The sequence below is a fragment of the Bradyrhizobium sp. CW1 genome (genome assembly GCF_023100665.1).
Lineage (GTDB): Bacteria > Pseudomonadota > Alphaproteobacteria > Rhizobiales > Xanthobacteraceae > Bradyrhizobium > Bradyrhizobium canariense_D.
Genome location: NZ_CP064684.1, coordinates 1 through 56,267 on the forward strand (window position 1 = coordinate 1; position 56,267 = coordinate 56,267).

A 56,267-nucleotide genomic window follows, 5' to 3' on the forward strand; every position below is an offset into this window, starting at 1 on the left:
ATGAGCGTGATTGACGAACCGCAGCAAGAACAGACCGCCGCCGTCCCGCAGGGCCATCCGCGCATCCTGGCGCTGGCGAATCAGAAGGGCGGCGTGGGAAAAACAACCACGGCGATCAATCTCGGCACGGCGCTCGCTGCGATCGGCGAGCGCGTCCTGATCGTCGATCTCGATCCGCAGGGCAATGCCTCGACCGGACTCGGCATCGATCGCCGCAACCGCTCCTGCTCGACCTATGACGTTCTGATCGGCGAGGCGAGCCTGCGGGAAGCGGTGGTGTCGACGGCAGTGCCGCGGCTGCATATCGCGCCCTCGACCATGGATCTCTCCGGCCTTGAGCTCGAGCTCGGCACCACGCCGGGTCGTGCGTACAAGCTGCGCGATGCGATCAGCGCGCTCAACAACAACGTCTCGCCCGACGCCGATTACACTTACGTGCTGATCGACTGTCCGCCCTCGCTCAACTTGATCACCGTGAACGCGATGGCGGCTTCCGACGCAATCCTGGTGCCGCTCCAGTGCGAGTTCTTCGCGCTCGAAGGTCTGTCGCAATTGCTGCAGACGGTGGAGCAGGTGCGCTCGACGCTCAATCCGAGCCTGTCGATCCACGGCATCGTGCTGACCATGTTCGACTCGCGCAACAATCTCTCGAACCAGGTCGTTGCCGACGTCCGGCAGTTCATGGGCGAGAAGGTCTACAAGACCATGATCCCGCGCAACGTGCGCATCTCGGAGGCGCCGTCCTACGGCAAGCCGGTGCTCGTCTACGATCTCAAATGCGTCGGCAGCGAAGCTTATCTGCGGCTCGCCACCGAAGTGATCCAGCGCGAGCGCGAGCTGCGGACGACGCATTGAAGCGGCGTTGATGCTACGAGTTACGAGTTTCGACAATTCAGTTCTGGAGTGCAGCGTGAATCCAAGGGAGCTGGCGATGGCCGACGAAGCGCGTTCGCGACTGGGCCGGGGTCTTGCGAGTCTGATCGGTGACGTCGGCGGCGAGGCTCAGCATGTCGATCGGCCGCGCGCGCAACGCAAGGTGCCGATCGAGTTCATCAAGCCCAATCCGCGCAACCCGCGCCGCACCTTTTCGGAGAGCGAGCTCAGGGAGCTCAGCGATTCGATCAGGCAGCATGGCGTGATCCAGCCGATCGTGGTGCGCCCGGTGAAGGGTGCGCAGGACCGCTTCGAGATCATCGCCGGCGAACGGCGCTGGCGCGCCTCGCAAATGGCCGGCCTGCACGAAGTGCCGATCGTCCCCGTCGACATCAGCGACAGCGATGCGCTGGAGTTCGCGATCGTCGAGAACGTGCAACGCGAAGACCTCAACCCGATGGAAGAGGCGCTTGGGTATCACGCGCTCGCCAACGAGTTCAAACGCAGCCAGGACGACATCGCCAAAGTCGTCGGCAAGAGCCGCAGCCACATCGCCAACATGATGCGGCTGACGAAGCTTCCCGCCGAGGTGCAAACCCTGATCACGACCGGCGAGCTGACCGCGGGTCATGCCCGCGCGCTGATCGGCGTGCCTGATCCGCTCGCTGCCGCCAAGCGCATCGTCGAGGAGGGCCTCAACGTCCGCCAGGCCGAGGCGTTGGCGCATGAAGAGGGCGTGCCGGAGCGCAAGCCGCAGAAGGCGCGCACGGGGGCGAAGGAAAAGGACCCTGACACGGTCGACCTCGAAAAGCGCGTCAGCGACGCGCTCGGGCTCAAGGTCACGGTGAGCCACCGCGACCCCGGCGGCTCGGTCCAGATCAACTACCGCAACCTCGATCAGCTCGACGAGGTGATGCGGCGGCTGGCGAAGGGCGCGCTGTAGCCGCTTGGTGTCGTCCTGGCGAAACCCAGGACCTCATGCCGATCCACACGTCATTGCGAGCGCAGCGAAGCCATCCAGAATCTTTCCGCGGAGAGATTCTGGATTGCTTCGTCGCAAGGGCTCCTCGCAATGACGAGGGGACAGTGCGGGAAGCTCAGCTCCGCCGCTTCGCGTTTGCGGCGATCGCCATCAGCGTGCGCTGGGCGATGGCGGCGGCGAGGGTGGATTGCTTGCGGGTATCGAGCGCGGCGGTCGCGAGCTGCTCGATGATGACGGCGAGCCGCGCCACGCTGAAATTGCGCAATGCGGTTTCGACCGCGGGCTTCCGCGAAAAATGCAGGCGCGGATAGCCGCTGTCGAGCACCGCGGATGCGGGCGTGCCGTCGGCGATTGCGAGCGCCGATTTGTGCAGCCACGCCGCCTGACGCTGCGCCGCGGAGATGATCACGCCGGGGTAGGTGCCGGCGATCATGGCTTTGGCAAACTCGTTCTCGACGATCTCGGGCCGGCCGGCGAAGGCGCCATCGACGATCGGATCGAGTTTCAGTTCCGACGCATCGGCGACGACAGCCATCACGTCATCCAGCGTGATCTCGCCCTTGCCATGGGCATAGAGCGTGAGCTTGCGCAGCTCGTTGCGGGAGGCCTGGCGATCGCCGCCGAGGAACGACATCAGCGCCGCGCGGGCATCTTGCGCGATGCGCAAATTGGCGATGCGGAGCTCGTCTTCCATGAGCTTGGCGAGATCGCGCTCGGTATCGGGATAGCAGGCGATCGCGACGGCCGTCTTGGCGCGTTCGCAGGCCTTGCGCAGTGGCGATTCCGGACGCAGCTCGCCGGCCTCGATCACGATGCGGCAATCCCTGACGCCCATTTCCGCCAGCGTGTCGATAGCACTGGCAAAGCTGCGCGAGCCGGCGCGCACGCGGATGGCGCGGCGGCCGCCGAACAGCGGCACCGTCATGGCCTCGTCGACGAGGCGCGACGGCTCGGCGGAGAGCTCGTCGCCATCGACCTTGACCAGCGAGAAGGGATCATTGGGATCGTCGACGGACGAGGCGATCAGCGCATCCGCGCGTTCGCGGACCAGGCCGGCGTCGGGACCATAGAGCAGGATGATCGGACGGCCCGCATCGGGGCGGGCGAGAAAGGCGTCGATCTCTTTTCCGCGCAGCGCGACCATGTTGCCTGGGACTCGTCATTCCGGGCGAACCGGGGTGACGGGATGAATTAAGTGCCCGCGGTGAAGAACGAGGCGAGTCGAGTCGTGATGTTCTCGGCGATCTCGTTGGCAGCACGATCCTCGGCATCACGTACCGCGCGGTTGCGGCTGAAACGCTGATAGGAGCCGGGCATGTCGTAGGACACGCGGGAGAACGTGGTGCCTGTCATCACCGACTTGCCGCTGACGACCTCGATCAGATTGTACTGGGCGTCGAGGCCGTAGTTTTCGCTGCTGGGCAGGCCGGTGTTGGGATCGACGATCAGCGACGTCTTGCTGCTTGCGAAGCGGATCTCGAGGCGGTGGGTTGGCGGCATGCCAGTGGCGCTGCCATAGAGCTTGAAGGCCAGCGCGTTGCGGACCTCGACGCCGACCCGGGCCTCGCGTGAGGCATTGGCTTTGGCGATCGGGGGTAGATCGACCCCCATCAGCTTCTCGCGCAGACCGGGGGTGCCGTCGGTGTGCTCGGCATACATCGGGTGGAAGCAGCCGGCCGTCATGGCCGCCAGTGCGGCGACCGCCAGCAAGCGGGCTGCGATGCGGATCCTAGCCGACAACATTCACGATCCTCTTGGGGACGATAATCACCTTGCGGACGGGTTTGCCATCCAAGGCCAGTTTTACCGCATCGAGGGCCAAAACGGCAGCCTCGATTTCCGGATTCTCGGCCGCTGTTGCAACTGTGACCTCGCCCCGCTTCTTACCGTTGACCTGGACCACCAGGGTCACACTGTCTTCAACCAGCAAATCGCGTTCGATTTGGGGCCAATTGGCCTCGGAAACCAGCCCGCTATGGCCCAGAACCTGCCAACACTCCTCGGCCAAATGCGGCATCATCGGGGAGAACAGCTGGACCAGGATCTGGCTGGCCTCCCGGATCGCCCAGGCCAAATCTGGAGCCGGCTGGCCGGGACGTTGCAAGATCTCCGCAAACGCATTGGTGAATTCGCGGATATGGGCGAGGCAGACGTTGAAGTGCAGTCGCTCGATTCCGGTGGTGACCTTGTCCAGCGCGCCATGGGCAGCCTTGCGCAAGGCGGTGGCGTCCGGGCCGAAGCTGGCCGGCCGGGCCGTCGGCGCGCCCTTGCCGGGTTCCACAGAATCGTTCACCAGCCGCCACAGCCGCTGCACGAAGCGCGAGGCGCCCTGGACGCGCTCGTCGCTCCAGATCACGTCGCGCTCGGGCGGGGAGTCCGACAGCATGAACCAGCGGGCGACGTCGGCGCCATAGGTCTCGATGATGTCGTCGGGATCGACCGTGTTCTTCTTCGACTTCGACATCTTCTCGATCGGGCCGATCTGGATGTCTTCGCCTGACGTTAGCAGCGTGGCGCGGCGGCCGTTGGCGCCGGTCTCGACCTTCACCTCGACCGGCTGGACGTAGGTGCCGTCGGCCTTCTGGTAGGTCTCGTGCACTACCATGCCCTGCGTGAACATGCCCGCGAACGGCTCGTCCAGGGCGATGTGCCCGGTCGCCTTCATCGCGCGGGTGAAGAAGCGGCTGTAGAGCAGATGCAGGATCGCGTGCTCGACGCCGCCGATATACTGGTCGACCGGCAGCATCCGGTTGGCGACCTCTGGCGTCGTCGGAGCGTTCTCGTTCCAGGGATCGGTGAAACGCGCAAAGTACCAGGACGAATCGACGAAGGTGTCCATGGTGTCAGTTTCGCGGCTAGCCTTGCCGCCGCATTGCGGACAGGTGACGTGCTTCCAGGTCGGATGATGATCGAGCGCGTTGCCCGGCTTGTCGAAGGTCGCATCGTCCGGCAGTTCGACGGGCAGATCGGCATCCGGCACCGGCACGACGTCGCATTTCGGGCAATGGATGACGGGGATCGGGCAGCCCCAATAGCGCTGGCGCGAAATGCCCCAGTCGCGCAGGCGGAAATTGACCTGGCGCTCGCCGACCGGCGCGTTGCCGCGCAGCTCGCTCTCGAGACGCTTCGCCACCTCGTCCTTGGCCTGATCGATGGTCATGCCGTCAAGGAAACGCGAATTGATCATGCGGCCGTCACCGTCATAGGCGGTATCGGTGATGACGAATGATTTCGGATCCTGGCCCTCGGGGCACACCACCGGCGTGTTGCCGAGAGCGTACTTGTTGACGAAGTCGAGGTCGCGCTGGTCGTGTGCGGGACAGCCGAAAATGGCGCCGGTGCCGTATTCCATCAGCACGAAGTTGGCGACATAGACCGGCAGCTTCCAGCTCGGATCGAACGGGTGGACCGCGCGGATGCCGGTATCGAATCCCTGCTTCTCGGCGGTGTCGATGATCTCCTGCGCCGTGCCCATCCGCTTGATCTCGCCGATGAACTCGGCAAGCTTCGGATTCTTAGCCGCGGCTGCCTGCGCCAACGGATGATCGGCCGAGATCGCCATGAACTTCGCGCCGAACAGCGTGTCGGGGCGTGTCGTAAAAATCTTCAGCTCGCTCTCGCCGGCCGGCGTCGTCGTCGCGTCGAGCGCGAAGCGGATCAGCAGGCCCTCGGACCGGCCGATCCAGTTGCGCTGCATCAGCCGCACCTTGTCGGGCCAGCGGTCCAGCGTATCCAGTGCAGACAGCAGCTCCTGCGAGTACTTCGTGATCTTGAAGACCCACTGGTTCATTTCCCGTTGCTCGACAACGGCACCCGAACGCCAGCCCTTCCCGTCGATCACCTGCTCGTTGGCGAGCACGGTCATGTCGACGGGGTCCCAGTTCACCTTGCGCTTCTCGCGCTCGGCGAGGCCTTCGCGCAGGAAGTCCAGAAACATCTTCTGCTGGTGCTTGTAATAGGAGGGATCGCAGGTCGCGATCTCGCGGCTCCAGTCCAGCGACAGTCCGATCGAACGGAGCTGCTTCTTCATCGCGGCGATGTTGGCGTAGGTCCAGGCCTTCGGTGCGACCTTGCGCTCGATCGCGGCGTTCTCGGCCGGCAGGCCGAAAGCGTCCCAGCCCATCGGGTGCAGCACGTTGAAACCCTTGGCTCGCATGAAGCGGGCCAGTACGTCGCCAAGCGTGTAATTGCGGACATGGCCGATATGGATGCGCCCCGACGGGTAGGGGAACATCTCAAGCACATAGTATTTCGGCCGCGGATCGTCGTTTTTGGAGACGAAGATCGCCTGTTGGTCCCAGGCGGCTTGCCAGCGCGGTTCGGCGTCGCGGGCGTTGTAGCGTTCGGAGGTCATGGAATCGTTGGGTTTTCGTGGATCTGGCCGTCTAAAGACGGCGGACTAGGCCATAGAAGTCCTCGGGGGGTCAATGGGTTGCCGCTGGCGGCGCGGCGCCGCAAGGCTGCTCCGCAAAAATACGGAGAGTCCTGTTCGGCTCGCCGGGCCTGGTCACCGAGAGCGAGGTCGATCGCGTCCGGGCTGCGGGTTAGCCCTCAGCCCGCCATCATCATTTCCGCCGCGCCGTTGTCGATCACCGTGATGCCATGCTCGACGACGTTGTTGCGACCGCGGTGCTTGGCGGCGTAGAGCGCGGCGTCGGCGGCTTCGATCAAATCGCCCGGACGCAAGCTCTCGTTGGGCTTGGTCGCGGCAACGCCGATCGAGACGGTGACGATCATGTGGTCGGAGGTGATGTGCGGCAGGCCCAGCTTCAGCACGGCCGCACGCGCCTGTTCGCCAATTTCGACGGCGCGCGCCACGTCGGTGTTCGGCAGCAACAGGCAGAATTCCTCGCCGCCGTAGCGGGCCGCGAAGCCCATCGTGTCGGCGGCGATGCCGGACAGCGATTCGCCGAGCCTGGTCAGGCAAGAATCGCCTTCGAGATGGCCGTAGGTGTCGTTGAACAGCTTGAAATGGTCGACGTCGATCATCAACAGCGCGAGGTCGCTGCCATATTGCTGCGCGCGCATCCATTCGAAATCGAGGCGGCTCTGGAAGCCGCGGCGGTTGGCAAGCCCCGACAACATGTCGATCGAGGCCATCACCGTGAGTCGGTCATTGCTCGCCATCAGCTCGCGTTCGCGCTGGCTGAGCTGTGCGGCCATCGCGTTGAACGCGCGGGCGAGCGGCACGAACTCGGCCGGCAGGCGATTGCGCGCGGCACGCGCCGACAGATCGCCCTCGCCCAGACGCTTGGCCATGTCGGCGAGCATCCTGATCGGCTTGATCACCAGTTTCTCGGCTGCGATCAGCGCGCCGAGCAGCACGAATACGACGACGAAACCGAGCTGGAGATAGGCGGTGCGGATGTCGCGGCTCACGGCCGCGGACACCTTGTCCTCGTCGATGCTGGCGATCAGGCGGGCATTGGTTCCGGCGATGCGGATATAGCTGACCGCGCGGCGGGAGCCGTCGGCAGCGAGGAAAGAGAGTGAACCTTCGTCCTGGTCAGACCTCAGCGCCTTGTCGGCGATCGCGGACATCAGCGGCATGTTGTCGAGCGGACGGCCGATCGCACTATGCTGGTCGGCCGGTGCCGCCAGCACGGTGCCGGTGCTGTCGACCAGCACGGCCGTGATGCCGGCGCGCCCCCCCAGATTGCTCATGACCTTCGACATCCAGTCGAGGTTGACGGTGGCGAGCACGACGGCATCCGCTACGCCGCTGAAGGCGGACACCGGGTAAACCGCCATGACGGTCGGTGTCAGCACCGGGCGCGACAGGATGAAGTCGCTCAGGACGAAGCGGCCGGTTTCCTGCGCCTGCTGGAAATACGGCCGGTCACTGAGGTCCAGGCCGACATACATGTTGTTGGTGGCGCACTGGATGCGCCCGTCCTGGCCGGCGATCAGAAGCGTGCGGATCCAGGGAAGGTTCGACGGCAGGCTCGCGCGCAGCACGTCACAGCTCTTGCTGATGCCGCCGGCGGAGGCGCGGATGAAAGCTTCCGATTTCAGGATGGTCTCGACCGACGAGATCACCTCGCGCTGCGCATCGGCGCTGTGTCTTGCAACGGTGGTGAATTCGGCTGTGGCCTGTGCGATCTGCCGTGTGCGCGTGTCTTCCAGCGATCGGATGCGTTCGAACATCAAAGGCGTCACCAGAATCACCGCGAGCAACGCAAGCCGCGCCCGGATTCCGAGAACCTGCTTGAGTTTCGCTCGTTTGCGGTTGAAACTGACGTTTGACATCTTCGCTGCCCACCCCGCGGCTAAGGTAAAGCGAGGGGTTCAAAAACTCTTTCTTGAACTCGGTAAAATTAGAACTAGCTCCGCAACAACCAGCTCCGATGCGACATCATGACTGAAGCCAACGCCGCGCCGCTAACCGGCCATTCACCAAACGCGCTCGCCGCGGTCGAAGCCGAAATCGCGCGCGCCTGCAAGGATGCGCGGCGCGAGCGTGCCTCCGTGACGCTGATCGCGGTGTCGAAAACTTTCGCCGCGGATGCAATTACCCCGGTCATCGGCGCCGGGCAGCGCGTATTCGGGGAGAATCGCGTGCAGGAGGCCAAAGGCAAGTGGCCCGCGTTAACTTCTGTTTACCCCGATATCGCGCTGCATCTGATCGGCCCGCTGCAATCCAACAAGGCGAAAGAGGCAGTCGCGCTGTTCGATGCCATCCATTCGGTCGATCGCCCGAGCATTTGCCAGGCGTTAGCCAAGGAAATCGAATCCCAGAACAAGCACCCGGAATTGTTCGTGCAGATCAATATCGGTGAGGAGCCGCAGAAGGCGGGCATCGCGCCCGGCGAGGCCGATGCTTTCATCGCGAGCTGCCGCGACACCTACGGGCTGACGATCTCGGGGTTGATGTGCATCCCGCCGGTAGACGAGCCGCCGGCGGCGCATTTCGCGCTGACCGCCAAGGTCGCCGCGCGCAATGGATTGAAGAAGCTCTCGATGGGCATGAGCGCGGATTATGCGACCGCGATCATGCTCGGCGCCACCCATGTGCGCGTGGGCAGTGCGATCTTCGGGCGCCGGTGAGAGCCGCTAGCGACGGCAGAGCGCCATACGAACTCTCGATTTCGTCATTGCGAGCACAGCGAAGCAATCCAGAGTCCCTCCGCGGAAAGATTCTGGATTGCTTCGCTGCGCTCGCAATGACGGTGGTGTATGTGGGGCCTATTCAAACCCCACTGCCACCTTCCCCAGCGCGCCAAAGTCCGCGACAAACCGATCACCCGCCTGGATCGGAAGCGGCGGATGGCACGTGCCCGTGGTCACTACCTCCCCTGCCCGCAAGATGATGCCGAGGCCACGCAGCTCGTTGGCCAGCCAGGCCAGGGCAATGCGGGGATCGCCGAGCACGTTCTTGCCGTGGCCGAGATAGCGCTGGCCGCGTAGCGTGATCTGCGGCCGCTCTTCGACGAGATCCATGGCACGCCAGTTCGCATTCGTCGCTGCGCCCAGCACGAACAGATGCGCACAGGCGTTGTCGGCGATGAGCTGCGCCTCGCCGGCGCTGGCGAAATCGGCAAAGCGCGAATCGGGAATCTCGATCGCGGGATGCAAGCTGTCCACGGCGGCGAGCACCTCGTCGACAGTATATGGCGCCGCGCGCGGCGGCAGATCGCGCCCCATGCCGAAAGCGAACTCCGGTTCGCCGACGCGCATCGCGTTGCCCTTCATCGAGGCGGTGCCGCCATCGGCGATCACGGTGTCGCTCATGATCCGACCGGCCAACGGTCCCGCGACATTGATGTGCTTCTGTCCGGACTCGCTCGTTGCCGCGATCTTCCAGCCGAACAAAGTCCCGCTGAGCGCAGCCTGCACGGCGTAAGCCTCGGTGCGGTTCTGAGGCCGCAACTCTGGCTCCAGCGCGTCAAGCTTGGTGCCGTCGCGCCAATGTTTAACCAGGACCTGCGAAGCGGCGGCGATCTGATCCTTGTCGAGCATGTGTCCTCATCCGATGATGATTTTTGTTTTTGGTCCAAGCCGCCGCAGCAATTGTCGCATCGCCGCTTCGGTCATCGAGACGCAGCCTGCGGTGGGGCCGAAATTGTCGCGGGCCAGATGCAAGAACACCGCGCTGCCCCGGCCGGCGATCCGCGGCCTCGTATTGTGGTCGATTTCGATGATGAAGTCATAGAGATGGTCGGCCCGCTTGAGCCGGTCGCCGCCCTGCCCCTGGCGGAGGCGGATTCCCTGATTGTAATGACGGTCCTTGGGATCCTCGCACCAGGCGTCCTCGCCGGTGATGATCCGGGCCGGCAGGAAGGTCTGCGGGCGGCTGTGCCGGTCGCCCCGCCACCACAATCGCCTCGGACGGAAGCTGCCCCGCGGGGTGCCGCCATCGCCCTCGCGCTTGTTCGCCAGAATGCCGCCGCGTCCGAGCGCCACCGGAATCGTCAGCGCTCCGGCGGTCAGCCAGCCCCGGCGCGGCTTCCCGGCGGCAGGCTTAACGCGGATCACCGAGAGCGGCCCGGCGCTCCGGTTCATGGTGTAACTAGCTGAAGCAGCTTTATTTTTCATGTGAACGTGCGATGTCGAATTCATTACAGGACATTCATCAAAACGGCCTGCTATTCTAGGTTAGAGTGGTTCTGGCTTGTGAATCGGTAACAGCCCACTACTTCAAGACGAACAACAATAATAACGGCGACCCCTAAACTTCCCTCTCGGCTGGGTGCAGCATGGATGCGCGCCGCGCCGGACCCCAAAAGGATGACCCCCTATGGCCAATGCCCGCAAGATCCTGATCGTGGATGACGATACCGATCTGCGCGATACGTTGGTGGAGCAATTGTCGCTGCACGAAGAATTTGAAGCCTCCGCGGTCGATACCGGCGCCAAGGGCGCGAGCGCCGCGAAGGCCAATGCCCCCGATCTCGTCCTGATGGATGTTGGCCTGCCCGACACCGATGGCCGCGAAGTGGTCCGTTCCTTACGCAAGGGCGGGTTCAAGGCTCCGATCATCATGCTCACCGGGCATGACACCGATTCCGACACGATTTTGGGGCTGGAATCCGGCGCCAACGACTATGTCGCAAAACCCTTCCGCTTCGCCGTACTGCTGGCGCGCATCCGCGCCCAGCTCCGGCAGCACGAAGCCAGCGAGGACGCAGTGTTCTCGGTCGGCCCCTACTCTTTCCGGCCCGGCTCCAAGATGCTGACCGCCGCCAATGCGCGCAAGGTCCGGCTGACGGAGAAGGAAACCGCCATCCTCCGCTTCCTCTACCGGGCCGGCCAGATGCCGGTCTCGCGCGAGACCCTGCTCCAGGAGGTCTGGGGCTACAATTCCGGCGTCACCACCCACACGCTGGAAACCCACATTTACCGGCTTCGCCAGAAGATCGAGAAGGACGCCGCGAACCCGGAAATCCTGGTCACGGAAGCCGGTGGCTACAAGCTGGTGCCGTGATACGCTTCAGGGGCGTGCGAATCGTTTTAGATTGCGTGCCCTTGAGCCCCGGACCTGAATGTCAATCGACGATGATGTAGCGCTTCTCGAGCGTGTCCCGACACTGCGCCTGTTGGGAGACGCTTCGTTGCGCATGCTGGCGATCGGCTCCGAGCAGCGTGACTTCGTCCGCGGCGACGTCTTGTTCAATCTCGGCGACGATGCCGATGCCGGCTTCGTGGTCCAGCGCGGCGCCTTCCGGGTCGACGACGGCGCCGGTGCGGAGATGATCGCAAGTCCCGGTGCGTTGATCGGCGAGCTCGCGCTGATCGTGCCGATGAAGCGGCCGTCGAGCGCGATCGCGATCGAGCACGCCTCCGTCATCCGCGTCGCGCGCAGCCTGTTTCAGCGTGTGCTCGAAAGCGACCCCGCCGCCGCCGTCCGCCTGCGCGACGAATTCGCGGTGCGCTCCAGCCAGATCGCCAGCGATATATTGATGGCGGGTGCGAAGCTGACGTCGTGATGTCGTCCTGGCGAAGGCCAGGACCCGTCATCCCAAATGTTTCTGGCTTGGTGCGATTGCCGATGTCCTCGCGCAACAACGAAGATTGGTGTAATGGGCCTGGCTTTCGCCAGAGCGACATTAAACCTCGAGCGTCACCGTCACCGGCACATGATCCGACGGACGCTCCCAGCTCCGCGCATCGCGCAAAATCTTGAAATCACTCACCGCATCTTTCAGCGCGCGCGAGACCCAGATGTGGTCGAGCCTGCGGCCGCGGTCGCCGACAGTCCAATCGGCGGAGCGGTAGCTCCACCACGTGTAGACCTTTTCCGACATCGGAATGCGATCGCGCGCGACATCGACCCATTCGCCGGCGGCGAGCGCGGCTTGCAGCTTCTCGGTTTCGATGGGCGTGTGCGACACCACTTTCAGAAGCTGCTTGTGCGACCAGACGTCATTCTCATGCGGGGCAACGTTGAGATCGCCGACCAGGATGTGGCGATCCTCGCCGCGCGGATGCAACGGCTCGCACGCCTTCATCTCGTCGAGGAAGCGGAGCTTGTGATCGAATTTCTCGTTCAGCGCGGGATCGGGAATGTCGCCGCCGGCGGGCACGTAGAAATTATGCACCACCAGGGGTTTCGCGATCCCGGCCCTCTCACCGAACGACACCGAGATGTGGCGTGAATCCACCTTGTCGCAGAAGGTGCGGATGTCCTTCGACTCGAACGGAATCTTCGAGACGATGGCGACGCCGTGATAACCCTTCTGGCCGTTCAACGCGACATGCTCGTAGCCGAGCCGCTTGAAGCGCTTCAGCGGAAAAGCGTCGTCGATGCACTTGGTCTCCTGGAGACACAGCACGTCCGGCCGCGCGCTCTTGAGAAATTTTGCGACCAGATCGATGCGCAGCCGCACCGAATTGATGTTCCAGGTTGTCAGGGAAAAACGCATGAGATTGATCTAACAAACTCCATCCGTCATGGCCGGGCTTGACCCGGCCATCCACGCCTTTTTGTAGGTCCAGATTGTAGGTCCAGAACGTGGATGCCCGGGACAAGCCCGGGCATGTCGATCATCGCAGCAGCGAGTAAGTCTCAGCCCGGCGACGGGCCGTAATTGGTAAAATCGATCTTGAACATGCCGGGATCGAGCTTCTTGCTCGTATCCAGATTATAGACCGCGATCGTGGTGTCGTAGCCCTGCGGGTCGGTGACGGTCCACTGCTTCAACTGGCCGTCCTTGGCGCCGAACATCAGCAAGAGGCGACTGGTGCCGACCAGCGCCTGCTTCTCCTCGATGGTGACGCTGACGAAGACGTCGTCGGCCGAGACGTTGACGACGTTGGTGTCCTTCATCAGGTCGATGCGGTCGGACAGCAGGAAACGCAGCGGTGTCTGTGACAGCGGATAGACGTCCTGCGTCGCGAGCTTGCGGTCGCGCACCACCAGCGACGATCCGTCGGCGACGATGTCGATCGGGCTCGGCGCGTCATATTCGAAGCGCACCTTGCCCGGCTTCTGGATGTAGAAGTCGCCTTGCGTCTTGCTGCCGTCGGGGCCGACCTGGACGAAATTCCCGACCAGCGTCGACAATGACGACAAATAGGCGCTGACCTTGGCGGCCTGGGCCTTCTGGTTCGCATCGAAGGTCTGGAAGATGCTGCTCGGCACGTTGCGGCGTGGATCCGGAATCACCGGATTGGGCGGCGTCTGGGTCGCGCCGGTGACCGCGGGCCCTCCAACGGCCGGACCGCCGTCGCGGCCCTTCGGTGCAGGCTTCGGCACGGGAACGGTCTGCGCGAACGACGCCGTGATCACCATCGCGGCGGTGACGAGAATTACGCCGGCCATGCGCGCGCTCCGCGCGGCGACAATGGCAGCGAATCGAATGTCCGGATGTCTGATCAACGCGTCGTCCTGTGTGGCTGGGCGCCCTTTTAGCGTGATTTCGGCCAAAAGCAGATAACGTTTTTGCGTGAATGATGGTTTGAGGCGGCTCGCCTCACATATGGCTGTCTTCTTCCTCGACCAGGATCTCGCGCTTGCCGGCGTGGTTGGCGGGTCCGACGATGCCCTCCAGTTCCATGCGCTCCATCAGCGATGCGGCGCGGTTATAGCCGATCTGCAGGCGGCGCTGGATATAGCTGGTAGAGGCCTTACGGTCGCGTTTGACGATCGCAACAGCCTGCGAGAACAAATCGCCGCCGCCATCCGCGCCCATGGCGGACGCGTCGAACACCGCGCCGTCCTCGTCTTCGCTGGGTTCTTCGGCCGTGACGGCTTCGAGATATTCCGGCTGTCCCTGCGTCTTGAGGTGGCGCACCACCTTCTCGACTTCCTCGTCCGACGCGAAAGGTCCGTGCACGCGGCTGATGCGACCGCCCCCGGCCATGTAGAGCATGTCGCCCTGGCCGAGCAGCTGCTCGGCACCCATCTCGCCGAGAATCGTGCGGCTGTCGATCTTGGACGTCACCTGGAAGGCGATGCGGGTTGGGAAGTTCGCCTTGATGGTACCGGTGATGACGTCGACCGATGGACGCTGCGTTGCGAGGATCACGTGCAGGCCGGCGGCGCGCGCCATCTGCGCGAGGCGCTGCACCGCGCCTTCGATGTCCTTGCCGGCAACCATCATCAGGTCGGCCATTTCGTCGACGATGATGACGATGTAGGGCAGCGGGTCGAGCGAGAGCTTCTCTTCCTCGTAGATCGCCTTGCCGGTTTCCTTGTCGAAGCCGGTGTGCACCGTGCGCGTCGGCTCTTCGCCCTTGGCCTTCAATTCGAGCAAGCGCGTGTTGTAACCGTCGATGTTGCGCACACCGAGCTTGGCCATGTTCTTGTAGCGCTCTTCCATCTCGCGCACGGCCCATTTCAGCGCGACCACCGCCTTCTTCGGGTCGGTCACGACGGGCGTGAGCAGATGGGGAATGCCGTCATAGACGGAGAGTTCGAGCATCTTCGGATCGACCATGATCAGGCGGCACTGGTCCGGGCGCAGCCGATAGACCAAGCTGAGGATCATGGTGTTGATGGCGACCGACTTGCCGGAGCCGGTGGTACCGGCGATCAGCATGTGCGGCGTGCGTGCGAGGTCGATGATGACGGGATCACCGCCGATGGTCTTGCCGAGGCAGAGCGGCAGTTTCGCAACCGAATCGACAGTCTCCTTGGCGACCAGCAGCTCGCGCAGATAGACCTTTTCGCGATGCGCGTTCGGCAGCTCGATGCCGATGGCGTTGCGGCCCGGCACGACGGCGACGCGCGCCGAGAGCGCGCTCATCGAACGGGCGATGTCGTCGGAAAGTCCGATCACGCGCGACGATTTGATCCCCGGCGCCGGCTCCAGCTCGTACAGCGTGACCACGGGACCCGGATGGGCCTTCACGATCTCGCCGCGAACGCCGAAATCCTGCAGCACGCCTTCGAGCGCGCGCGAATTGGTTTCCAGCTCGGCCTTGCTGAGCGGCTGGCGATCGCCGGCCTTGGGCGCGGCCAGCACCGACACGGACGGAAGCTCGAACTTGTCGGAAGATTTCTTGGAAGCAGCCTTTGGAGCAGCCTTCTTGCGCGGCGCGCGCGCGGCGGGCTCCTCCTCCTCTTCCTCCTCGTGGTCTTCTTCGTGCTCGTCCTCGTCGTGCTCGTCTTCGGACTGCGGCGAGATCGGCGGCGCGGCGCGGCCGCCACCGAGCTTCGGCTCCTGACGGCTGAAGGCAACGGCCTTGGTCTTCGGTCCGCTCGAGACCAGCGAGCGGTAGGCCGCGCCAAGCAACCAGATCAGTCGTGCCTTCGTGCTCATCAAGGCGTGGAACAGCCAGCCCAGCGATACCGAACCGCGATCGCTCTCCTCGTCCAGGTCGAGCGGCTTGTCATCGTCCTCGATCTCAGCGAGTTCGTCGTCATGCTCGCGTGCGCCGAGGCCGCAGGCGATCAGGAAGGTCGCCGCCATCGCGGCGAACAGGATCGTGCCGAGCACGATGCGATAGATCATGCCCGGCGGTCCGAAGATCACCGCGGGCGCGCGAACCAGGGCATCGCCGACCACGCCGCCGAGGCCTGTCGGCAGCGGCCAGGCGCCGCCATGTGGCCAGCAGCTGACGAAGCCCGCCGCGATCACCGTGCAGAGAATCCAGCAGCCGAGCCGCAGCGCCTCGCGGTCGAACGGGCGATGGGTCAGCATGCGCCAGCCCCAGACCGCGACGGTCAGGACCAGCATGATCGCGCCGAGCCCGAGGATCTGCATCGCAAGGTCGGCGCCGATCGCGCCGGCATAGCCGAGAATATTGCGGATCGGCCGCGACGTTGCGTGGCTGAGGCTGGGATCCTGCACTGACCAGGTCATCAGCGCCGCCGAGGCGGCGCCCGACAATGCGATCAGGCCGAGACCGCTGAGCTCGCGCACGCGCCGCGCCAGCCCCTCGCGGATCGAGGGCGGCAGATGGCTGACCAAGGGAATGACACGTTCGATTGTCGACATGCTCATGGGCCCCGCCTAACCCAGAGTCTCGACCAGGCGGTGCAGCGCCTGCGCCGTGGTCTCGCCATCCTGCACAAGCGCAAGGCGAATGTAGCCTGCGCCGGGATTGAAGCCGTCGGGCTGGAGCCGCGCCAGATAGCTGCCGGGCACCACGCGCACGCCTGCTTCCTTGAAGAGTTTCAGGCACACAGACACATCGTCGCCGATTTCGGACGTGTTGAGCCAGACGCAGAAGCCGGCATCGGGCCGGCGATAGCCGTAACGATTGCCGATGATCTGGTCGGCGAGATCGAACTTGATGCGGTAGAGCCTGCGGTTCTCCTCGACATGCGCCTCGTCGCCGTAAGCAACGGTCGCGACATGCTGCAACGGGACCGGCACCTGCGGCGCCGCGATGTTGCGCAATTCGAGGAACATGCCGATGAGTTTTTTGTCGCCGGCGGCGAAGCCGACGCGCAGGCCCGGCAGGTTCGAGCGCTTGGACAGCGACTGGAACGCGACCACGCGGGTGAAATCAGGGCCAGCGCATTCGAGCGCGCTGCCGGGCGCTTCGCGGGTGTAGATCTCCGAATAGCACTCGTCGCTGAGGATCACGAAGCCGTAGCGGTCGGCGAGCTGCTTCAGGCGAATGAAATAATCGCGCGAGGCCACCGATCCCTGCGGGTTGGCGGGCGAGGCCAGATAGAACGCCACCGTGCGCGCCAGCGTCGCCTCGTCGATGGCGTCGAGATCGGGCAGGAAGCCGTTCTCGGCGGTGGTCGGCAGGTAGACCGGCTCGCAAGCAGCGGCGCGGGCGCCGGCGCCATAGACCGGATAGAACGGGTTCGGCATCAGGATCGCGGGCTTGCCGGGACGCGGGCCGACATAGCGCGCAGCCGCGATGGCGGCGAGGAACAGCCCCTCTCGGCTGCCATTGAGGACGAGAATCTCGCTCTCGGGATTGAGCGGTCGCGGCAGCTTGAAACGCGACGACAGCCAGGCGCCCGCGGCCAAGCGGAACGGGTCGGTGCCCTTGTTCGCGGGGTAACGGCCGAAATCGGCGATGTGCTTGGCCAGTACCGGGCCGACGAAATCAGGCACCGGATGCTGCGGCTCGCCGACGGCAAGCGAAATCAAAGGCTTGCCGGGCTGATGCGGTGCCAGCAGCTCGTTCAGCCGGACGAAGGGAGAGCGTTCGCTATCGGAGCTTCCACTGTCCTGCGGCGCACGGGATGAAGCGGTCATAGCCATTCTGGACGCCAGCACTCTTGGAACAGCCGGTCGCAGCACGGCGCCGACGGGAAGCGGTTCAGTTCACCATAGATAGGGCGAGGTTAAGACGCGATTAACCATCGGTCGCCGCCTCGGTCCAGAGCAGGAATAATGAGGCCACGGGCGGCTCTCGGAGCTGGTCATGCCATTGCGAGGGGGTGGACGTCTTGGCGATGTCATGGCCGGGCCTGTCCCGGCCACCCACGGCCTTTCCGACGGCGTCCAAGAACGTGGATGCCGGGACAAGCCCGGGCATGACGGCTTATGACGGCTTTGGCGGATAGGCGCCCTAATGCCCCGGCAGCTTCTCGAATGTCGCCATGCCCGCGGGGATCGCGTGGAAGTCCTGCTTGTCGCAGGTGTAGATCGCCATCTGCGGATGGAACTGCGCAGGTTCGTCCAGCGTGCCGACCTTCAGGATCGCCGCCGGCAGGCCGGGAACCTTGGTCACCAGATGGGTCCCGCATTGAGCGCAGAATTCGCGCGTGACGGCGCGTTCGAGGTCCTTGCGCGCGAATTGCTTGGGTTGCCCGGTGATGTAGCTGAAGCCAGCCGCCGGCATCGCGATGAAGGTGTTGGGCGCGCCGCCCGAGATGTACTGGCACTCGCGGCAATGACACTGCGCCTGCATCATCGGGTCGCCCTCGGCGACATAGCGCACTTCGCCGCAATAGCATCCGCCTTCCAAACGCATGACGACCTCCCGATTGTTGTTTCTTGTGGTCGATATTTCTGCGCGGGCGGTGTGGAATGGCAATCTTTTTCTTTCGCCTGGACGGACCAAGACAGACCTCCTGCAGCCGGTTCGTGCATCTATCTCTTGGCAAGTCCGCAGCCGTTGAATCCCCGGCCGCGCCAGCACCCGCTGCTCATGCACTCGGCTTCCAGCCGTGGACAAGCGGTTGAAGCGCAATCCGCGCGGCCACCCATACCGACGCATGCCGTGGCGCACCTGCTTCGCATGAACGAACAGCTCATGCCGCTTCCGGTCTGCCGCGGTTGCCCTGCTCCGGCCTGATCTGGCGGCAGCACGGCCGTCTTGTCCTCGCGCTTGGGCGCCCGCTTCGAATCAGGTTGGCCCGGACTTGCAGCGGGGCTCTGTGTCGTCAGCTTGGAGAGTTCCATCCGACACGGTCGGCTGGTATCGGTGCGGACGCCGGCGCCGGTGGTTCCTTTCAGCTCGAGTGCGAGCTTGTACTGATAGGGCGCGCCGGCTGTGCGGCGCAGCGGATCCTTCTCGCCAATCAGCCCGTTGACGGTGACAGTCGCGCTGCCATCCGCTTCGATCTTCCCGTCATAGATTGTGGCACCGGGCTTGCCCTCTTCCCCGGAGAGAGTGTGCAGCACGCCATCCTTGACGCGCAGGGCATACTGGAAATAGGCCTCGGGAAATGGGGGCTTGTTCTCGCAAGTCTCCTTCGCGATCCAGGTTCCATCGAATGCGGTTACGCGCTTGGCGGTGTCTGATGGTTTCGCCAAGGTCTCGACGCGCGATTTCGCCAGATCTGCGAACGCGCAGGCCGGGAAGCGTGCGAGGTGATCCTTGAATGCCGCGAGCGTTCCCAGCGCTTCCGCGCTACGCCAATGGTCTCCGGCCTCCGCGCAGGGATCGACCTGAGGCGTCGCAGGCGACAACGCCGCCGTCTCGGGCTTGCCGTTCAGGTAGAACTCGCCGAAGAACGACAGCGACAGCTCCGGTACTTGCGAGCCTTTGGAGCGCTGGTAGACGCCGGCGCTGATCGTCTGAAATACCGTGTTGACGTTGCCCTTGTCGCCGATGTGCTCCAGGAACGCGCTGGTGTAGGGGCTGTTGCGGCCGCTGCCGTCGTCGGCGGTCCGGCCGGCCTGTGTCGCGTAGGAAATGATGGTGCCCTCGGGACTTTCCATCTTGGCAAGGCCGCGTGAGACGGTGACGCCACGGCCCTGTCCGACGTTTCGCCGCAACTCGTCGGCAAATGGATTGTCGCGGCAGGCGTCGAGCACGAGGATGCGCAGGTTCTTGGCCTGCTGCAGATCCGCCAGGATCTCGTCGGCGCGCACCAGACGGCGCAGATCGACCTCGTCGCGAACGACGGCATCGACAGGCACCAGATAGTTGACGCCGGCGAACTGGAGCGCGTGCCCACTGTAATAGAACAGGGCGACATCGGCGCCGCGGGCCTCACGCGCGAAGCGAAGAATGGTGTCCTGCATGGCGGACTGGTCGAGGTCGGTCGTGACAACAGGATCGAACCCCGATCGCTTGAGGGCCGCGCCGACATCGGCCGCATCGTTGGTCGGATTGGCGAGCGGGGGAACGTTTCGGTAAGCGCCGTTGCCAATCACCAGCGCGACGCGCTTGTCCGCGCGGGCATCGAGGCTCGACAAAGCGAGCAACAGGAAACACCAGACTAGGCAATAGGGCAGACGCATGAAATCCTGCTCCAAACGGGGAGCATGATATTCAGCAAGCTCGCAGCAATGCAATTTAACTTATGACGGCCCAGCGGCACGGGACCAAAAAGAAAGGGGCTCCAACTTGCGCTGGAGCCCCTCAACGGTCGGGACATTGCCGGGTATGTGCCCCAAACCGTAGTTGTGAGCGCGACCTCCGAGGAGGCCGCGCCCGGGAGGAGACTTACATGTTGTAGGCGCGCTCTGTGTGCTCGGTGATGTCGAGGCCTTCACGCTCGCTCTCGACATTGGCGCGGAGGCCAACGATCACATCGACGACCTTGTAGAGAATCGCCGAACCGATGCCCGACCACACCAGCGTGGTGCCGACGCCCCAGACCTGGGAGATCATCTGCGCCGCGAAGTCGTAATCGGCAACCTTCGGCGGGATCGCGGTGTAGTCGATGATGCCCGCACCACCCAGCGCCGGATTGACGAGGATGCCGGTGCCGAGGGCGCCGATGATGCCGCCGACGCAGTGCACGCCGAACACATCGAGGGAGTCGTCGTAGCCGAGCGCGTTCTTCACGACGGTGCAGAAGAACAGGCAGACCACGCCGACCACGAGGCCGAGGACGATCGCACCCATCACGCCGGAGAAGCCGGCGGCAGGCGTGACGGCCACGAGGCCCGCGACAGCGCCGGAGATGACGCCGAGCACCGACGGGTGACCCTTGATGATCCACTCCGCGAACATCCACGACAGCGCGGCGGCTGCGGTGGCGACGAAGGAGTTGGTCATGGCGAGGGCTGCGCCGCCGTTGGCTTCGAGGTTGGAGCCGGCGTTGAAGCCGAACCAGCCGACCCAGAGCAGCGAGGCGCCGATCATCGACATCGTCAGCGAGTGCGGAGCCATCAGCTCCTTGCCGTAGCCGACGCGCTTGCCGATCAGCAGGGCGCCGACGAGGCCTGCGATGCCGGCGTTGATGTGCACCACGGTGCCGCCCGCAAAGTCGATCGCGCCCTTCTTGAAGATCCAGCCTGCGTCGGCGTTGATCTCATCGAGCTTGGCCTGCGCTGCGGTCTTCGCCGCGCCATCAGCCGCAGCAGCCAGAGCCTTGGCTGCGTCCTGGATCATGTCCGGGCCGGGCCAGTACCAGACCATGTGCGCGATCGGGAAGTAGATCAGCGTGACCCAGAGCGGGACGAAGAGCGCGAGCGCCGCGAACTTCATGCGTTCGGCGAAGGCGCCGACGATGAGGGCGGGCGTGATCGCCGCGAAGGTCATCTGGAAGCACATATAGATGAGCTCCGAGATGTTGGCGTCGACCGAGAAGGTCGCGGCCTTCGAGTCGGTGGTGACGCCCATCATGAAGGCCTTGGAGAAGCCGCCGATGAAGTCGGAACCGCCGGTGAAGGTGAGGCTGTAGCCGTACACGGCCCAGATCACGGTGACGACGCAGACGGTGTAGAACACCTGCATCAGGACGGAGAGCATGTTCTTGGAACGGACGAGGCCGCCGTAGAACAGCGCGAGGCCGGGGATCGTCATCAACAGCACGAGCACTGTCGATGTCAGCATCCAGGCGTTGTCTCCCTTGTTGACCGTTGGCTCGGCGTAGGCTGCGGTCGCAGCGAACAGGCCGACTGCGAGAGCCGCCAATCCCGCGCCATAGGGACGCTTAAACGTCATTTCATTTACTCCTGATTGAATTTTGATTGAGCGCGAAATCAAAGGGCCGCAGCATCGGCCTCGCCGGTGCGGATGCGAACCGCATGGTCGAGATTGATGACGAAGATCTTGCCGTCGCCGATCTGTCCGGTTTTCGCGGCGGTCGTGATGGCGTCGATGGTCTTGTCGACCTGGTCGGAGGCGACAGCGACCTCGATCTTGATCTTGGGCAGGAAGCTCACGGCATATTCGGCGCCGCGATAGATTTCCGTATGGCCCTTCTGGCGGCCATATCCCTTGACTTCCGTCACCGTGAGACCGTGAACGCCGATGGCGGTCAGGGCGTCACGGACTTCTTCCAGCTTGAATGGCTTAATAATCGCCATAACAATTTTCATGGGTCCTATCCCCGCTTGGGCCCGGTCCGGACGTGGCCGGGCGCTTCTCGACTGGTTCGCCACGAGGGAGAAAGTTCACTACGCGGGCACAGCCAGGACCCTTAGAATCAAATGCCGTGCCAGATCGGGCGTGTTGCCTAACGGACTATGAAAACGGGTGTTTTCGCGTTTGACGCGTGGTGCCGTGCAGTGCGCCATTACGCCGCGCTCAATACCTGACCATGCCTGATTAAAATACAGGCACGACAGGCTGTCGACACATTGGTGCTCACACGTAGGGCAGCAGAAAGGTATTTCCGTAAGGCGCGCGCCTATTGCAGGGCTTGTCGTGCCGCGAAATATCGGGCCCGTCGCACTTGTGCTCACGGAATGCGCGCAACCGGCCAACCTGCTTGAGCGGGCGAGGCTTGCCGGACGGGTCCCCGGCAGGGACCGTCAGGCGGCGCTGCGTTCCGCGAAGACCCGGTCGATCAGGCCCCAGTCGACCGCCTGCTGCGCGGTCATGAAATGGTCGCGGTCCAAGGTCCGTTCCACGTCCGGTTCGGGGCGCCCGCAATGCTGGGCATAGAGCCGGATGATGCGCCGCTTGGTTTCCTGCATTTCGGTGGCGTGGATCAGGATGTCGGACGCCTGGCCCTGAAAGCCGCCGAGCGGCTGATGCACGTGAAGGCTCGCATTGGGCAGGGCGGCGCGGTGACCGGGCTCGCCGGCCATCAGCAGAAACGAGCCCATCGAGCGCGCGGTGCCCATGCACAGCGTATGCACCGGCGCCTTGATGAATTGCATGGTGTCGTACATCGCAAGGCCGCTGGTGACCACGCCGCCATAGGAATTGATGTAGAGATTGATCGGCTTGTTCGGATTCTCCGCCTCCAGAAACAGGAGCTGCGCGCAGACCAGTCCGGACATCGCATCATTGACCTCGCCATTGAGGAAGATGATGCGCTCGCGCAACAGGCGCGAATAGATGTCGAAGGATCGCTCGCCGCGGGCGGATTGTTCGACGACCATAGGGACGAGCTGAAGCATGTCGCGCATCGGCGACCTCCATTTTCTGCGGGTGATGAAGTGGTGTTGGTGTCAGGCGGCCGCGCGCATCAGGCAGCCATTGCTGTTGGCCGGCTGCGGCAGCTTCATACGGATCTCGCAGGCTTGCTGGATGATGCGAAAGCGGGTGCCGCCATCCTCGTTCGGCTCGATCCGGAAGATGACATGGCTTTCGCGAAACGGCGGTTCGGAATCGCGCAGCCGGTAGCGCACCTCCTGGCCCGGGATCGCTGATTCCGGCTCGGCGCCCGCAAGATCGCAATCCGGCAACCAGCGCTCGCGCAAAGCCGGAATGGTCACCGCGCGCCAGACCTTGGCCGGCGGCGCATCGAATTCATATTCGAGCACCAGGTCTGTTTTGAGCGCCAAGTCTGCGTCGGAGGGATCAGGCTTCACGGCGTCGCTCATTGATCCATCTCCTTCAAGAGATCGGCGAGGGCATCCATGCGTTTCGGCCAATAGGCGCGGTAGCGCGCAAGCCAGGCCCCGATCGCGGAGATTCCTTCGGGATCGACTTCGTAATTCACAAAGCGGCCCTGCCGCTGTTCGCGCACCAGGCCCGCGCCGCGCAGCACCGCGAGATGCTGCGACATCGCCGGTTGGCTGATCTCCAATCCGTCGCGCAAGGCGCTGGCATTCAGGCTTCCGCCGGCAAGCTTCTCAAAGACCTTGCGGCGGGTCGGGTCGGCCAGCGCTTTGAAGATGTCGGCTTCGATCATGGCGACACATAAGCATACGCTTATGTGTTGCGCAAGCCCAATTACTGCAGCGCCTCGCCGTGCTGCGAAATATCCAGCCCCTCGAGTTCGTGCTCGCGGGAGACCCGCAACGGCACGAACAGACCGACCAGCTTGAGCAGGACGAAGCTCATGCCTGCCGACCAGACGAAGGTGACGGCGACCCCGTAGAGCTGGATAAGAAGCTGCTGCGAATGGCCTTCGAGCAGGCCGGCGGTGCCGCCGATCGCGCTCGTTGCGAACACGCCGGCCAGCAGGGTCCCGGTCATCCCGCCGATGCCGTGGACGCCGAACACGTCGAGCGAATCGTCATAGTCGAAGCGGTGCTTCAGCCAGGTGCAGGCCCAGTAGCAGACGAGGCCTGCGATCACGCCGATGACGATGCCGTGCCAGGGCGCCACGAATCCCGAGGCCGGCGTGATGGTGCCGAGGCCGGCCACCGCGCCGGAGATCATGCCGAGCACGGACGGCTTGCGCCGCGTCGACCATTCGATCGCGCCCCAGGTCAGCGCGCCGGAGCAGGCTGCGAGATGGGTCGCGATGATCGCCATCACCGCGCGAGAATTGGCTGCGCCCGCCGAGCCGCCGTTGAAGCCGAACCAGCCGACCCACAACAGGCCGGTGCCCATCACCGCGAGCGACAGATCGAATGGCGAGAGATTTTCCGTGCCGTAGCCATGACGGCGTCCCATCACCTTCGCCGCGACGAGGCCGGCGGTGCCGGCCGACAGATGCACCACGAGGCCGCCGGCGAAATCCAGCACGCCCATTCCGGCGAGGAAGCCGCCGCCCCACACCCAATGCGCGAGTGGAATGTAGACGAAGATGAACCAGGCCACGGAAAAGAGGAGATAAGCGGAGAACCGCATCCGGTCGGCCACCGCGCCCGCGACCAGCGCCACCGTGATGATCGCAAACGTCATCTGGTACAGCATGAACAGCGCTTCCGGGATCGTCTTCGCCGCCGGGTTGACGCTGTCCATGGTCATACCGGAGAGAAACCAGCGGTCGAGCGTGCCGATCCACGGGCCGTCGCCGACGAAGCACAACGAATAGCCGAACGCGACCCAGAGAATGGAGATGATCGTCACTGCGGCGAGGCTCTGCGCCATGGTGGCGAGGACGTTCTTCTTGCGCACCATGCCGGAATAGAACAGCGCGAGCCCCGGGATCGTCATCATCAGCACCAGCGCGGTGGCGACGATCATCCAGGCGGTGTCGGCAGTGTTGATCTCGGAGCCCGCGGCACGCGCCGGCGAAGCCATGATCGACCCAAGCCCGATCGGCGCGGCGATAGCAGCCGCGCGGCGCAACAATCCCGCCATGTCGTTTCCCCCAGCTATTGATTGTGTCGCACGCCGTGGCGCCGTTGCCCGGTGCGATCGAAGAAGAGCGTTGTCGAGCGAAGCGGTTACCGGTTCGCGAAAAGAAAACGCGTCAAAGCAAAAATCTAGAGCGCGTCGCTGTCGGTCTCGCCGGTGCGAATGCGGGTCGCGTGATCGATCGGCGTGACGAAGATCTTGCCGTCGCCGATCTGGCCGGTGCGCGCGGTCGCGGTGATGACCGCGACGGCCTTCTCGGCGATATCGGAGGCAACCGCGATCTCGATCCGCAGCTTCGGCAGGAAATTCACGACATATTCGGCGCCGCGATAGATCTCGGTGTGGCCCTTTTGGCGGCCATAGCCCTTCACTTCGGTCACGGTCATGCCGTGGACGCCGATCGCCGTCAGGGCCTGACGGACCTCATCGAGCTTGAAGGGTTTGATGATCGCGACGACGAGTTTCATGGTCAGGCCTATTCCCCGGGATGCGCCGCGCCGTATGTCCCCGGCGCAGCGTCAATCTGGCATCTTTCCGGGCAAATGGCATAAAAAACTTGCAGATTGAAGCGGAAAATCGTTGGGCCATGTGAACGGCCGCCTCTGTACAGGGCAGCCGTTCATCCTCCACAATGCGTTTTTGGCATGGATGCGATGAACCCAAGCGTCGCGGCCGGTACAAAACTATGTTCGAGGGGGACGCTTCATGGCGAGTTGGTTCTACGCATCCGAGGGCAAGCAGCAGGGGCCCTATCCGGAAGGGCAATTCCGTGACCTCGTCGCCCAGGGAGTCGTGCGTCCGGATACGCTGGTGTGGTCGGACGGCATGGCCGGCTGGCAGAAGGCGGCCGAAATCCCCGGCCTGATCGGCGGGGGCGGTGCGCCCCCGATGATGCCGGCTGGCGGCCCGCCGATGATGGGCTCCGGGGGCTACGGCGGCGGTGGCGCCGGAGGATCGCTGGCGGTCGATTTCGGCATCCTCGAGTTCACCTGGCGCAGCATCGTGATGCTGATCGGCATGTGCTTCATCATCCCGGTGCCGTGGGTGTTCGTCTGGTACACGAAATGGATCGTGTCCTGCGTGAAGGTCCCCGGGCGGCCCAATCTCAGCTTCACCGGCAATGCGATGGCGCTGGTGCCCTGGTATTTCGGCTTCATCGTTCTGGCGGTCGTGATCGGCTACATCGGCGTTCCCTTGCTGAGCAATTTGCTGTTCATCGCCCAGCTCGTTCTGTACTGGCTCCTGATCAAATGGATGGTCGCGAATCTCGCCTCCAATGGGCAGCCGCTCGGCCTGAGCTTCACCGGCACGGTTTGGGCCTATGTCGGCTGGAGCCTGCTGTTCGCGATTTCCATCATCACCATCATCGGCTGGGCCTGGGTCGCCGCGGCTCAGATGCGCTGGTTCTGCCGCAGCATCGAAGGCACGCGGCGCGAGATCGTGTTCAACGGCAGCGGTCTCGGGATTCTCTGGCGGGGCATCGTGGCCGCATTCCTGTGCGGCTTCATCATCCCGATCCCGTGGGTCTATCGCTGGATCATGAACTGGTTCGCGTCGGAGACGGTTCTGGCTCCGCGGGGATCGCTCCGGGCCTGACCTCGAAAGGCACAAGCGCGATCGATCGTGCTTGTGCCTCTTAGGCTCTCCGTTCGCGCACCGAGCCTTCCTGCGCGACGGAGGCCACCAGCGTGCCGTCAGGCTTGAAGATCGAGCCGCGGGTCAAGCCGCGGCCGCTTCGCGCGCTCGGCGAATCCTGTGCGTAGAGCAGCCATTCGTCGGCGCGGAACGGGCGGTGAAACCACATCGCGTGGTCGAGGCTCGCGGGCATCATGCGCTTGTCGAACAGGGTGCGGCCGTAGCGCGCCATAATCGCATCGAGCAGCGAGAAGTCCGACGCATAGGCCAGCGCGCACATGTGCAGCGCCGGATCGTCCGGCAGCGTTGCCGCGGTCTTGATCCAGACATGGATGCGGCCGTCCTCGATCCTCTCACCGAAATAACGGCCGAGCTCGACCGGGCGCAGCTCGATCGGACGGTCGGATTCATAATAGCGGCGGATGAACTCCGGCATCTCCTTGAACATCGGCTGCTTCGCGACTTCCTCCGCCGTCAGCTTTTCCGGCGGCGGCACGTCGGGCATCTTGTCCTGATGATCGAACGCGCTCTCTTCCTCCGCGTGGAACGACACCATGATCGAGAAGATCGCGTTGCCATGCTGGATCGCGGTGACGCGTCGCGTCGAGTAGCTCTTGCCGTCGCGCAGGCGCTCGACCTGATAGATGATCGGGATCTGCGGATCGCCCGGCAGGATGAAATAGCAATGCAGCGAATGCGGCAGCCTGCCCTCGACGGTGCGGCACGCTGCAACCATCGCCTGTCCGATCACCTGGCCGCCGAACACCCGCTGCCAGCTGGTCTTCGGACTGTTGCCGCGGAACAGATTCACCTCGAGTTGTTCGAGGTCGAGGATCGAGATGAGGTCGATCAGGCTCTTGGACATGGATTTCAGCTTTCGCCTTGCCGCCCCGGGGTTCGCTGCTCCGGATCGACACAATGGGGGCTATCCGCCCTTGTTTCACCGCACTGTTTCGCCCACCTCAAGTCTGCTAGCAAGGCCAGGATTTAGCCGGGAATTGGGTATGTCGGTACAGGGTAGCATTGTCATCGGTGGCGGCGCGTTTGCGGGCCTGGCGCTGGCCCTGGCGCTGCGCCAGGGGCTCGGCCCCGAGATCCCCGTCATCGTCGCCGACCCCGCGCTCTCCACACGTCCGAGCCGGGACCCGCGCGCGACCGCGATCGTGGCCGCCTGCCGCCGCCTGTTCGAGGCGATCGGCGCCTGGGACGACGTCAGGGGCGAGGCGCAGCCGATCCTCGACATGATTGTCACCGATTCCAAGCTGGAAGACGCCACCCGTCCGGCGTTCCTCAACTTTGCCGGCGACGTCGCGCCGGGTGAGCCCTTCGCGCATATGGTCGAGAACCGCCGCCTCATTGATGCGCTGGTGGTGCGCGCCGAGGCCGAGGGCATCGATCTCCGCGCGACCACAGTGTCGTCTTACGACGCGCGGGCCGAAGGTATCGACGTGACGCTCGGTGATGGCAGCGTGATTGCAGCGAGCCTCCTGGTTGCGGCCGACGGTGCGAAGTCGAAACTGCGCGAGCGCGCCGGCATCGCCACCCACGGCTGGGAATATGATCAATCCGGCATCGTCGTCACTGTCGGCCATGAGCGCGATCACGAAGGCCGCGCCGAAGAGCATTTTCTGCCGGCGGGTCCGTTTGCTATCCTGCCGCTTTCGGGCAAGCGCTCCTCGCTGGTATGGACCGAGCGCCGCAGCGAAGCCGCGCGTATCGTTGCGTTGAGCGATGGGGAATTTCACGGCGAGCTCGAGCAGCGCTTCGGCCTGCATCTCGGCGAGGTGAAGGCGCTCGACAAGCCGCGCGCGTTTCCGCTGTCCTATTTCGTCGCACGCTCCTTCATTGCCCAGCGCCTCGCGCTGGTCGGCGATTCCGCCCACGTCATCCACCCAATCGCGGGCCAGGGTCTCAACATGGGGCTGAAGGACGTCGCCGCGCTGGCCGAGGTCGTGGTCGATGCCGCGCGGCTCGGCATGGATATCGGCGGCGTCGACGTGCTCGAACGTTATCAGCGCTGGCGCCGCTTCGACACCATGGCCATGGGCGTTGCCACCAACTCGCTGAACTTCCTGTTCTCCAACCAGTCCACCTTGCTGCGCACCGTCCGCGACATCGGCCTCGGCCTCGTCGATCGCGCCCCGCCGCTGAAGAATCTTTTTATCCGCCAAGCCGCGGGTTTGACCGGTGAGATACCGCGGCTGTTGAAGGGCGAGGCGCTGTAGGATTTTCGGTAGCCCGGATGGAGCGCAGCGTATTCCGGGGCCGCTGCGTCATACGAGGAACCCCGGATTTCGCTGCGCTCCATCCGGGCTACAAGTCTCTCATCGGGCCACAAGTCCCTCAATCGATCTTGCGGGCCTCTTCCGGCAGCATGATCGGGATGCCATCGCGGATCGGATAGGCGAGCTTGGCGCTGCGCGAAATCAGCTCCTGCTTTGCAGCATCGAACTCCAGCGGACCCTTGGTCAGCGGGCAGACCAGAATCTCCAGCAATTTGGGATCGACGCTGGCTTCGGGGCGTTCGGTGGGCGCGTTCATGGGGGTCTCCGACGGTCGGTTGCCTCTAGCATAAAAAATCGTAGCAGCCCATCGCGTCGCCTCAAGCGGCAACCATCCGCAGAATCTCGTCGAGCAGGCCCTCAAGCCGCGCGGCCGGCGCTGGCGGGCCCGACAGGGCGAAGCCGAGAAACGTCCAGTACAGGATTTGCGCGCGGGCTCGCGCTGTCGCCGCCTCGAACCCGCGCTTCCTCAGCAGCTCCTCGATATAGTCGAGCCTGCGCCGGTCGATGGCACGCACCGCCGTTTGTGCCGCCGCATCGAAGGCCGCCCAGTTCCGCACCGCGCGCTCGAGGTCGAGCCGCGCGCCAAAAGTCCTGCGCAGCAGCGCTTTCAGCGGCTCGTCGCTGTCCGCCTCGACATCGGCGATGATCTGCTCGGCCGCGATCTCGCGCCAGCGCTTCAAGAGAGCAGCATGGAATGCGCCGAGATCGGCGAAATGCCAATAGAAGCTGCCGCGCGAGACCCCCATGGCTTTTGCCAGCGGATCGGCCTTCAGCGCGGTGAAGCCGTCTCGCGCGAGCGCCTTCAGTCCCTGTTTGATCCAGTCGTCGGCGGTCAGCTGTTCGGCCATGTCGGGTTCCGGATGCAAACATACACTAGTGTATTGACAGCCGGCAGGCCAGCGCCTATCCCACCATACATAACTGTATGGACCATATTTGCAGGGAGCTTTGACGATGCGTGATCTCTTGCTCCAGTGCGCCGGGGTCTTGACCATTGCCGTGGCCCTCATTCATGGCATTCTCGGCGAGACCAAGGTCTTTGCCCGCGCCCGCATCGAGCCGGAGCGGCTCCGCACCCTGATCCGCCTGGTCTGGCAGGCCTCGACCGTCGCCTGGATCGGCGGCGGTGTGCTCCTGATCGCGGCGCCCTGGATGCAATCGGAGCCAGCGCGTCACTGGATCGTCGTCACCATGGCCGGTGTGTTCGGCTTCTCCGCTCTCGCCAACGCATGGGCCACAAGCGGCCGGCATTTTGGATGGATGGCGCTCACCGCCGTCGTCGTCATGGCGGTTGCTGGCTACTGAGCTTGCGCGTCGGGATCAGCCTGCTGTCAAACCGTGAGACGTAAGGCCGCAGTGTCGTCTCAAATGCGCGCTGCATACGGAGAGCGCTGAACTTTTTCGGATCGTTAGAATAACTCTAAAGCGAACTGGCCGCGAACCGCATTGACTTCATCATGTGCTTTGCTTCCTTCGGTCCCGCTTCGCCTGCCGGCGCAGCGCCCACGACAGAAGAGGAGACGTTCGTGAAGGTTATTCGTGTTGTTGCCGTTGCATTGACGATCGGGATTGGCATGGGATCGGCAGCCTTGGCCGATGGTTTCAAGGACTGCACCAAGCTCGACAAGGCGTCGTGGAAGCCGGCGAGCGACGCCGAAGCCAAGGCCAAGGCGCTCGGCTACGAGGTGCGGCGCTCCAAGATCGAAGGCTCGTGCTACGAGGTCTACGGCGTCAAGGAAGGCAAGCTTTACGAGCTGTTCTACAGCCCAGAAGATCTCAGCCTGAAGCACACGATTGCGAAGTAGACCGCGCGAAGTGTCTGCGCAATGCTACGCCTGAGGGTGGTCCTCGCTTGATCGAAGAAACGGTGCCGCACGCTCGCGGGGGGTCCGACCGGACCCCCGCGGATCGAACCGCCGCGCGGACAGTCGCGGTCTGGGACCTCCCGCTGCGGCTCTGGCACTGGGCGCTCGCGGCTTGCGTTCTGGCCGCGTGGTTCACGCCGACCGTCTATGACCGACTTCACCGCATCGTCGGTTATGCCGTACTCGGCCTTCTTGCGTTCCGTCTGGTCTGGGGTTTTTGGGGAAGCCGCTATTCGCGCTTTCGCATGGTCGGCGTCAGGCTTCGGGCCGCGCCGGGTTATCTCTGGAATCTGCGCCGCGGCATCACCGGCCGCTATATCGGTCTCAATCCAGCCGGCACGTTGATGCTGGTGGCGCTGCTGGTCTCGCTGGCGGTCTCGACGATCACGGGCGCGATGTCGGTGACCGTGACCTTTTTCGGTGTCTGGTGGGTCGAGGACACTCACCATTATTCATCCGACGCGGTCATCGTCCTGATCGTGCTGCACGTCTTGGGCGTGCTGATGATGGGGCGTCTTCAGCGCGAGAATCTGATCAGCGCGATGATCACTGGACGTAAGCGCATCCGTCATCACCTCTAGAGCACTATTGGTTCTGATTGTGTCAGAACCGAAGCTTCGGTTCGGCGCGTCTCCTCCCCCGCCAATTGGTGTCGCCTTCCTCCGCTCCAGGCCTCGCTGCCGGTTCCAGAGTGCTCTCGGTTGGCTCTACGACCGGTGGCGCGCATTGTCCTGCGCGGGCGCCCGCCAGATTTCAAATTGCACTGACCACGTTAAGCAACCAATAAGCATGCAATCAGGCGTTGCACAAAATTAACGCGAAGGCGGATTAGCACGGACACTATCGGCAATATCCACGATGGAGCGGCTGGGATGTTTCGGGTTTTCGCTTGCCTTGCCGTCGAGCACGATTGGCGGCTTGTCCTGCTCGCCGGTCTGGTCTGCTTGCTCGCGAGTAGCGTCGCGGTCAGTATCTTTCATCGTGCGATCGTGGCGCCCGCAAGAACGCGGTTGATCTGGATCGGGATTGCCGGCGCTGCCATCGGATATGGGATCTGGGCAACGCATTTCGTCGCGATGCTCGCCTACGAACCCGGCGTTACGACCGGTTACGGCATCGTACTGACGGCGCTTTCGCTTGCTACGGCAATGCTGTTGACGTCGGGCGGCTTCGGCATTGCGGCCGGCTATTCCGGCCGGTGGCGCGCCGCGGCAGGCGGTGTCGTCATTGGCGGCGGCATCGCCAGCATGCACTATCTCGGAATGTGGGCACTTGAAGTGCCGGGCCGCGTCACCTGGTCGCTGGATCTGGTGTTTGCCTCGGTCATTCTGGGCATGTGCCTCGGCTGTGCCGCCCTCGTTGTTGCAGTCAGGTACAAGAACTCCTGGGGCGCACTGTTGGCGGCAGTCCTGCTGACCCTTGCTATCGTCTCGCATCACTTCACGGCGATGGGTGCCGTGCAGATCGTTCCAGATCCGACGCGTTCAACCGACAGTCTGTCGCTTTCGCCGACTTTCCTCGCTCTCGCCATCGCCGGCGTGGCACTATCTGTACTTGGGATGAGCCTGATCGGCGTACTCGCCGACCGCCGCCTGGCAAGTAGAACCAGCAAATTCGAGGAGATCATCAGCCAGCTTTCGATCGCCCGGCAGCAGCTCGAAGGCTCGCAGAGAGAGTTGCAGGATCAGACGCTCAGGCTGGACACCGCGATCAACCACATGGTTGAGGGCCTTTGCATGTTTGACGCCAAGAAGCGGCTTGTCGTCTGCAACGAGCGCTACGCCCGACTCTATCGGCTGCCGCCGGAACTGCTGCGGACGGGGACGTCGCACACCGACATCATCAGGCATCGCATCGTGAACGGAATCCTCAAGGGCGATCTCAGCGAGGGGGCTGCCGAGCAATTCATCTCGAAGCTGGCCGCGCTGCCGTTCGATGCGGTCTCAAGCAGGATCGACGAGTTTGCCGACGGTCGGTTGATCTGCGTGACGCGGCAGCCAATGGCCGGTGGCGGATGGGTTGCCACACATCTCGATGTGACCGAGCAGCGCCGGTCTGAGGCCAAAATCACTCATATGGCGCAACATGACGCGTTGACCGATCTGCCCAACCGCGTGCTGCTCAGGGAGCGGATGGAGCATGCCATCGCAGTTACTCGCAACGGTGGCGTCGACTTGGCCGTGCTCATGCTCGACCTCGACCGCTTCAAGGAAGTCAACGACACGCTTGGACATCCGGCGGGGGATTCCCTGCTCCGCGCCGTCGCCGCGCGCCTGCGCGAATGCACCACCGAAACCGCGTTGATCGCTCGACTGGGCGGCGACGAGTTCGCAGTGATCGATTACGTCACCAATCCAGCCGTGGAGGCTGCCGGCCTGGCCGAGAGCATCGGAAGGGCGCTTTGCGAGCCCTTCGATCTCGGCGATCACCGGGTCACGGTCGGCACCAGCATCGGAATCGCCATCGCGCCGCGCGATGGCAGCGATTCCGACGTGATCATGAAGAGCGCGGATCTCGCCCTCTACTCCGCCAAAAGTGGCGGACGTGGCGCATACCGCTTCTTCGAGCCGGAACTCGACGAGCTCATGCACGCGCGACGCAACCTGGAGCACGATATGCGGGATGCCCTTGCCGATCGTCAGTTCGAGCTCCACTATCAGCCGTTCGTCAGCGCCGCTACCGGCGAGACCCGCGGCTTCGAGGCCCTGCTCCGCTGGCATCACCCACAGCGAGGACTGGTCACGCCGAGCGAATTCATCCCGCTTGCGGAGGAGACAGGCCTTATCGTGCCGCTGGGAGAATGGGTCTTGCGGACCGCCTGTGCGGAAGCCGCCAATTGGCCTGCGCATGTCAGGATCGCTATCAACCTATCTCCCGCTCAATTCAGGAGCAAGGAACTCGTTGCTGTCATTGTCGGCGCGCTGGCGAGTTCGGGAGTGGCGCCACACAGGCTCGAGCTCGAGGTCACCGAGACGGTGATCATGCACGATAGCGAGGCTGCTTTCGCGGTGCTCGGACAATTGCGCGAGCTTGGCGTGCGAGTTGCCCTGGACGATTTCGGCACCGGCTATTCGTCTCTGAGCTTTCTGCAGAGATTCCCGTTCGACAAAATCAAGATCGACCGCAGTTTCGTCAGCGAACTATCCAGCCCGAGCGCAGAGGCGCACCATCTTGCGCGGGCAGTGGTTCGTTTTGCTGTCAGCCTCGGCAAGATAACGACCGCCGAAGGCGTCGAAACGAAAGAGCAGCTGGACATCCTCCGTGAGGAAGGCTGCGTCGAAACACAAGGCTACTATTTCAGCCGGCCGATGCCTGCATCCAGCATCACCAGCATGCTGCGGCGAGGTGCCGAAGCGGCCTACCACGCTGCATGAGCATTCCTACCCTCACTGCAGCGGCGGATCGCCGCTGGTGCGCTTCTTCGCGAGGTCCATCTCGGTCACCGCGATCAAAATTTCGGCGCGGGTCTTCAGGTCGGGCGCTTCCAGCATCGCCTGCTTCTCGGCCACGCCATAGGGCGACATCATCGCCAGCGCGTTGACGAGTGCTTCGTTGGGAGCGGTCTCGACGCCCTCCCAGTCAACCTTGAGGTTGTTGGCCTTCAGAAAGTCCGCCAGCACCGTCAGCAGTGCTTCGCGATCGACCTCCTCCTCGCCCATGCGCGGCGTGAAGTCGTCGACGAAGGCAAAGAAATCCACCTTGCACTGCCGGTAGGCGGTGAGAACCTCAAGCTCCTCGACGACCTTGAAGCGCGAGACACCGGTGAGCTCGAGGATGTAGCGGCCGTCGCCGGATTCCGCGAGCTGGGTGATGCGGCCGACACAGCCGACACGGAACAGCGCCGGCTTGTCGGAATTCTTGGGCGAATGCGCGATGTCGGGCTGGATCATGCCGATCAAGCGATGGCCGTCGCGAAAGGCATCGTCGATCATCGCGAGGTAGCGCGGCTCGAAGATGTTGAGCGGCATCTGCCCGCGCGGCAGCAGCAGCGCGCCCGGCAGCGGAAACACCGGAAGGATCTCCGGAAGGTCGGCCGGCCCGCGATATTCGATGTTGATCGGCATCTGCCGGGTCCCCTGGCCTTGCCAGCGCGCGTCAGGAAAACAGGATGATCGACAAGCGCTTGCGTCCCTCGACGGTTGCATCGTCCGTGCCGCCCCAGGCCTCGAAGAACTGTACCAGCTGCTTGCGGGCGCCGTCGTCGTTCCATTTGCGGTCGCGCTTGACGATCGCGAGCAGCTGCTCGGTGGCCGCTGCCCGGTTGCCTTGCGCGTTGAGCGCGATCGCGAGGTCGAATCGGGCCTGATGATCGAGCGGGTTTGCGGCGACTTTCTGTTCCAGCTCGGCGACGGGCCCGAGCTGTTCCGCCTGCTCGGCCAGATCGATCGCGGTCTGCACGGCTTTCACAGCCGGGTCGTTGCGCTTGGATTCCGGGACCATGGCGAGCGTCTGCTTGGCCTGCTCCATCGCGCCGGAGACGGCGTAGCATTTCGCGAGCCCGGCGAGGGCCGCAATGTTGGTCGATTCGAGCTGCAACACCTCCGCGTAGATCTGGGCGGCCGCGGCGGCATCGCCCTCTGCGAGCACGGCCTCGGCTTCCTGGAGGATCTCCGCGATATTCGGCTCACCCGGCGCGGTCACGCCCTTGGTCAGCTTCTCGATGAAGGCGTTGAGCTGGCTCTCCGGGACCGCACCCATGAAGCCGTCGGCCGGCTGGCCGTTGACGAAGGCGATCACCGCCGGAATCGACTGGATGCCCATCTGGCCCGGGATCGCCGGGTGCTGGTCGATGTTCATCTTGACCAGCTTGACCTTGCCCTTGGCGGCCTTGACCGCTTTTTCCAGCAAGGGCGTGAGCTGCTTGCAGGGGCCACACCACTCCGCCCAGAAGTCGATCAGCACCGGCTGGCGCTTCGATTCCTCGATGACGTCCTTCACGAAGGTCTGGGTAGTCGTGTCCTTGATCAGATCGGCGGCAGCCGGGCCCGCTGCTCCGTTACCCTGGTCGATGATCGTCACGGGATCCCCTCGTCTGATGTCTGGAATTGGCGGGTCTTTAGCACGTCGCCAATTCATATGCTTCGCTGTTGGCCCTAAATTGGGCCGGGACGGCCGAATTTCAATCCGTGTGGGCCGATTCGCCGGTTCCGGAGCCTTTTTTGGGGCATTTGGCCGCGTTCGGGTCCATATCGGGCCTCCGATTGCGCATCTATGCCGCCGGTAGCTGTTGCATTCCCCTCCCGCTTTTGGCATACGACAGCCGTTGCCGGCGCAGTCATGCGACCGACACAGGATGCGGGTGTAGCTCAGTGGTAGAGCACGACCTTGCCAAGGTCGGGGTCGAGGGTTCGAGCCCCTTCGCCCGCTCCAATTTTCTCCCAAAGCATCCAGTGAGCCGGATGGGCACGTGGTTTTCCACGCCTCTGGCGGCCGTTTGGGTCTCGAATGACAATTCTGGTCACAGGCAGCGCGGGCCATCTCGGCGAGGGTCTTCTCCGCACGCTCCGCGGGCGCGATTCGTCTGTGCGTGGGATCGACCTGAAGCCATCGCCCTTCACCGATGCCGTGGGCTCGATCGTCGATTCCGACTTCGTCCGGGCCCAGATGGACGGCGTCACCGCGGTGATCCACACCGCGACCCTGCACAAGCCGCATGTGGCGACCCACAGCAAGCAAGACTTTGTCGACACCAACGTCACCGGCACGCTCAACCTGCTTGAAGCGGCCGTGGCCGCCGGCGTGCGCAGTTTTGTCTTCACCAGTACCACCAGCGCGTTTGGCTCGCAGCTTCGCCCCGAGGCGGGCCAAGCCGCGGTGTGGGTCACCGAGGACCTGCCGCCGATTCCGAAGAACATCTACGGCACGACCAAGCTGATGGCCGAAAATCTCTGCGAGCTGTTCTGTCGCGAGCGCGGCCTGCCTGTCGTGGTCTTGAGGACCTCGCGCTTCTTCCTGGAAGACGATGACGATCCGGCGATGCGGTCGGCTTACGCGCCGGAGAATGCGCAGGCCAACGAGCTGCTCTATCGCCGGCTGGATATCGCGGACGCGGTGAGCGCCCATCTGCTCGCCGCCGAGCGCGCGCCGGACATCGGGTTTGCCCGCTACATCCTGTCGGCCACGAGCCCGTTCGAGCAGCGCCATCTCGCCGCACTGGCGCGCGACGCGGCCGGTGTGGTGCACGAGCTCTGTCCGGATTGTGCGGAGCTCTATGCGGCGCGAGACTGGCGGCTGTTCCCCGCGATTGACCGCGTCTATGTCAACGAGCGCGCGCGGCACGAACTCGGCTGGCGGCCCGAATTCGACTTTGCGCATGTCCTGAAATGCCTTCGCGATGACCGCGATTTTCGCAGCACGCTGGCGCGCGATGTCGGGTCGAAAGGCTATCATGAGACGATTTTCGACGATGGTCCTTACCCCGTCGCCCCGTAGCCGCCACCTTTGCTAATTCGCTCGATTCGTCAGATGTCTACCCGGAGTCACCGGCAGCAAGATGGCCGGAGCCGTTCTACTTTGCATGGGGTTGTTTTCGCGTTTTTTTGTTCCAGACCTCCTGCTGCCTGCAAATTAGCCGCGCATGATCTCGATTCTGCGCTGCAGCGAGAGCGTTGTCGTCGCGGCATTCGCGATCATTGCCTTTCCGTCTCAATTTTTACTGAGCGCTATCGCAGCGCACGCGGCGCGCTTCTCACCGCTCGCAGATGTGCTAACCTTCTGCGTCTGTCCTCTCGACAGAGTCCGAACTTCGCCTCTCGATAGCAAATTAAAATAAATGTGCAGCCCTGATGGCTGCCTTAGGGGAGTGACGCGATGAAATTCCATCGATCCGTCTTTCAATCCGTCCTGGCGCTTGCAGCGGTTGCCCTTCTCGCGGGGACAAGCGTCGGTCACGCGCAGCAGCAGGACAAGAACAAGCCGCTGAAGAAATACGAATCCGGCACCAAGGAGTTCTGGACCCATCCGCCGGACGACTGGTTTCTCGGCGACGAGACCGAGGCGCAGAAGGGCCTGGCGCCGCCGTCGGGTCCGCCCACCGGCGCGTCCGACGCCGAGCTCGCCAATATCGTCAAGAAGGTCAAGCTGCCGCCGGGCTTCAAGATGGAGGTCTACGCCTCCGGCGTGCTGGCCGCGCGGCAGATGGCCTGGGGTGACAAGGGCACGCTGTTCGTCGGCTCATTCGGCCTCGGCAACGTCTATGCGATTAAGGACAACAACGGAAAGAAAGAGGTCAAGACGATCCTCAAGGGCCTGAACATGCCCACGGGTCTGGCCGTCAAGGACGGTGCCCTCTACGTCATCGCGGTCGACAAGCTGATCCGCTACGACGACATCGAAAACAAGCTCGACAATCCCGGCGAGGGCAAGGTCGTCTATGACGACATGCCGTCCTATGCCGCGCATGGCTGGAAATACATCGCGGTCGACAAGGAAGGCTGGTTCTACATTCCGTTCGGACCGCCCTTCAACATCGGCATTCCCCCGACCAGCGTGTCGCAGATCCGCCGGGTCGATCCCAAGACCGGCAATGCGGAAATCTATGCGCTCGGCGTTCGCAACTCGGTCGGGGGCGACGTCGATCCGCGCACCGGCAAGTTCTGGTTCACCGAGAATGCCCGCGACTGGATCAGCGACGATCTGCCCTCAGACAAGCTGAACATGATCAGCAAGATCGGCGAGCACTTCGGTTATCCCTACTGTCACCAGGGTGATCTGCCGGATACCAAGTTCGCGATGGGCCACAAATGCTCCGAGTTCACGCCGCCCGTGCTGAACCTCGGCGCTCACGTCGCTCCGCTGGGCATGAAGTTCTATACCGGCGACCAATTCCCGGCCGAGTACAAGAACAACATCTTGATCGCCGAGCACGGCTCCTGGAATCGTCACAAGTACCAGGGCGGCCGCATCATGCGCGTGATCGTCGGTCCCGACGGCAAGAACGCCAAGCAGGAGGTGTTCGCCTCCGGCTGGATCGAGGGCGACCAAGGCTATCTCGGCCGTCCCGACGACATCATTCTCGCCAAGGACGGCTCGATCCTGGTCGCCGACGACTGGGCCGGCGCGATCTACCGCATCAGCTACAGCAAGAAGTAGCGTAAGACGACGCGAGGCTGCGGTGCCGAGAGGGCGCCGCAGCCTTTCTCATTTCAATTTCGCACGCTGTCGTTTCCGATCGCGCACCGCTTGCGCGCAAGTCCGGAACCCTTGGCCACGAACGCGGGTTATCGAATTCTCAGATGCGTCATTGCGCATCATAGCTCGCGCTTCTTCGCCCCGGAATGACGCGTTCGATAGATCGGAATTCCAATCATGCGCCGGCAGTTCATCTCGCACGCAATCAGCGCGGTCGCGCTCCTCGCGCTCGGTTCTCTCCCCACGAGCGCCGCCGACAATGCCGCGATCAAGGAGAAGGCCGCCGTCTGCGCCGGCTGTCACGGCGAGAACGGCATCTCGCAGACCGAGAACATTCCTTCGCTCGCGGGCCAGCCCGATCAATTTCTGCAATGGCAGCTCGTGTTTTTCCGCGCCGGCTCGCGCAAGAACGACCAGATGCAACCCATCGCCGAGGAAATCACCAACGAGGACGTCCGCAATCTCGGCGCCTATTTCGCCGCGCTGACGCCGCCCACAGCGGCGGAGGACAAGGATCCGGACCTGTCGAAAAAGGGCGCCCAAGTTGCCGCCGGCCGCCGCTGCGCCTCATGTCATACGGATAGCTTTGCCGGCACCAAGGCCGTCGCGCGGCTGGCGGGCCAGCGCGAGGAATACCTGGTCAAGGCGCTGCACGACTACAAGAGCAGCCAGCGCGTCGGCGGCGGTGGCGCTGCGATGGCCGATGTCGCCTATCACATGAGCGATGAGGAAATCACCGCCGTCTCGCACTATCTCGCGTATTTCAAATAGCGGAAGCTGCGGCTACCCCACCCGCTGCTTCTCATACGCTTTCAAATGCGTGTAGGCGATGCGCAGCTTCGGCACCGGCACCTTGGCGGCATCGGCGCGAGCGATGAGGTCGCCGATGACGTGATCGGCCTCGACCGGCAGGCCCGCCTTGACGTCGCGGAACATCGAGGCCGTCATCGGTGAACCCTCGGTGGTGAGGTTGCCCTTCACGCGCTCGAAGAACGGCCCGCCCGGCGTGTAGCCCGACGCGGTGGCGATCGCGCTGGTCTCGTCCAGCATGCCGAGCAGGAAATCCCTGCCGCCGGGAGCGGCGAGAATATTGCCGACGGAGGTGCGCATCAGGCTGGTGGACGCGGCCAGCGAGGACAGGAACACCCACTTTTCCCACATGTCTTGCATGATGTTCTGGCTGGCGGTGGCCCCAGCGATGCCGCTCTTGAAGGCCTCGTCGATCGCCTTGACGCGATCCGACAGCTCGCCGTCGCGCTCGCCGTAATTGATCGACTGCATCGGCTGGAGCTGCACCACCTCGCGCTTCTCGTTGAGCGTCGCGGCGATGGCGCAGAGGCCACCGAGCACGCGCTCCTTGCCGAACTTGTCGTCGAGGATATCGAGATGCTTCATGCCGTTGAGCATCGGGATGATCGCCGTATTGGGCCCGACTGCTGCCGCGAACGACTTGATGGCGTCGTCGAGGTCGAAGGCCTTGCAGCTCAGCAGCACGACGTCCAACTTGTCCTTGAGCGCGTCGGCCTGAATGGTCGGCGGATTTTTCAAGGTCACGTCGCCGTTCGGGCTTTTGATGACGAGGCCGGCGCTCGCGAGCTCGCTGGCGCGCCGCGGCCGGACCAGGAAGGTGACGTCGCGGCCGGCCTGCAACAGCCTGCCACCAAAATAGCCGCCGATGGCGCCAGCGCCGACCACGAGGATACGCATGGGATTGTCCTTGTTGTTGGTTCTTTTTCGTCGTCTTGGCGAAAGCCAGGACCCATTACCCCGACTGCCTCTTGTCGGACAAGTCGGAGCCCCCGCCTATCGCCAAACGCGATCCGGTGGTTATGGGTCCTGGCTTTCGCCAAGATGACGTCGAGGACATTGTTCGGTTTCCCTGCTTCGAGAAAATCACTTCCCCGACACCATCTCCTCGACCTCGCGCAACTGCTCCTTGCCGAAGAACATCTCGTTGCCGACGAAGAAGGTCGGCGAGCCGAACGCGCCCCGCGCGACAGCTTCCTCGGTGTTCTTGATCAGTCTGCCCTTCACCTCCGGTTCCCCGGCGCGAGCGAACAGCTTTTGCGCGTCGAGGCCGGAGGACGCCAGCGCCTTCGCGGCGATTTCCGGATCGTCCATCTTCTTCGGCTCGCCCCACATGTGATGGAAGGCGGCTTCGACATATGCTTCGAACACGCCCTCGAGCTGCGCCGCGATCGCTGCGCGCATCAGGTTCAGCGTGTTGACGGGGAAGAACGGATTCATGACATAGGGCTGCACCTGGAAGCGCTTGACGAAGCGCTCGGTCTCGACCGCGTGGAATTCGCGCTTGTTCTTGATGCCGGCAAGCGTCTCGGCGGGGGACTTGTTGTTGGTCGATTTGAAGATGCCGCCGAGCAGGATCGGCACATATTCGAATTTGACGCCGATGCGCTGCTCGATGGCGGGGATCGCGAGATGGCTGAGATAGGCGTTCGGACTGCCGAAATCGAACAGGAATTGCGGGGCTGTGCGGGTCAAAATCATGCTCCCTGACGTCGCTTTTTTCGCATTGTGGCGCAGCGCGCGCCGCGGGTCTACCGTTTAATGACGGTCATAATCTCTTGATGATTTGGTCAGGTCAGGCGCCGGATCGTCCGCTTGCGCCACACCAGAAGGTAATAGCCCATCTGCAAAAGGAACATGGCGCAGAACACGATCGGATAGGCGGCCCACACACCCTGAAGGCCAATCGTGCGGCTCAGGATCACTGCGGATGGCAGCTCGATCGCCATAATGGCGAAGACCGCGAGCAGCATTGGCGTCAGTGCCACGCCGGCAGCGCGCATCGCGCCGGAAAATACCGTCGCCAGGCCGAACGGCACCGAGCTCCACAGTGCGATGTTGAGCAAGCTCTTCGCCAGCTCGAGCACGGTGTCATCAGTGATGAAGATGCCGAGCACGGCGCGCGGCGCGAGATAGATCAGCGCCACCAGTCCGCCCGTCAGGACGATGTTGAACGCAAGTCCGGTGCGCACGATGCCGTCGAGCCCCGCTCTGTCGCCGCGGCCGACCGCTTGGGCGCCGAGGATGGAGACTGCTATCGAAATCGACATGGCCGTGAACTGCGTGTAGCCCATCACCTGGTTGACCGCGCCATAGGCTGCGGTGGCGTTCGAGCCGAAGCCGTTGACGAGGCCGAGCAGCACCAGCTCGGCGATCGCCATCACCACCATGCCGATCGCGCTCGGCAGTCCAATGCCGAGGATCTGTCCCAGCACCACACGATTGAGCCGCAGATGGCGCAGCAGTGCAGCGTCCGGTGCCAAGGCATGTTTTCTCCGCAGCAGATAGGCCGCCAGCGCGACCAGCGTCAGCGCGTTGGCGATCGCTGCCGCCCAGGCCGGGCTGGTGATGCCGGCCGCCGGCAATCCGAACGACCCGCGGATCAGCATCGGCGTCAGGATCAAGCCGATCGCGGTCGACAAGGCCAGCGCCAGCAAAGGCGTCAGCGCGTCACCGACGCCGCGGATCATCGCCGTCATCAGCAGGAAGACGAAGCCGAGCGGCATGGTGAGCAGCATGATGCGGGCATAGGCGCTAGCCTGGTCGAGAATGTCTGCGGGCGTTGCGAGCATCATCATCAATTGCCGGCTGAAGATGCCGCCGATCAGTGCAATTGCAATCGAGAGCAGCAGGCCGATTGCGAGCGTCGTGCCGACGATGAGCTTGATCCGGCCCTGCTCGCCCGCACCATAGGCCTGGCCGATCAGCACCGTGGCGCCGGTGCTCAGCCCCATGACGAAGGCGAAAAGGAAGAACATCACCGGAAAGAACACCGAGACCGATGCAAGCGCGTCGATCCCGATCATCTGGCCGAGATAGACGTTGCTGACGGTGCCGAACAGTGATTGCAGCGCGTTGCTCAGCATCAACGGCGCGAGGAAGCGCAGAAAACTTTTCCAGAGCGGCTTGGCTGCGGACATGGATTGGCCTTTCAGGGCCTGCGAAACCGTCGCCACGCGCAATGCGCGTGGCCTGGCCGTCGATGGGGTTGTGAGAAGGCGCGCACCTAAGCGCGGTCGCTGTAGGCGAGCTTGACAATGTGGTCGCGGATGTCGGCGGGCCAATCTGCGATCAGTCCGGTGAAACGCCGCCGATCATCCGCAAACAGCGCGCGCGATGCTTCCTCGAACTGCGGCAGATTGCCGGCCATGGTCGACATGAAGTGATAGGCCGCATCGCGCGCCTGCCGCTCGCGGTCCTTGTCGCCGCTGGCACGCCGCGCCTCTTCGACAAGTTTCCGTAGTGCGACCGAGGCGCCGCCTGCTTGCGCGCTGAGCCACTCCCAGTGCCGCGGCAGCAGCGTCACCTCGCGCGCGACCACGCCGAGCTTCGGCCGGCCGCGACCGCGCGGCTCGCTCGGCGATGCGGTGTCCTCAACCGGGGGCGGCACAAGCTTCGCCAGCCGCGCCAGCACCTCCCGGTCTCCGCCGCGCAGATCGAAGTCGATCGATCTGCCCGTGGCGTCCTCGAAGATGATGATGGGCTCGTCCGGCCGCTCCGTCATCCTCTTGATGACCAGCGCGACCTCTCCTGCTGGCCCGGAGACCAGACGGCGATGCCCTTGGAAAGCGGTGAAAGTCTTCTGCATTGGAATCATTGCCATATTGGTCGCGATGGCAGCTTTAATACCCGGGTAAATTGCTAAGGTCAATATACCCGGGTTAAAATACTCGACCGGATGGCTCGACATTGCGTTCCCGGGCTGGCACGAACGCGCGGCCGATCGAACCATGCCTAGCCCCGGGGACCACGCGATGCTGACCGTTCATCACCTCAACAATTCCCGCTCGCAGCGCGTGCTGTGGCTGCTCGAAGAGTTGGGCGTGCCTTACGAGATCGTGCGCTATCAGCGCCAGCCGGACATGCGCGCGCCGAAGGAGCTCCGCGCCATCCATCCACTCGGCAAGTCGCCCGTTATCACGGACAACGGCAACACCATCGCCGAATCCGGCGCGATCATCGAATATCTCATCGCCACCTATGGCAACGGCCGGCTGGTCCCGCCGCCGAACACGCCGGAGCGGCTGCGCTTCACCTACTGGCTGCACTATGCGGAAGGCTCGGCGATGCAGCCGCTGCTGCTCAAGCTGCTGTTCACGCTGATGCCGAAGCGCGCGCCGGCGTTGCTCCGCCCGCTGGTGCGCAAGGTCTCGAACCAGGCGCTTACTGCGCTGGTCAATCCGCAGCTGAAGCAGCACATGGACTATTGGGAAGGCGAGCTCGGCAAGAGCGAGTGGTTCGCCGGCAACGAGTTCACCGCCGCCGACATTCAGATGAGCTTTCCGCTTGAGGCAGCCCAGGCGCGCGGCGGGCTGGAGCTCGGCCATCCCAACGCGATGGCGTTCCTGGAGCGCATTCATGCACGGCCGGCGTACAGCCGCGCCCTCGAAAAGGGCGGGCCGTATCAGGTCGGTCGATAGTTAGCTTTCATCAGTCCGCGTGCAGCACGCGCCCGCGCGTCTCCGGGAGCGCGAAGGCGGCGATGAAGAACAGCGCGTAAGCCACCACCGCGAAGATGGCGATCGCATTCGCAAGCGACGTCGTCGCCGATAGCGCTCCGACCAGGAACGGAAACAGCGCGCCGATGCCGCGGCCGAAATTGTAGCAAAAGCCCTGGCCCGAGCCGCGCAGTCGCGTTGGATAAAGCTCGGTCAGGAACGCGCCGACGCCGGAGAAATAGCCCGAGGCGAAAAAGCCGAGCGGGAAGCCGAGCACCCACAGGACCTCGTTGGTGAGCGGCAGCTGCGTGTAGAGCAGCACAACCGCTATCGCGCCGATCGAGAAGGTCAGAAAGAGATTGCGCCGTCCGATCCGGTCGGCGAGCCACGCGCCGGTGAGATAGCCGATGAAGGAGCCGATGATCAGCGTCGAGAGATAGCCGGTCGAGCCGACGATCGACAGATGCCGCTCCTTGGTCAAGAACTGCGGCACCCAGAAGGTGACGGCGTAATAACCGCCCTGGCAGCCCGTGGCCATCAGCGACGCCAGGATCGTGGTCTTCAGGATCGGGCCCGAGAAAATCTCCCAGAGCGCCGGGCGATTGCCGCTCGCGGCCTGCTTGGCGCGGGCCTCAGCCGCGATCTCCGGCTCGGTCACCGAGCGGCGGATGTAGAACACCAGCAGCGCGGGCAACGCGCCGATCACGAACATCCAGCGCCACGCTGTCTCCGCCGGCAAAGCCGAGAACAGGATCGCCTGCGACAGCACCGCGAGGCCCCAGCCGACGGCCCAGCCCGACTGCACCGAGCCGACTGCACGCCCGCGATATTGCGGCCGGATCGCTTCACCCATCAGCACGGCGCCCGCCGCCCACTCCCCGCCGAAGCCGAGGCCCAGCACCGCGCGTGCGATCAGGAGCTGTTCGAAATTCTGCACGACCGCGCAGACCAGCGAGAAGAACGAGAACCAGATGATGGTGATCTGGAGCGTTCTGACCCGGCCGATATGGTCGGAGAGATAGCCGCCGAGCCAGCCGCCGATCGCGGACGCCAGCAGCGTCACGGTGCCGGCGAGCCCGGCCGACCCCGCATCGACCTTCCACAGCGCGATGATGGTGCCGATCACCAGCGGATAGATCATGAAGTCCATGCCGTCGAGCGCCCAGCCTGCGGCGCACGCCCAGAACGTCCGCCGCTCCGGCGCGTTCATGTCGCGATAGAAGGCAAGAAGGCTGGTGTCCTCGATCTCGGCGCGTTCGATGCGCTGGTTCGGATCAACGGTGGTCATGCGCGATTCCCGACAGTGTTTTCTTTGGCAGTTTCTCTGGCCTGGCGGTGGTAGCACGCGCGGGGGCGCGCGCAAGCCGGCCGCCGGCCTTCGCGCCATGCAAGTACAGAGTTACTGCCCCGCTGCTTCCGCGCCCCGGGTGCGTGGATCGGGCGCGCCGAGCGGCCCGTTGGCGGTCACCGCGATCGAATTCGCCGATGTCTGCCCCATCGGCGTGACGATGAGATGATCCATCGCCTTCAGCTCGAGCAGCACATCATCGGGAAAGCCGCTCTCGACCCGGACCTCGTCGGGCAACCATTGGTGATGCAGCCGCGGCGCGGCCACGGCAGCCGCGACGTCCATCTTGTAATCGAGGACGTTGACGATCACCTGGAGCACGGCCGAGATGATGCGGCTGCCGCCCGGCGAGCCCGTCACCAGCACCGGCTTGCCGCCCTTCAGGACGATGGTCGGCGACATCGAGGACAGCGGCCGCTTGCCCGGCCCGGGCAAATTGGCCTCGAAGCCGACGAGGCCGTAGGCATTGGAAGCGCCGACCGCTGCGGTGAAATCGTCGAGCTCGTTGTTGAGCAGCACGCCGGTGCCGTCGGCGACGAGGCCGACGCCGTAGCTGAAGTTCAGCGTATAGGTGTTGCTGACCGCGTTGCCGCTGCCGTCGACGACGGAAAAATGCGTGGTGTTGCTGCCCTCATGCGGTGAGGTCGCAGTGGAAACGAGCTGTTCCGACGGCGTGGCGCGATCCGCGGAGATGGTTGCCCGCAACTTGGCCGCATAGTCCTTGCCGGTGAGCGTCCCGATCGGCGCGTTGACGAAGGCGGGATCGCCGAGATAGCGCGCCCGGTCCGCATAGGCGCGCTTCATGGCCTCGATCAACAGATGCAGCGAGGCCGGCGATCCCTGCTTCAGATCGGCGAGCTGAAAACCTTCGAGAATATTGAGCGTCTCCACCAGCACCACGCCGCCCGACGACGGCAGCGGCATCGACACGATGTCATAGCCGCGATAGGTGCCGCGCACCGGCGCGCGGATCACCGCTTGATAGGATTTCAAATCCGCTGGCGTCATGATGCCGCCCGCATCAGTCACGGCCTTGGCGAGTTTTTCCGCGACCGGCCCTTCATAAAAACCGCGCGGGCCCTGTACGGCGACAGTCGACAGCGTTTCGGCGAGATCGCTCTGCACCAGCCTGTCGCCTTGGCTGAGCGGCGTGCCATCAGGCCGCGAGAATATCCGGGCCGAGGAGGGCCAGCGCACCAGCCGCTTGTGCCAGCCCGGCAGCGTGTCGGCAATGTCGTCGCCGACGAGGAAGCCGTCGCGGGCGAGCACGATCGCGGGCTCGAGCAGTTGCGCCAGCGTGAACCGGCCCGAGCCACATTTTTCCAGGGCGAGCGCAAGACCCGCGACGGTGCCGGGCACGCCGACGCCGAGCGCAGAATCCCGCGACTTCGCCGCATCGGGCTTGCCGTCGGCGCCGAGGAAAATCTGCGGCGTGGTCGCAGCCGGCGCGGTCTCGCGATAATCGATCGTGATGTCTTCGTTGCGCTCGGTGGAATGAATCACCATGAAGCCGCCGCCGCCGATATTGCCGGCCCGCGGATAGGTCACGGCCATCGCAAAGCCGGTCGCGACCGCGGCATCGACGGCATTGCCGCCGCGCCGCAGGATATCGGCGCCGACCTGCGCGGAGATTTTCTCCTGCGCTACTACCATGCCGTGTTCGGCGGGAACGGCGTGCACGGTGTCGAGCGCGGGCGGCACATAGGCCCGCCGCGCATCCTGCGCGGTCGCGGTCGGAAGTCCGAACGCCAGAGTGGCAAGGAAGGCGAAAAATGTCCGCCGTGTCGAAAAAGACGACATCATCAAACTTCCGCAATGGCCATGGGCAGTTCACATGCAGCGCTGCAATGCTATACGGTTTGCCCCGACAGAGGCAAAACTGTTCGTGATGAGGATTATGGAGTGACGACGATCGCCCGGGATGCGCGGATCGCCGGCGCGCAGCGGACCTATCCGCCGCGCAGCGCCGTCGTCAGCTGGATCTTCTTCGACTGGGCCGCGCAGCCTTATTTTACGCTGATCACGACCTTCGTGTTCGCGCCCTATTTCGCCACCGGCATTGCGCCGAATCCCGCCACCGGGCAATCGTTGTGGGGCTTTGCGATGGCTGCCGCGGGCCTCGCGATTGCCTTGATGTCGCCGGTGCTGGGGGCTATCGCCGATGCGTCGGGCCGCAGGAAGCCGTGGATCGCCGGATTCGGCGCAGTGCTGGTGCTGGCATCCTGCACGCTGTGGATCGGCAAGCCCGGCGATCCCTCGATCATTCCGCCGCTGCTCACCGCGGTCGCGCTCGCCAGCGTTGGCGCGGAATTCGCCACTCTCTTCAACAATGCGATGATGCCGACGCTGGTGCCGCCGGAGCGCATCGGGCGGCTCTCCGGCACCGGCTGGGCGACGGGGTATGTCGGCGGCATCGTCAGCCTGATCATCGTGCTCGGCCTGCTCGCCGCGAACCCCGAGACCGGTCGCACGCTGCTCGGTCTCACGCCTCTGTTCGGGCTCGATCCCGTCAGTCATCAGGGCGACCGCGCCGCCGGACCGTTGACCGGGCTTTGGTTCATCGTTTTCGTGACGCCGATGTTCCTGTTCACGCCGGACTATCCGGCGAAGCGTCCGGTGCGCGAGGCGCTGCACGAGGGGCTGTCGGAGCTGAAGCAATCGATCAAGGGGCTGCCGCAGCAGAAATCGCTTGCGGCGTTTCTACTCGCCAACATGATCTACACCGACGGTCTGGTGTCGCTGTTTGCCTTCGGCGGCATCTATGCCGCGGGTACGTTCGGCTGGCACACGATCCAGATCGGCACGTTTGGCATCATGCTCGCGATCGCCGGCGCGTTTGGCGCGTGGTTTGGTGGCAAGCTGGACGATCGCTTCGGGCCGAAGCGCGTGATCGCCGGCAGCATGCTGGTCCTGCTGCTGGCGCTGGCGGCGATCCTGCTGGTCGACAAGGATTCGATCCTCTTCATCAAGGTCGCGCCGCCCGCGCCCGGCGGCGGATTGTTCGCCGCCGCGTCAGAGCGCGCTTATCTGGTGCTGGGCTGCCTGATCGGTGCGGCCGGTGGTCCGCTGCAAGCGGCCTCACGTACGCTTCTGATCCGTCTCGCACCGAAGGACCGCATCGCGCAGTATTTCGGTCTGTTCGCACTGACGGGGAAAGTGACGTCCTTCATCGGCCCGCTGCTGATCGGCGTGATCACCGCGGTGACGGCGAGCCAGAAGGCCGGCATGGCCGTGCTGGTGGTGTTCTTCGTCGCGGGTCTGGCGCTGTTGATGCGGGTGCGGGAAAATTAGCGTCGTCCCGGCCTAGTGCGCAATTGCGCACGGGGACCGGGACCCATACCGCGTGATTGCTCGTTGCCGCGACACGGCCAGTACCGCACACCAAACTACTTCCTGGGCTATGGGTCCCGACCTTCGCCGGGACGACCCGTCGAGAGTTTAGTACACGACAGATCTAGTGCCTGAAGTGCCGCGTGCCGGTGAACACCATGGCGATGCCATGCTCGTCGGCGGCCTTGATCACTTCGTCGTCGCGCATGGAGCCGCCGGGCTGCACCACGGCGGTGGCGCCGGCCTCGATGCAGGCGAGCATGCCGTCGGCGAACGGGAAGAACGCATCCGACGCCACCACCGAGCCCTTGGTGAGCGGTTCGGCGAGCTTCAGCTCGGCGGCCGCATCCTGAGCCTTGCGTGCCGCGATCCGCGCTGAATCGACCCGGCTCATCTGGCCGGCGCCGATGCCGACGGTCGCGAGATCCTTGGCGTAGATGATGGTGTTGGACTTGACGTGTTTTGCGACACGGAAAGCAAACTTCAGGTCGCGCATCTCGGCATCAGTGGGCGCGCGCTTCGTGACAACCTTGAAGGTCATGTCGTCGACGACGGCGTTGTCGCGGCTCTGCACGAGGAGACCGCCCGCCACCGTCTTGGCGGTGAGGCCCGGCGCGCGCGGGTCGGGCAGGCTGCCGGCGAGCAGAAGCCGAAGGTTCTTGCGCGCGCCGATGATGGCGATCGCTTCCTCGCTAGCGTCAGGCGCGATGATCACCTCGGTGAAGATTTTCGTGATCTCGCGCGCGGTGTCAGCATCGAGTGCGCGGTTCATCGCGATGATGCCGCCGAACGCCGAGGTGGAATCGCAGGCCAGCGCCTTGCTGTAGGCGCCGACGAGGTCGGAGCCCTCCGCGACGCCGCAGGGATTGGCATGCTTGACGATGACGCAGGCTGCGGTGCGCTTGGCGTCGAACTCGCCGATGCATTCATAGGCCGCATCCGTGTCGTTGATGTTGTTGTAGGAGAGCTCCTTGCCCTGGAGCTGCCGCGCGGTCGAGACGCCCGGCCGCTTGTCGGGCGTCGCATAGAACGCCGCGGTCTGGTGCGGATTCTCGCCATAGCGCAGTGACTGGATCAGCCGGCCGCCGAAGGCACGGAAATCGGGCGCGTCGATCTCGAGCTGGCGATTGAACCAGTTCGAGATCGCGGCGTCATAGGCGGCAGTGCGCGCGTAAGCCTTGGCGGCAAGGCGCCGGCGCAACTTCAGCGTGGTTGCACCGCTGTTGGCGGCGAGCTCATCGAGCACGGCCTGATAGTCCTGCGCCTCGACCACGACGGCGACGTCGTCATGATTCTTCGCGGCGGCGCGGATCATCGCGGGGCCGCCGATGTCGATGTTCTCGATGCAATCCTCGAAGCCCGCGCCTTTGTCGACGGTCGCCTCGAACGGATAGAGATTGACGACGAGGAGATCGATCGGCGCGATCCCATGCGCCGTCATCGCATCCGCATGGTCCTTGTTGTCGCGGATCGCGAGCAGACCGCCGTGCACCTTCGGATGCAGCGTCTTCACGCGGCCATCCATCATCTCGGGGAAGCCGGTCAGCTCGGACACGTCCTTCACCTCGAGGCCGGCCGCGGCGATCGCCTTCGCGGTGCCGCCGGTCGAGATCAGCTCGACATCGTGCGCGGCAAGCGCCTTTGCGAAGTCGATCAGGCCGGTCTTGTCGGAAACGGAGAGAAGTGCGCGGGTGACGCGGCGGGGATGGTCAGTCATGAGCAAGATCCTCTGTCTGAAGGAGTAATGCCCAGGCGCGCGGCAGCTGTGTCCCGCGCTTCCCGATGGTGCTCCATCCAAGGTCGCCAGTCGCGCGAGCGAGGGCTCGATAGCAGTTTTCGGTCGCTATCACAACGACCAGATGGTGCCGAATCGCATGCGTCTACAGCGGAAGTTCCGGCTCCCGCCGTGCATTTCTGCGGGCATTCGTGACCGCCGGCGAGGCGGTGGAGCGCACAAAACTCCAGCGGATCGAGGGCGCCTGCCGCGCGTCCTGGCGGATCACGATCTGCGCGGTGCGGCGCGGGCCGTCATTGCCGGCCAGGGATACGCTGTCCTCCAGCTCCACCTTGTCGTCGAGCGCCTCGAAGGTCCAGACGTCGCGATTCGGGAGCACCAGCATGACGCCGCGGGCGTCGGACAGCCGGCTCGCCTTCACCGCCGGGTGCAGATGGAATCGCAGCGCGAAATCGGCATCCGGACCCTTGAAGCGCCCGCCTTGCGGCGGCGACAACGTGTCCTCGCCGTCGATGCGCGCGCCGTCATTGGCGATCATCAGTACGCGGCGGTGGATCGCGCCGAATTTTGTCAGGTAACCGTCATGCGACGTCGTGAGCAGGGTGCCGTTCTGCACGATTTCGCGATAGCTCTCAACCTCGACGGGGCCGCTGGTGACCGGAGCGCCGTGCAAGAGCCGCTTCATAGCCGACATCTCCACGAACTGGCATGACGAGGTGTCGTGATAGGTCAGCGTCGAATGCGCCGCCGTGCCGCGTGCGAACGGCCGCCAATTGTCGCGGCCCGTGGCCGGCATGCCGCAATTGGTGACGATGCGGCTGATGCCGGAGGAGAGTTCGAACGACAGGCAGCCGGCATGGGCGTCGTGGCTGACGCTGGCCGCCGGCGGCGGGCCCGTGTCGATGATCAAAGTGGTCTGGCCGGCATCGAGGCGCTGGAAACCGGTATGCGGCATGTTCGACATCGGCGCGCCGTGGGTGTCGTCATAGGCAAGCAGCGTCGCGAGCAGGTCCGACGGGGTCGCGCTCATGCCGTTGAACAGCGCGAAATTGCCGTCGCCGTGGCGGAAGAAGCGCAGCATCGGCATCATGCGGTCGATCGCGTTGAGCAGCGCGGGCGGCGGCGCGATGTTGCGCGCGGCAAAGGTCTGCCGCAGCGGCAACAGGTCGATCAAGAGCTCGATCAGCGCGCCCGGGTTGCGCGAGACATGGCCGCCGTCGGGCAGGATCTGCCGCTGCAATTCATCCGAGAGCTTTTTCGAGGTGCTGCGGATGTGACTTGCCTGGTTGGCAAGGCACAACGCCGCATAGCACAGCGCGATCAGCACCTGGAGCTTCGGCACTCCGTCGGGGATGTTGACCATGGTGTAGCGCAGCAAGCGGATTTCGCGCGCCAGCGCGCGCAGATACCGACGATAGAATTTGTTGTCGGTATCGTTCAGCACCAGCGGCGCCTGCGACAGCAGGGAGATCACGCGGCGCGCCAGCACGTCGGCGCGTCGCGCGACGGGACGGCGCTTGCTGGCGGGGTTGCCGATCCAGTCCTCGATCAGCGAGCGCGCATTTGCGCGCGTCAGCGCGGTGTCGGCGGCGCGCAAATGGCGCAGCCAGCCGAAGCCGAGCAGCGCAACTTCCCAATCTTCCGACGGCGGCTCGAGATCGAAGATCGAGCGGCCGTGGCAATTGACGATCTTGCCGGCGAAGACGAAGCGGCCGGCATAGATCTCGGCGGCGCGGGTCGCATCCGCGGTGCGTAGATCATGCGGCGCGATGATCAGCCGGTCGGCGCGGCCGGGCCAAACCCGCGACAGGGCGACGGAACCGCCGCTCGCGCGCGCGAGCATGTTCCGCGCGAAGCGGTTCATCACCAGCGTCGAGATACGTCTGCGTTGAGCGACCGACACGCCTTGCCTTGATGGGGGAGAGGATTCCGACGAATCCTTATTAATCCCAAAATCGGACGGCCGACACCACCTTGAACGACGCGAATCAGTGCCGTGTTTGCAAAATCCAGTGCAAAATCAGGATTTAACGAGCCGGGCCGCGAAAAATCCGTCGAGCCCGCCGAGCTTGGGATCGGCGTTCGGCAGATGGCTGGGCAGGGTGCGCAGATCGCCCTCGGCGGTAATGATCTCGCTGAGCCCCGACACCTCGGACGCATCGATCGGAACCCGGCGAAGACCGGGCTCCGCGGTCAGCAGCGCGGCGACCGCATGCTCGCCCTCTTCAGGTTCCAGCGAACAGGTGCAATAAACTAGCGTCCCACCGGGCTTGAGTAGCGAGACCGATTTTTGCAGCAGCCGCCGCTGGAGCGCGGTCATTGCGGCGATGTCGGATTCCTGCCGGAGCCAGGATACATCGGGGTGGCGGCGGATCGTCCCGGTCGATGTGCAAGGCGCATCAATGAGGATGCCGTCGAAGCCATCGGCAGGGCCGGCCCATTCCGCGGCGTCGGCGACGACGGTCTCGGCCTGCAGCGACAACCGCGTCAGATTCTCGCGCAGCCGTGCCACCCGGGCAGGCGAGCGGTCGATGGCGGTGACGTGCGCGCCGGCCTGCGCCAGTTGCGCGGTCTTGCCGCCGGGAGCGGCGCAGAGATCGGCGATGGATTTGCCCTTGATGTCGCCGAACAGCCGGGCTGGCAACGCAGCGGCGGCGTCCTGCACCCACCATTGTCCTTCGGCGAAGCCGGGAAGCATGGTCACCGCGCCGTGCAGCACCGTGCGCACCGATCCGGTCGGTAGCACTTCGCCATGGAGCCGGCTCGCCCATTGCGCGGCGTCCGACTTCACGGTCAGATCCAGCGACGGATCATGGCTGAGCGCGAGCGCCATGTCCCTTGCGACCGTCTCGCCATAATGCGCGCTCCAGCGCGCGACCATCCAGGGCGGCAGGTCCAGCGACTGCGCGGCAACCTCGTCCACCAGCGCCTTGCCCTCGCGGGCGCAGCGGCGCAGCACGGCGTTGACGAGGCCGGCATAGCGCGCGGCGCGCCGGTCGGATTGCACGAGGCGAACGGAGAGATCGACGGCCGCGTGATCGGGCACGTCCATCCAGAGGATCTGGGCGGCGCCGATCAACAGCGCGCTCTGCGCGCGCGGCGCGTCGGAGGGAATGCCCTTGTCGAGCAGGCGGGACAGCACATGGCCGAGCGTGCCGAGCCGGCGCAGCACGGTGGCGACCAGGCGGCGCATCAGCGCGCGGTCGCGGTCGGGGAGCGTCTTCAGTCCGGGATGGGCGCCGCTGCCGTCGAGCTGCTCGTCAAGTGTGCGGTGCTTGTGCAGCACGCCGTCGACGATGTCGGCGGCAATCCGCCGCGCCGCGAGACCGGGCACTTCGGATGGAGGAGCGAAACGTTGAGAAGGCATGCGGAAACAAGGTTCTGAGCAGCGGCAGTTCGCCGTAATGGGCGCATGCCTTGAGAAGGCGATCTCTGGCACGCGAATATGCCAAATGTAAGAATCGCTTCCGGGTTTTTCAGCCCTTTCGGAGCAATTTCAGGAATGCGTTATTGGGCGTCGCGCCGCGGGCCGTCCCGCGCTAGAAAGCCGCCTATGAGTGACCAGCCTCCCGTTCCCGACCGCAAGCAGCTTACGCCGGCCGCCCAGCGCGCGCTGGCCGAGGCCGAAGCGCGCCGTCAGGCTGCGGCAGCCCGAGCCAAGAACGACGGCGAGGCGGCGCCAAAGGAGTTGCAGGGCCCAAAAGGACCCGAACCGACCCGCTATGGCGATTGGGAGCGCAAGGGCATCGCTTCCGACTTCTGAAGCTTGTCTTTTGAGGCTCGCTTGCCGGACTGCCCGACTCAGCCCTAGCGTGCGCGGATGTCGCGTTTCGATCCAAGCCATCCATATCGGCCTTCATACAGCGGCTCGCCATTTGGTCGCCGGTTCTCAGGGCTGTTGCCGTGGATGTTCGTGGTTGGAATCGTGGTGGCCGTGGTGTTCACGTCCCGGCATGGGATGAACTGGCAGTTCCCTCACGTGACCGACGGTCAATCACGAGACGCCGAGATTGTGCTCCAGCAAGGCGGCCATCCCGATCGTCGCGAGCCGGTCGATGTCGTTCGCACCATTGACGGCGACACCTTTCTCGCACGCGTTCGTCAGCGCGACGGCCGCGATCTCATCGTGCGCGTTCGCCTGCGCGGCATCGACGCACCCGAGATGAAAGCATCCTGCCAGGAGGAACTGGACAAGGCCGAAGCCGCGGCCCGCGCATTGCGCGATCTGCTCGCACAGGGTGGCGTGACGATCACCAACCTCGGTGCCGACAAATATGGTCGCGTTCTCGCCGACGTCGCGACCAAACGCACGACCAATGTCTCGGCGGCGTTGCTCGCGGGCGGTTACGCGCGGAGCTACAATGGCGGCCATCGCGACGGCTGGTGCGCGCGGAGCTGGCGCTTCTGGTGACAAAAAGCCGCGTCGAACGACGCGGCTATTGCCGTGTCGTCCTGATGCCGGCGATCAGCGCGTCACGACCACCGTCGTGCCGACCGAGACGCGGCTGTAGAGATCGGTGATGTCGTCGTTGAGCATGCGGATGCAGCCATAGGAGACGAAGCCGCCGATCGAGCCCGGCACGTTGGTGCCGTGGATCGCGTATTCACCGCCGGACAGCGTCATCGCCGCGACGCCCATCGGATTGCGGGGCGAGCCGCCCGGGATGACGTCCGGGATGCTGGGCTTGTCGCGCTTCACCTCGGCGGGCGGCGCCCAGGCCGGATTGCGGTACTTGCCGTCGATGCGGGTGGTGCCGGCCCACTGCTTGCCGGACTTGCCGACGCCGACCGGGTAGCGCACGGCGTGGCCGCTATCGAGGACGAGATAGAGCCGACGCTCGTTGGTTTTGACCACGATGGTGCCCGGCGAATAGTCAGCCAGGTTCGTCCCCACCATTTCCGGCCGCGCCTGCGCCGCCGTCAACGTCAAGACCCCAGTCACGACGGTGGCGGCCAGCGCCACAGCAATCCTCATCGACATCGATTTTCCCCTTGCCCCGAACGGACCGTCCAAGATTACGCAAAACCGGCAATCGCCGGCTCGCCAAGTCCTTGTTAGGGGACATTCTTAACCGCGCCTGTTAACCGGATGGTTTCCACGCACGGCCGCCAAGGGCCAGCCAGCAGGGGGAACAAAGGAAATGTTCGAAACAAAGTAAATGACCTGAAAACAACACTTGGCGGGAAAGATGCCCGGGCGCCGGGGCGCGGCCTGACAAGTGCGTGAGGATGTGAACGGCCGTTGTTCGGGGGAGCGCTAACGCGGGGATGCGATCTCGTGTCCCGGACGCGGCGCAGCGCGAAGCGGTGCGACGCAGAGCCGGGATCTAGAAGGCCACAGAGTCTGCCGTTGCATCGGCCCCGACTCTGCAGCGCACCGCGAAGTGCGCGCTACGCTGCGTCCGGGGCACAGGACGATGTGGCTCAGACCGCCTTTT

The 56,267-nt window shown here is 64.2% G+C and carries 53 protein-coding genes, 1 tRNA gene and 1 riboswitch (1 of these 55 running past the window's edge); of the genes, 19 read left to right on the forward strand and 35 right to left on the reverse strand.

Going from position 1 to position 56,267, the window contains the following annotated elements; genetic code table 11:
* Positions 1–855: a ParA family protein gene (locus IVB54_RS00005; protein WP_018459645.1), complete on the forward strand. Its 855-nt coding sequence runs from the start codon at positions 1–3 to the stop codon at positions 853–855.
* A 76-nt stretch (positions 856–931) separates the two neighbouring features.
* Entirely contained in the window at positions 932–1,816 is an 885-nt protein-coding gene (locus IVB54_RS00010; RefSeq protein ID WP_018459646.1) for a ParB/RepB/Spo0J family partition protein, read from the forward strand.
* Positions 1,817–1,970: 154 nt separating this feature from the next.
* Here IVB54_RS00010 and holA read toward each other — a convergent pair whose 3' ends face one another.
* The 4 genes from holA to IVB54_RS00030 all read right to left on the reverse strand — a co-directional run bounded on the left by holA (position 1,971) and on the right by IVB54_RS00030 (position 8,104).
* Positions 1,971–2,999 carry a DNA polymerase III subunit delta gene (gene holA / locus IVB54_RS00015; protein ID WP_018459647.1) on the reverse strand — a complete coding sequence of 343 codons (1,029 nt, stop codon included), beginning with the start codon at positions 2,997–2,999 and terminating at the stop codon, positions 1,971–1,973.
* Positions 3,000–3,046: 47 nt separating this feature from the next.
* Positions 3,047–3,598, reverse strand: a complete 552-nt coding sequence (lptE, locus tag IVB54_RS00020; protein WP_018459648.1) for an LPS assembly lipoprotein LptE — start codon at positions 3,596–3,598, stop codon at positions 3,047–3,049.
* Positions 3,585–6,209, reverse strand: coding sequence for a leucine--tRNA ligase (gene leuS, locus IVB54_RS00025; RefSeq protein ID WP_018459649.1), 2,625 nt, complete (start codon positions 6,207–6,209; stop codon positions 3,585–3,587). Before leuS ends, lptE begins: the two co-directional genes overlap by 14 nt.
* A gap of 197 nt (positions 6,210–6,406) precedes the next feature.
* Positions 6,407–8,104 (reverse strand): diguanylate cyclase, encoded by a 1,698-nt coding sequence (locus IVB54_RS00030; RefSeq protein ID WP_018459650.1) that lies wholly within the window; start codon positions 8,102–8,104, stop codon positions 6,407–6,409.
* A 108-nt stretch (positions 8,105–8,212) separates the two neighbouring features.
* Here IVB54_RS00030 and IVB54_RS00035 point away from each other — a divergent pair, with 108 nt between their 5' ends.
* Complete coding sequence (locus IVB54_RS00035; RefSeq protein ID WP_018459651.1) at positions 8,213–8,902, forward strand: YggS family pyridoxal phosphate-dependent enzyme; 690 nt, start codon at positions 8,213–8,215, stop codon at positions 8,900–8,902.
* A gap of 138 nt (positions 8,903–9,040) precedes the next feature.
* On the opposite strand, the gene IVB54_RS00040 is transcribed toward IVB54_RS00035, so the two are convergent.
* Both IVB54_RS00040 and IVB54_RS00045 read right to left on the reverse strand, forming a co-directional pair.
* Positions 9,041–9,814 (reverse strand): fumarylacetoacetate hydrolase family protein, encoded by a 774-nt coding sequence (locus IVB54_RS00040; RefSeq protein WP_018459652.1) that lies wholly within the window; start codon positions 9,812–9,814, stop codon positions 9,041–9,043.
* Positions 9,815–9,820: 6 nt separating this feature from the next.
* Positions 9,821–10,357 (reverse strand): L,D-transpeptidase family protein, encoded by a 537-nt coding sequence (locus IVB54_RS00045; protein ID WP_018459653.1) that lies wholly within the window; start codon positions 10,355–10,357, stop codon positions 9,821–9,823.
* 235 nt (positions 10,358–10,592) lie between these two features.
* Here IVB54_RS00045 and IVB54_RS00050 point away from each other — a divergent pair, with 235 nt between their 5' ends.
* The gene (locus IVB54_RS00050) at positions 10,593–11,279 is read left to right on the forward strand and encodes a response regulator transcription factor (RefSeq protein ID WP_007598630.1); all 687 of its coding nucleotides are present in this window, start codon (positions 10,593–10,595) and stop codon (positions 11,277–11,279) included.
* Positions 11,280–11,337: 58 nt separating this feature from the next.
* On the forward strand, positions 11,338–11,781 hold the full coding sequence (locus tag IVB54_RS00055; protein ID WP_007598631.1) for a cyclic nucleotide-binding domain-containing protein: 444 nt from the start codon (positions 11,338–11,340) through the stop codon (positions 11,779–11,781).
* 120 nt (positions 11,782–11,901) lie between these two features.
* Here the strand turns inward: IVB54_RS00055 and xth are convergent, their stop codons facing one another.
* From xth to IVB54_RS00120, 13 genes are all read right to left on the reverse strand, one after another.
* Positions 11,902–12,717: an exodeoxyribonuclease III gene (gene xth, locus IVB54_RS00060; RefSeq protein ID WP_018459654.1), complete on the reverse strand. Its 816-nt coding sequence runs from the start codon at positions 12,715–12,717 to the stop codon at positions 11,902–11,904.
* A gap of 143 nt (positions 12,718–12,860) precedes the next feature.
* Complete coding sequence (locus IVB54_RS00065) at positions 12,861–13,616, reverse strand: outer membrane lipoprotein carrier protein LolA (RefSeq protein ID WP_018459655.1); 756 nt, start codon at positions 13,614–13,616, stop codon at positions 12,861–12,863.
* 151 nt (positions 13,617–13,767) lie between these two features.
* Positions 13,768–16,242 carry a DNA translocase FtsK gene (locus tag IVB54_RS00070; RefSeq protein WP_026233856.1) on the reverse strand — a complete coding sequence of 825 codons (2,475 nt, stop codon included), beginning with the start codon at positions 16,240–16,242 and terminating at the stop codon, positions 13,768–13,770.
* A 9-nt stretch (positions 16,243–16,251) separates the two neighbouring features.
* Positions 16,252–17,466, reverse strand: coding sequence for an aminotransferase class I/II-fold pyridoxal phosphate-dependent enzyme (locus IVB54_RS00075; RefSeq protein ID WP_026233857.1), 1,215 nt, complete (start codon positions 17,464–17,466; stop codon positions 16,252–16,254).
* A 310-nt stretch (positions 17,467–17,776) separates the two neighbouring features.
* Positions 17,777–18,181 (reverse strand): GFA family protein, encoded by a 405-nt coding sequence (locus tag IVB54_RS00080; protein ID WP_018459659.1) that lies wholly within the window; start codon positions 18,179–18,181, stop codon positions 17,777–17,779.
* A gap of 119 nt (positions 18,182–18,300) precedes the next feature.
* Positions 18,301–19,899, reverse strand: a complete 1,599-nt coding sequence (locus IVB54_RS00085) for a caspase family protein (protein ID WP_039801002.1) — start codon at positions 19,897–19,899, stop codon at positions 18,301–18,303.
* A 205-nt stretch (positions 19,900–20,104) separates the two neighbouring features.
* On the reverse strand, positions 20,105–21,553 hold the full coding sequence (locus IVB54_RS00090; RefSeq protein ID WP_018459661.1) for an ammonium transporter: 1,449 nt from the start codon (positions 21,551–21,553) through the stop codon (positions 20,105–20,107).
* A gap of 38 nt (positions 21,554–21,591) precedes the next feature.
* Complete coding sequence (locus IVB54_RS00095) at positions 21,592–21,930, reverse strand: P-II family nitrogen regulator (RefSeq protein ID WP_007598642.1); 339 nt, start codon at positions 21,928–21,930, stop codon at positions 21,592–21,594.
* A 435-nt stretch (positions 21,931–22,365) separates the two neighbouring features.
* On the reverse strand, positions 22,366–22,968 hold the full coding sequence (locus IVB54_RS00100; RefSeq protein WP_018459663.1) for an ATP-dependent Clp protease proteolytic subunit: 603 nt from the start codon (positions 22,966–22,968) through the stop codon (positions 22,366–22,368).
* A 42-nt stretch (positions 22,969–23,010) separates the two neighbouring features.
* Positions 23,011–23,385, reverse strand: coding sequence for an SRPBCC domain-containing protein (locus tag IVB54_RS00105; protein WP_018459664.1), 375 nt, complete (start codon positions 23,383–23,385; stop codon positions 23,011–23,013).
* Positions 23,382–23,696, reverse strand: a complete 315-nt coding sequence (locus tag IVB54_RS00110; RefSeq protein WP_018459665.1) for a metalloregulator ArsR/SmtB family transcription factor — start codon at positions 23,694–23,696, stop codon at positions 23,382–23,384. The genes IVB54_RS00105 and IVB54_RS00110 overlap by 4 nt, the downstream gene beginning before the upstream one ends.
* Before the next feature lie 41 nt (positions 23,697–23,737).
* Complete coding sequence (locus IVB54_RS00115) at positions 23,738–25,039, reverse strand: ammonium transporter (protein WP_247777019.1); 1,302 nt, start codon at positions 25,037–25,039, stop codon at positions 23,738–23,740.
* A gap of 125 nt (positions 25,040–25,164) precedes the next feature.
* Entirely contained in the window at positions 25,165–25,503 is a 339-nt protein-coding gene (locus tag IVB54_RS00120) for a P-II family nitrogen regulator (RefSeq protein ID WP_007598647.1), read from the reverse strand.
* Positions 25,504–25,741: 238 nt separating this feature from the next.
* Between IVB54_RS00120 and IVB54_RS00125 the strand changes: the two genes are divergently transcribed.
* Entirely contained in the window at positions 25,742–26,632 is an 891-nt protein-coding gene (locus IVB54_RS00125) for a DUF4339 domain-containing protein (protein ID WP_018459667.1), read from the forward strand.
* Between the two features lie 40 nt (positions 26,633–26,672).
* Here the strand turns inward: IVB54_RS00125 and tesB are convergent, their stop codons facing one another.
* Complete coding sequence (tesB, locus tag IVB54_RS00130) at positions 26,673–27,536, reverse strand: acyl-CoA thioesterase II (RefSeq protein ID WP_018459668.1); 864 nt, start codon at positions 27,534–27,536, stop codon at positions 26,673–26,675.
* Between the two features lie 139 nt (positions 27,537–27,675).
* Here tesB and IVB54_RS00135 point away from each other — a divergent pair, with 139 nt between their 5' ends.
* Positions 27,676–28,896, forward strand: coding sequence for a ubiquinone biosynthesis hydroxylase (locus tag IVB54_RS00135; protein ID WP_018459669.1), 1,221 nt, complete (start codon positions 27,676–27,678; stop codon positions 28,894–28,896).
* Positions 28,897–29,014: 118 nt separating this feature from the next.
* On the opposite strand, the gene IVB54_RS00140 is transcribed toward IVB54_RS00135, so the two are convergent.
* Positions 29,015–29,212 (reverse strand): Trm112 family protein, encoded by a 198-nt coding sequence (locus tag IVB54_RS00140; RefSeq protein WP_018459670.1) that lies wholly within the window; start codon positions 29,210–29,212, stop codon positions 29,015–29,017.
* A 61-nt stretch (positions 29,213–29,273) separates the two neighbouring features.
* On the reverse strand, positions 29,274–29,804 hold the full coding sequence (locus IVB54_RS00145) for a TetR/AcrR family transcriptional regulator (RefSeq protein WP_018459671.1): 531 nt from the start codon (positions 29,802–29,804) through the stop codon (positions 29,274–29,276).
* Positions 29,805–29,910: 106 nt separating this feature from the next.
* On the opposite strand from IVB54_RS00145, the gene IVB54_RS00150 reads away from it, so the two are divergent.
* From IVB54_RS00150 to IVB54_RS00165, 4 genes are all read left to right on the forward strand, one after another.
* On the forward strand, positions 29,911–30,261 hold the full coding sequence (locus tag IVB54_RS00150) for a hypothetical protein (protein WP_018459672.1): 351 nt from the start codon (positions 29,911–29,913) through the stop codon (positions 30,259–30,261).
* A 221-nt stretch (positions 30,262–30,482) separates the two neighbouring features.
* A complete protein-coding gene (locus IVB54_RS00155; RefSeq protein WP_007598654.1) occupies positions 30,483–30,761 on the forward strand; it encodes a PepSY domain-containing protein in 279 nt (92 codons plus the stop codon).
* A 47-nt stretch (positions 30,762–30,808) separates the two neighbouring features.
* Positions 30,809–31,402, forward strand: a complete 594-nt coding sequence (locus IVB54_RS00160; RefSeq protein ID WP_018459674.1) for a cytochrome b/b6 domain-containing protein — start codon at positions 30,809–30,811, stop codon at positions 31,400–31,402.
* Positions 31,403–31,693: 291 nt separating this feature from the next.
* Complete coding sequence (locus tag IVB54_RS00165; RefSeq protein ID WP_018459675.1) at positions 31,694–34,195, forward strand: EAL domain-containing protein; 2,502 nt, start codon at positions 31,694–31,696, stop codon at positions 34,193–34,195.
* A 12-nt stretch (positions 34,196–34,207) separates the two neighbouring features.
* Here the strand turns inward: IVB54_RS00165 and IVB54_RS00170 are convergent, their stop codons facing one another.
* Both IVB54_RS00170 and trxA read right to left on the reverse strand, forming a co-directional pair.
* Positions 34,208–34,885: an LON peptidase substrate-binding domain-containing protein gene (locus tag IVB54_RS00170; RefSeq protein ID WP_018459676.1), complete on the reverse strand. Its 678-nt coding sequence runs from the start codon at positions 34,883–34,885 to the stop codon at positions 34,208–34,210.
* 31 nt (positions 34,886–34,916) lie between these two features.
* On the reverse strand, positions 34,917–35,840 hold the full coding sequence (gene trxA, locus IVB54_RS00175; protein WP_007598659.1) for a thioredoxin: 924 nt from the start codon (positions 35,838–35,840) through the stop codon (positions 34,917–34,919).
* A 276-nt stretch (positions 35,841–36,116) separates the two neighbouring features.
* Between trxA and IVB54_RS00180 the strand changes: the two genes are divergently transcribed.
* The 4 genes from IVB54_RS00180 to IVB54_RS00195 all read left to right on the forward strand — a co-directional run bounded on the left by IVB54_RS00180 (position 36,117) and on the right by IVB54_RS00195 (position 39,722).
* Positions 36,117–36,191 (forward strand) — tRNA-Gly (locus tag IVB54_RS00180).
* A 75-nt stretch (positions 36,192–36,266) separates the two neighbouring features.
* Positions 36,267–37,253: an NAD(P)-dependent oxidoreductase gene (locus IVB54_RS00185; protein ID WP_018459677.1), complete on the forward strand. Its 987-nt coding sequence runs from the start codon at positions 36,267–36,269 to the stop codon at positions 37,251–37,253.
* 378 nt (positions 37,254–37,631) lie between these two features.
* Positions 37,632–38,912 carry a PQQ-dependent sugar dehydrogenase gene (locus tag IVB54_RS00190; protein ID WP_085349220.1) on the forward strand — a complete coding sequence of 427 codons (1,281 nt, stop codon included), beginning with the start codon at positions 37,632–37,634 and terminating at the stop codon, positions 38,910–38,912.
* A gap of 216 nt (positions 38,913–39,128) precedes the next feature.
* The gene (locus IVB54_RS00195; RefSeq protein WP_018459679.1) at positions 39,129–39,722 is read left to right on the forward strand and encodes a c-type cytochrome; all 594 of its coding nucleotides are present in this window, start codon (positions 39,129–39,131) and stop codon (positions 39,720–39,722) included.
* Positions 39,723–39,734: 12 nt separating this feature from the next.
* Here the strand turns inward: IVB54_RS00195 and panE are convergent, their stop codons facing one another.
* The 4 genes from panE to IVB54_RS00215 all read right to left on the reverse strand — a co-directional run bounded on the left by panE (position 39,735) and on the right by IVB54_RS00215 (position 43,581).
* Positions 39,735–40,658, reverse strand: coding sequence for a 2-dehydropantoate 2-reductase (gene panE, locus IVB54_RS00200; protein WP_247777020.1), 924 nt, complete (start codon positions 40,656–40,658; stop codon positions 39,735–39,737).
* A gap of 186 nt (positions 40,659–40,844) precedes the next feature.
* Positions 40,845–41,459 carry a 2-hydroxychromene-2-carboxylate isomerase gene (locus IVB54_RS00205; RefSeq protein WP_018459681.1) on the reverse strand — a complete coding sequence of 205 codons (615 nt, stop codon included), beginning with the start codon at positions 41,457–41,459 and terminating at the stop codon, positions 40,845–40,847.
* Positions 41,460–41,548: 89 nt separating this feature from the next.
* Positions 41,549–42,898 carry an MATE family efflux transporter gene (locus tag IVB54_RS00210; RefSeq protein WP_026233859.1) on the reverse strand — a complete coding sequence of 450 codons (1,350 nt, stop codon included), beginning with the start codon at positions 42,896–42,898 and terminating at the stop codon, positions 41,549–41,551.
* Between the two features lie 86 nt (positions 42,899–42,984).
* Positions 42,985–43,581 carry a DUF2239 family protein gene (locus IVB54_RS00215; RefSeq protein ID WP_018459683.1) on the reverse strand — a complete coding sequence of 199 codons (597 nt, stop codon included), beginning with the start codon at positions 43,579–43,581 and terminating at the stop codon, positions 42,985–42,987.
* 151 nt (positions 43,582–43,732) lie between these two features.
* On the opposite strand from IVB54_RS00215, the gene IVB54_RS00220 reads away from it, so the two are divergent.
* Positions 43,733–44,398, forward strand: a complete 666-nt coding sequence (locus IVB54_RS00220; protein ID WP_018459684.1) for a glutathione S-transferase — start codon at positions 43,733–43,735, stop codon at positions 44,396–44,398.
* 10 nt (positions 44,399–44,408) lie between these two features.
* Here IVB54_RS00220 and IVB54_RS00225 read toward each other — a convergent pair whose 3' ends face one another.
* On the reverse strand, positions 44,409–45,704 hold the full coding sequence (locus tag IVB54_RS00225; RefSeq protein ID WP_018459685.1) for an MFS transporter: 1,296 nt from the start codon (positions 45,702–45,704) through the stop codon (positions 44,409–44,411).
* 111 nt (positions 45,705–45,815) lie between these two features.
* Positions 45,816–47,567, reverse strand: a complete 1,752-nt coding sequence (gene ggt, locus IVB54_RS00230) for a gamma-glutamyltransferase (protein WP_018459686.1) — start codon at positions 47,565–47,567, stop codon at positions 45,816–45,818.
* 99 nt (positions 47,568–47,666) lie between these two features.
* Between ggt and IVB54_RS00235 the strand changes: the two genes are divergently transcribed.
* The gene (locus tag IVB54_RS00235) at positions 47,667–49,055 is read left to right on the forward strand and encodes an MFS transporter (RefSeq protein ID WP_018459687.1); all 1,389 of its coding nucleotides are present in this window, start codon (positions 47,667–47,669) and stop codon (positions 49,053–49,055) included.
* 163 nt (positions 49,056–49,218) lie between these two features.
* Here IVB54_RS00235 and purH read toward each other — a convergent pair whose 3' ends face one another.
* The 3 genes from purH to IVB54_RS00250 form a co-directional block, all read right to left on the reverse strand.
* Entirely contained in the window at positions 49,219–50,811 is a 1,593-nt protein-coding gene (gene purH / locus IVB54_RS00240) for a bifunctional phosphoribosylaminoimidazolecarboxamide formyltransferase/IMP cyclohydrolase (RefSeq protein WP_018459688.1), read from the reverse strand.
* Positions 50,812–50,833: 22 nt separating this feature from the next.
* Positions 50,834–50,915, reverse strand: a riboswitch (ZMP/ZTP riboswitch).
* 59 nt (positions 50,916–50,974) lie between these two features.
* On the reverse strand, positions 50,975–52,693 hold the full coding sequence (locus IVB54_RS00245) for a heparinase II/III family protein (RefSeq protein WP_026233860.1): 1,719 nt from the start codon (positions 52,691–52,693) through the stop codon (positions 50,975–50,977).
* A gap of 156 nt (positions 52,694–52,849) precedes the next feature.
* The gene (locus IVB54_RS00250) at positions 52,850–54,196 is read right to left on the reverse strand and encodes an RsmB/NOP family class I SAM-dependent RNA methyltransferase (protein ID WP_026233861.1); all 1,347 of its coding nucleotides are present in this window, start codon (positions 54,194–54,196) and stop codon (positions 52,850–52,852) included.
* Between the two features lie 186 nt (positions 54,197–54,382).
* Between IVB54_RS00250 and IVB54_RS00255 the strand changes: the two genes are divergently transcribed.
* A complete protein-coding gene (locus IVB54_RS00255) occupies positions 54,383–54,592 on the forward strand; it encodes a DUF1674 domain-containing protein (protein ID WP_018459691.1) in 210 nt (69 codons plus the stop codon).
* A gap of 57 nt (positions 54,593–54,649) precedes the next feature.
* Positions 54,650–55,240, forward strand: coding sequence for a thermonuclease family protein (locus IVB54_RS00260; protein ID WP_026233862.1), 591 nt, complete (start codon positions 54,650–54,652; stop codon positions 55,238–55,240).
* A gap of 54 nt (positions 55,241–55,294) precedes the next feature.
* Here the strand turns inward: IVB54_RS00260 and IVB54_RS00265 are convergent, their stop codons facing one another.
* Positions 55,295–55,810 carry a L,D-transpeptidase gene (locus IVB54_RS00265; protein ID WP_018459693.1) on the reverse strand — a complete coding sequence of 172 codons (516 nt, stop codon included), beginning with the start codon at positions 55,808–55,810 and terminating at the stop codon, positions 55,295–55,297.
* A gap of 443 nt (positions 55,811–56,253) precedes the next feature.
* A protein-coding gene (gene acs / locus IVB54_RS00270; RefSeq protein ID WP_247295805.1) for an acetate--CoA ligase crosses the window boundary here: on the reverse strand, positions 56,254–56,267 show its final stretch. Its footprint extends 1,933 nt past the window's final position; the window shows 14 of its 1,947 coding nt (coding positions 1,934–1,947); the start codon falls outside the window, past its right edge — the gene reads right to left on this strand; the stop codon is at positions 56,254–56,256.

Bases quoted from the DNA above. Each gene is read 5' to 3' on its own strand.
- IVB54_RS00070 (WP_026233856.1), bottom strand. From the start codon at position 16,242: ATGAGCATGTCGACAATCGAACGTGTCATTCCCTTGGTCAGCCATCTG.
- IVB54_RS00080 (WP_018459659.1), bottom strand. From the start codon at position 18,181: ATGCGTTTGGAAGGCGGATGCTATTGCGGCGAAGTGCGCTATGTCGCC.
- IVB54_RS00250 (WP_026233861.1), bottom strand. From the start codon at position 54,196: ATGCCTTCTCAACGTTTCGCTCCTCCATCCGAAGTGCCCGGTCTCGCG.
- IVB54_RS00120 (WP_007598647.1), bottom strand. From the start codon at position 25,503: ATGAAACTCGTCGTCGCGATCATCAAACCCTTCAAGCTCGATGAGGTC.
- tesB (WP_018459668.1), bottom strand. From the start codon at position 27,536: ATGTCCAAGAGCCTGATCGACCTCATCTCGATCCTCGACCTCGAACAA.
- lptE (WP_018459648.1), bottom strand. From the start codon at position 3,598: ATGTTGTCGGCTAGGATCCGCATCGCAGCCCGCTTGCTGGCGGTCGCC.
- IVB54_RS00090 (WP_018459661.1), bottom strand. From the start codon at position 21,553: ATGACGTTTAAGCGTCCCTATGGCGCGGGATTGGCGGCTCTCGCAGTC.
- IVB54_RS00225 (WP_018459685.1), bottom strand. From the start codon at position 45,704: ATGACCACCGTTGATCCGAACCAGCGCATCGAACGCGCCGAGATCGAG.
- IVB54_RS00040 (WP_018459652.1), bottom strand. From the start codon at position 9,814: ATGCTCGACAAGGATCAGATCGCCGCCGCTTCGCAGGTCCTGGTTAAA.
- IVB54_RS00245 (WP_026233860.1), bottom strand. From the start codon at position 52,693: ATGAACCGCTTCGCGCGGAACATGCTCGCGCGCGCGAGCGGCGGTTCC.
- IVB54_RS00115 (WP_247777019.1), bottom strand. From the start codon at position 25,039: ATGGCGGGATTGTTGCGCCGCGCGGCTGCTATCGCCGCGCCGATCGGG.
- IVB54_RS00005 (WP_018459645.1), top strand. From the start codon at position 1: ATGAGCGTGATTGACGAACCGCAGCAAGAACAGACCGCCGCCGTCCCG.
- IVB54_RS00150 (WP_018459672.1), top strand. From the start codon at position 29,911: ATGCGTGATCTCTTGCTCCAGTGCGCCGGGGTCTTGACCATTGCCGTG.
- ggt (WP_018459686.1), bottom strand. From the start codon at position 47,567: ATGATGTCGTCTTTTTCGACACGGCGGACATTTTTCGCCTTCCTTGCC.
- IVB54_RS00140 (WP_018459670.1), bottom strand. From the start codon at position 29,212: ATGAACGCGCCCACCGAACGCCCCGAAGCCAGCGTCGATCCCAAATTG.
- IVB54_RS00075 (WP_026233857.1), bottom strand. From the start codon at position 17,466: ATGGCTATGACCGCTTCATCCCGTGCGCCGCAGGACAGTGGAAGCTCC.
- IVB54_RS00095 (WP_007598642.1), bottom strand. From the start codon at position 21,930: ATGAAAATTGTTATGGCGATTATTAAGCCATTCAAGCTGGAAGAAGTC.
- IVB54_RS00255 (WP_018459691.1), top strand. From the start codon at position 54,383: ATGAGTGACCAGCCTCCCGTTCCCGACCGCAAGCAGCTTACGCCGGCC.
- IVB54_RS00135 (WP_018459669.1), top strand. From the start codon at position 27,676: ATGTCGGTACAGGGTAGCATTGTCATCGGTGGCGGCGCGTTTGCGGGC.
- IVB54_RS00185 (WP_018459677.1), top strand. From the start codon at position 36,267: ATGACAATTCTGGTCACAGGCAGCGCGGGCCATCTCGGCGAGGGTCTT.
- IVB54_RS00210 (WP_026233859.1), bottom strand. From the start codon at position 42,898: ATGTCCGCAGCCAAGCCGCTCTGGAAAAGTTTTCTGCGCTTCCTCGCG.
- IVB54_RS00105 (WP_018459664.1), bottom strand. From the start codon at position 23,385: ATGAGCGACGCCGTGAAGCCTGATCCCTCCGACGCAGACTTGGCGCTC.
- IVB54_RS00035 (WP_018459651.1), top strand. From the start codon at position 8,213: ATGACTGAAGCCAACGCCGCGCCGCTAACCGGCCATTCACCAAACGCG.
- IVB54_RS00220 (WP_018459684.1), top strand. From the start codon at position 43,733: ATGCTGACCGTTCATCACCTCAACAATTCCCGCTCGCAGCGCGTGCTG.
- IVB54_RS00045 (WP_018459653.1), bottom strand. From the start codon at position 10,357: ATGAACCGGAGCGCCGGGCCGCTCTCGGTGATCCGCGTTAAGCCTGCC.
- IVB54_RS00265 (WP_018459693.1), bottom strand. From the start codon at position 55,810: ATGTCGATGAGGATTGCTGTGGCGCTGGCCGCCACCGTCGTGACTGGG.
- IVB54_RS00055 (WP_007598631.1), top strand. From the start codon at position 11,338: ATGTCAATCGACGATGATGTAGCGCTTCTCGAGCGTGTCCCGACACTG.
- IVB54_RS00125 (WP_018459667.1), top strand. From the start codon at position 25,742: ATGGCGAGTTGGTTCTACGCATCCGAGGGCAAGCAGCAGGGGCCCTAT.
- panE (WP_247777020.1), bottom strand. From the start codon at position 40,658: ATGCGTATCCTCGTGGTCGGCGCTGGCGCCATCGGCGGCTATTTTGGT.
- IVB54_RS00065 (WP_018459655.1), bottom strand. From the start codon at position 13,616: ATGGCCGGCGTAATTCTCGTCACCGCCGCGATGGTGATCACGGCGTCG.
- IVB54_RS00030 (WP_018459650.1), bottom strand. From the start codon at position 8,104: ATGTCAAACGTCAGTTTCAACCGCAAACGAGCGAAACTCAAGCAGGTT.
- IVB54_RS00050 (WP_007598630.1), top strand. From the start codon at position 10,593: ATGGCCAATGCCCGCAAGATCCTGATCGTGGATGACGATACCGATCTG.
- purH (WP_018459688.1), bottom strand. From the start codon at position 50,811: ATGACTGACCATCCCCGCCGCGTCACCCGCGCACTTCTCTCCGTTTCC.
- IVB54_RS00190 (WP_085349220.1), top strand. From the start codon at position 37,632: ATGAAATTCCATCGATCCGTCTTTCAATCCGTCCTGGCGCTTGCAGCG.
- IVB54_RS00260 (WP_026233862.1), top strand. From the start codon at position 54,650: ATGTCGCGTTTCGATCCAAGCCATCCATATCGGCCTTCATACAGCGGC.
- IVB54_RS00085 (WP_039801002.1), bottom strand. From the start codon at position 19,899: ATGCGTCTGCCCTATTGCCTAGTCTGGTGTTTCCTGTTGCTCGCTTTG.
- holA (WP_018459647.1), bottom strand. From the start codon at position 2,999: ATGGTCGCGCTGCGCGGAAAAGAGATCGACGCCTTTCTCGCCCGCCCC.
- IVB54_RS00165 (WP_018459675.1), top strand. From the start codon at position 31,694: ATGTTTCGGGTTTTCGCTTGCCTTGCCGTCGAGCACGATTGGCGGCTT.
- IVB54_RS00100 (WP_018459663.1), bottom strand. From the start codon at position 22,968: ATGCGCGACATGCTTCAGCTCGTCCCTATGGTCGTCGAACAATCCGCC.
- IVB54_RS00195 (WP_018459679.1), top strand. From the start codon at position 39,129: ATGCGCCGGCAGTTCATCTCGCACGCAATCAGCGCGGTCGCGCTCCTC.
- IVB54_RS00145 (WP_018459671.1), bottom strand. From the start codon at position 29,804: ATGGCCGAACAGCTGACCGCCGACGACTGGATCAAACAGGGACTGAAG.
- leuS (WP_018459649.1), bottom strand. From the start codon at position 6,209: ATGACCTCCGAACGCTACAACGCCCGCGACGCCGAACCGCGCTGGCAA.
- IVB54_RS00215 (WP_018459683.1), bottom strand. From the start codon at position 43,581: ATGGCAATGATTCCAATGCAGAAGACTTTCACCGCTTTCCAAGGGCAT.
- IVB54_RS00110 (WP_018459665.1), bottom strand. From the start codon at position 23,696: ATGATCGAAGCCGACATCTTCAAAGCGCTGGCCGACCCGACCCGCCGC.
- IVB54_RS00170 (WP_018459676.1), bottom strand. From the start codon at position 34,885: ATGCCGATCAACATCGAATATCGCGGGCCGGCCGACCTTCCGGAGATC.
- xth (WP_018459654.1), bottom strand. From the start codon at position 12,717: ATGCGTTTTTCCCTGACAACCTGGAACATCAATTCGGTGCGGCTGCGC.
- IVB54_RS00010 (WP_018459646.1), top strand. From the start codon at position 932: ATGGCCGACGAAGCGCGTTCGCGACTGGGCCGGGGTCTTGCGAGTCTG.
- IVB54_RS00205 (WP_018459681.1), bottom strand. From the start codon at position 41,459: ATGATTTTGACCCGCACAGCCCCGCAATTCCTGTTCGATTTCGGCAGT.